52 protein-coding genes (2 of these 52 cut by a window edge) are annotated in these 57,671 nt (G+C 40.9%); 16 read left to right on the top strand and 36 right to left on the bottom strand.

Annotated elements, in window-relative coordinates; translation table 11 throughout:
- The 9 genes in view from MTF68_RS07920 to MTF68_RS07880 are tightly spaced (at most 2 nt apart) and all read right to left on the bottom strand, a layout consistent with a single transcriptional unit that may run on beyond the window.
- Nucleotides 1-756, bottom strand: the 5' portion of a protein-coding gene (locus MTF68_RS07920) for a type II secretion system F family protein (protein ID WP_248462171.1). The gene continues 462 nt to the left of window position 1, outside the view; 756 of the gene's 1,218 nt are visible here — the first part of the coding sequence; it begins with the start codon at nucleotides 754-756; its stop codon lies off the left edge, out of view.
- Entirely contained in the window at nucleotides 743-2,470 is a 1,728-nt protein-coding gene (locus MTF68_RS07915; RefSeq protein ID WP_064386220.1) for a GspE/PulE family protein, read from the bottom strand. The genes MTF68_RS07920 and MTF68_RS07915 overlap by 14 nt, the downstream gene beginning before the upstream one ends.
- Entirely contained in the window at nucleotides 2,467-3,657 is a 1,191-nt protein-coding gene (locus MTF68_RS07910; RefSeq protein ID WP_248462170.1) for a tetratricopeptide repeat protein, read from the bottom strand. The genes MTF68_RS07915 and MTF68_RS07910 overlap by 4 nt, the downstream gene beginning before the upstream one ends.
- The gene (locus MTF68_RS07905; RefSeq protein ID WP_096041078.1) at nucleotides 3,654-4,556 is read right to left on the bottom strand and encodes an AAA family ATPase; all 903 of its coding nucleotides are present in this window, start codon (nucleotides 4,554-4,556) and stop codon (nucleotides 3,654-3,656) included. The genes MTF68_RS07910 and MTF68_RS07905 overlap by 4 nt, the downstream gene beginning before the upstream one ends.
- A 2-nt stretch (nucleotides 4,557-4,558) precedes the next feature.
- Nucleotides 4,559-6,217: a pilus (MSHA type) biogenesis protein MshL gene (gene mshL, locus MTF68_RS07900; RefSeq protein WP_248462169.1), complete on the bottom strand. Its 1,659-nt coding sequence runs from the start codon at nucleotides 6,215-6,217 to the stop codon at nucleotides 4,559-4,561.
- Nucleotides 6,201-6,524: a mannose-sensitive agglutinin biogenesis protein MshK gene (locus MTF68_RS07895; protein WP_004585744.1), complete on the bottom strand. Its 324-nt coding sequence runs from the start codon at nucleotides 6,522-6,524 to the stop codon at nucleotides 6,201-6,203. The genes mshL and MTF68_RS07895 overlap by 17 nt, the downstream gene beginning before the upstream one ends.
- Nucleotides 6,502-7,182 (bottom strand): hypothetical protein, encoded by a 681-nt coding sequence (locus MTF68_RS07890; protein ID WP_024032505.1) that lies wholly within the window; start codon nucleotides 7,180-7,182, stop codon nucleotides 6,502-6,504. Before MTF68_RS07890 ends, MTF68_RS07895 begins: the two co-directional genes overlap by 23 nt.
- The gene (locus MTF68_RS07885; protein WP_248462168.1) at nucleotides 7,179-7,778 is read right to left on the bottom strand and encodes a PilN domain-containing protein; all 600 of its coding nucleotides are present in this window, start codon (nucleotides 7,776-7,778) and stop codon (nucleotides 7,179-7,181) included. The genes MTF68_RS07890 and MTF68_RS07885 overlap by 4 nt, the downstream gene beginning before the upstream one ends.
- Nucleotides 7,775-8,707 carry a hypothetical protein gene (locus MTF68_RS07880; RefSeq protein ID WP_029773093.1) on the bottom strand — a complete coding sequence of 311 codons (933 nt, stop codon included), beginning with the start codon at nucleotides 8,705-8,707 and terminating at the stop codon, nucleotides 7,775-7,777. Before MTF68_RS07880 ends, MTF68_RS07885 begins: the two co-directional genes overlap by 4 nt.
- A gap of 77 nt (nucleotides 8,708-8,784) precedes the next feature.
- Here MTF68_RS07880 and MTF68_RS07875 point away from each other — a divergent pair, with 77 nt between their 5' ends.
- A complete protein-coding gene (locus MTF68_RS07875; RefSeq protein WP_248462167.1) occupies nucleotides 8,785-9,693 on the top strand; it encodes a pyridoxal-phosphate dependent enzyme in 909 nt (302 codons plus the stop codon).
- A gap of 126 nt (nucleotides 9,694-9,819) precedes the next feature.
- On the opposite strand, the gene MTF68_RS07870 is transcribed toward MTF68_RS07875, so the two are convergent.
- From MTF68_RS07870 to MTF68_RS07845, 6 genes are all read right to left on the bottom strand, one after another.
- Nucleotides 9,820-11,493, bottom strand: coding sequence for an EAL domain-containing protein (locus tag MTF68_RS07870; protein ID WP_248462166.1), 1,674 nt, complete (start codon nucleotides 11,491-11,493; stop codon nucleotides 9,820-9,822).
- Nucleotides 11,494-11,638: 145 nt separating this feature from the next.
- Nucleotides 11,639-12,055 carry an arsenate reductase (glutaredoxin) gene (gene arsC, locus MTF68_RS07865; RefSeq protein ID WP_054982914.1) on the bottom strand — a complete coding sequence of 139 codons (417 nt, stop codon included), beginning with the start codon at nucleotides 12,053-12,055 and terminating at the stop codon, nucleotides 11,639-11,641.
- A gap of 9 nt (nucleotides 12,056-12,064) precedes the next feature.
- On the bottom strand, nucleotides 12,065-13,081 hold the full coding sequence (gene arsB / locus MTF68_RS07860; protein ID WP_064386234.1) for an ACR3 family arsenite efflux transporter: 1,017 nt from the start codon (nucleotides 13,079-13,081) through the stop codon (nucleotides 12,065-12,067).
- Between the two features lie 9 nt (nucleotides 13,082-13,090).
- Nucleotides 13,091-13,813: an arsenical resistance protein ArsH gene (gene arsH / locus MTF68_RS07855; RefSeq protein WP_024032512.1), complete on the bottom strand. Its 723-nt coding sequence runs from the start codon at nucleotides 13,811-13,813 to the stop codon at nucleotides 13,091-13,093.
- A gap of 172 nt (nucleotides 13,814-13,985) precedes the next feature.
- On the bottom strand, nucleotides 13,986-16,721 hold the full coding sequence (locus MTF68_RS07850; protein WP_248462165.1) for a response regulator: 2,736 nt from the start codon (nucleotides 16,719-16,721) through the stop codon (nucleotides 13,986-13,988).
- 161 nt (nucleotides 16,722-16,882) lie between these two features.
- Nucleotides 16,883-17,794: a LysR family transcriptional regulator gene (locus MTF68_RS07845; RefSeq protein WP_248462164.1), complete on the bottom strand. Its 912-nt coding sequence runs from the start codon at nucleotides 17,792-17,794 to the stop codon at nucleotides 16,883-16,885.
- Nucleotides 17,795-17,932: 138 nt separating this feature from the next.
- On the opposite strand from MTF68_RS07845, the gene MTF68_RS07840 reads away from it, so the two are divergent.
- The 4 genes from MTF68_RS07840 (at nucleotide 17,933) to MTF68_RS07825 (ending at nucleotide 21,333) form a co-directional block, all read left to right on the top strand.
- On the top strand, nucleotides 17,933-19,105 hold the full coding sequence (locus tag MTF68_RS07840; protein WP_248462163.1) for an MFS transporter: 1,173 nt from the start codon (nucleotides 17,933-17,935) through the stop codon (nucleotides 19,103-19,105).
- A gap of 69 nt (nucleotides 19,106-19,174) precedes the next feature.
- Nucleotides 19,175-20,314: an MFS transporter gene (locus tag MTF68_RS07835; protein WP_248462162.1), complete on the top strand. Its 1,140-nt coding sequence runs from the start codon at nucleotides 19,175-19,177 to the stop codon at nucleotides 20,312-20,314.
- A gap of 11 nt (nucleotides 20,315-20,325) precedes the next feature.
- Entirely contained in the window at nucleotides 20,326-20,859 is a 534-nt protein-coding gene (locus MTF68_RS07830; protein WP_121636891.1) for a redoxin domain-containing protein, read from the top strand.
- A 63-nt stretch (nucleotides 20,860-20,922) separates the two neighbouring features.
- Complete coding sequence (locus tag MTF68_RS07825) at nucleotides 20,923-21,333, top strand: hypothetical protein (RefSeq protein ID WP_121636890.1); 411 nt, start codon at nucleotides 20,923-20,925, stop codon at nucleotides 21,331-21,333.
- Nucleotides 21,334-21,454: 121 nt separating this feature from the next.
- On the opposite strand, the gene ssb is transcribed toward MTF68_RS07825, so the two are convergent.
- Together ssb and MTF68_RS07815 are read right to left on the bottom strand one after the other, a co-directional pair.
- The gene (gene ssb / locus MTF68_RS07820; RefSeq protein WP_024032519.1) at nucleotides 21,455-22,159 is read right to left on the bottom strand and encodes a single-stranded DNA-binding protein; all 705 of its coding nucleotides are present in this window, start codon (nucleotides 22,157-22,159) and stop codon (nucleotides 21,455-21,457) included.
- Nucleotides 22,160-22,179: 20 nt separating this feature from the next.
- Nucleotides 22,180-23,547 (bottom strand): MFS transporter, encoded by a 1,368-nt coding sequence (locus MTF68_RS07815; RefSeq protein WP_054982921.1) that lies wholly within the window; start codon nucleotides 23,545-23,547, stop codon nucleotides 22,180-22,182.
- Nucleotides 23,548-23,710: 163 nt separating this feature from the next.
- Between MTF68_RS07815 and uvrA the strand changes: the two genes are divergently transcribed.
- The gene (gene uvrA / locus MTF68_RS07810; protein ID WP_248462378.1) at nucleotides 23,711-26,533 is read left to right on the top strand and encodes an excinuclease ABC subunit UvrA; all 2,823 of its coding nucleotides are present in this window, start codon (nucleotides 23,711-23,713) and stop codon (nucleotides 26,531-26,533) included.
- A gap of 35 nt (nucleotides 26,534-26,568) precedes the next feature.
- The gene (locus tag MTF68_RS07805) at nucleotides 26,569-27,606 is read left to right on the top strand and encodes a hypothetical protein (RefSeq protein ID WP_248462161.1); all 1,038 of its coding nucleotides are present in this window, start codon (nucleotides 26,569-26,571) and stop codon (nucleotides 27,604-27,606) included.
- Nucleotides 27,607-28,020: 414 nt separating this feature from the next.
- On the opposite strand, the gene trpS is transcribed toward MTF68_RS07805, so the two are convergent.
- Genes trpS through rpe form a run of 3 tightly spaced genes read right to left on the bottom strand, consistent with a single transcriptional unit; the run spans nucleotide 28,021 to nucleotide 30,410 of the window.
- Nucleotides 28,021-29,025 carry a tryptophan--tRNA ligase gene (gene trpS / locus MTF68_RS07800; protein ID WP_029771853.1) on the bottom strand — a complete coding sequence of 335 codons (1,005 nt, stop codon included), beginning with the start codon at nucleotides 29,023-29,025 and terminating at the stop codon, nucleotides 28,021-28,023.
- Between the two features lie 36 nt (nucleotides 29,026-29,061).
- A complete protein-coding gene (locus tag MTF68_RS07795) occupies nucleotides 29,062-29,727 on the bottom strand; it encodes a phosphoglycolate phosphatase (protein WP_248462160.1) in 666 nt (221 codons plus the stop codon).
- The gene (gene rpe, locus MTF68_RS07790) at nucleotides 29,727-30,410 is read right to left on the bottom strand and encodes a ribulose-phosphate 3-epimerase (protein WP_029771856.1); all 684 of its coding nucleotides are present in this window, start codon (nucleotides 30,408-30,410) and stop codon (nucleotides 29,727-29,729) included. The genes MTF68_RS07795 and rpe overlap by 1 nt, the downstream gene beginning before the upstream one ends.
- 425 nt (nucleotides 30,411-30,835) lie before the next feature.
- Here rpe and MTF68_RS07785 point away from each other — a divergent pair, with 425 nt between their 5' ends.
- Both MTF68_RS07785 and MTF68_RS07780 read left to right on the top strand, forming a co-directional pair.
- Entirely contained in the window at nucleotides 30,836-31,132 is a 297-nt protein-coding gene (locus MTF68_RS07785) for a hypothetical protein (protein WP_154944635.1), read from the top strand.
- A 3-nt stretch (nucleotides 31,133-31,135) separates the two neighbouring features.
- The gene (locus tag MTF68_RS07780; protein ID WP_024032525.1) at nucleotides 31,136-31,321 is read left to right on the top strand and encodes a DUF2970 domain-containing protein; all 186 of its coding nucleotides are present in this window, start codon (nucleotides 31,136-31,138) and stop codon (nucleotides 31,319-31,321) included.
- Here the strand turns inward: MTF68_RS07780 and MTF68_RS07775 are convergent.
- From MTF68_RS07775 to MTF68_RS07735, 9 genes are all read right to left on the bottom strand, one after another.
- Nucleotides 31,269-32,135, bottom strand: coding sequence for a Dam family site-specific DNA-(adenine-N6)-methyltransferase (locus tag MTF68_RS07775; RefSeq protein ID WP_004589353.1), 867 nt, complete (start codon nucleotides 32,133-32,135; stop codon nucleotides 31,269-31,271). The two genes, MTF68_RS07780 and MTF68_RS07775, sit on opposite strands and share 53 nt — an antisense overlap.
- A gap of 53 nt (nucleotides 32,136-32,188) precedes the next feature.
- Complete coding sequence (locus MTF68_RS07770) at nucleotides 32,189-33,568, bottom strand: AAA family ATPase (protein ID WP_248462159.1); 1,380 nt, start codon at nucleotides 33,566-33,568, stop codon at nucleotides 32,189-32,191.
- Entirely contained in the window at nucleotides 33,568-34,638 is a 1,071-nt protein-coding gene (gene aroB, locus MTF68_RS07765) for a 3-dehydroquinate synthase (RefSeq protein WP_248462158.1), read from the bottom strand. Before aroB ends, MTF68_RS07770 begins: the two co-directional genes overlap by 1 nt.
- Nucleotides 34,639-34,666: 28 nt before the next feature.
- Complete coding sequence (gene aroK / locus MTF68_RS07760; protein WP_004589350.1) at nucleotides 34,667-35,185, bottom strand: shikimate kinase AroK; 519 nt, start codon at nucleotides 35,183-35,185, stop codon at nucleotides 34,667-34,669.
- Between the two features lie 184 nt (nucleotides 35,186-35,369).
- Nucleotides 35,370-37,460: a type IV pilus secretin PilQ family protein gene (locus MTF68_RS07755; RefSeq protein WP_248462157.1), complete on the bottom strand. Its 2,091-nt coding sequence runs from the start codon at nucleotides 37,458-37,460 to the stop codon at nucleotides 35,370-35,372.
- Nucleotides 37,447-37,983, bottom strand: a complete 537-nt coding sequence (locus MTF68_RS07750; RefSeq protein WP_138576967.1) for a pilus assembly protein PilP — start codon at nucleotides 37,981-37,983, stop codon at nucleotides 37,447-37,449. The genes MTF68_RS07755 and MTF68_RS07750 overlap by 14 nt, the downstream gene beginning before the upstream one ends.
- Nucleotides 37,980-38,585 (bottom strand): type 4a pilus biogenesis protein PilO, encoded by a 606-nt coding sequence (locus MTF68_RS07745; RefSeq protein WP_096041062.1) that lies wholly within the window; start codon nucleotides 38,583-38,585, stop codon nucleotides 37,980-37,982. Before MTF68_RS07745 ends, MTF68_RS07750 begins: the two co-directional genes overlap by 4 nt.
- Nucleotides 38,575-39,147: a PilN domain-containing protein gene (locus MTF68_RS07740; protein ID WP_096041061.1), complete on the bottom strand. Its 573-nt coding sequence runs from the start codon at nucleotides 39,145-39,147 to the stop codon at nucleotides 38,575-38,577. Before MTF68_RS07740 ends, MTF68_RS07745 begins: the two co-directional genes overlap by 11 nt.
- Nucleotides 39,135-40,214, bottom strand: a complete 1,080-nt coding sequence (locus MTF68_RS07735) for a pilus assembly protein PilM (protein ID WP_248462156.1) — start codon at nucleotides 40,212-40,214, stop codon at nucleotides 39,135-39,137. Before MTF68_RS07735 ends, MTF68_RS07740 begins: the two co-directional genes overlap by 13 nt.
- Nucleotides 40,215-40,345: 131 nt before the next feature.
- Between MTF68_RS07735 and MTF68_RS07730 the strand changes: the two genes are divergently transcribed.
- Nucleotides 40,346-42,862 (top strand): PBP1A family penicillin-binding protein, encoded by a 2,517-nt coding sequence (locus tag MTF68_RS07730; protein WP_248462155.1) that lies wholly within the window; start codon nucleotides 40,346-40,348, stop codon nucleotides 42,860-42,862.
- Between the two features lie 54 nt (nucleotides 42,863-42,916).
- Here MTF68_RS07730 and metL read toward each other — a convergent pair whose 3' ends face one another.
- Nucleotides 42,917-45,262: a bifunctional aspartate kinase/homoserine dehydrogenase II gene (metL, locus tag MTF68_RS07725; RefSeq protein ID WP_248462154.1), complete on the bottom strand. Its 2,346-nt coding sequence runs from the start codon at nucleotides 45,260-45,262 to the stop codon at nucleotides 42,917-42,919.
- A 6-nt stretch (nucleotides 45,263-45,268) separates the two neighbouring features.
- On the bottom strand, nucleotides 45,269-46,516 hold the full coding sequence (metB, locus tag MTF68_RS07720; protein WP_248462153.1) for a cystathionine gamma-synthase: 1,248 nt from the start codon (nucleotides 46,514-46,516) through the stop codon (nucleotides 45,269-45,271).
- A gap of 268 nt (nucleotides 46,517-46,784) precedes the next feature.
- On the opposite strand from metB, the gene metJ reads away from it, so the two are divergent.
- Complete coding sequence (gene metJ / locus MTF68_RS07715; RefSeq protein WP_004589341.1) at nucleotides 46,785-47,105, top strand: met regulon transcriptional regulator MetJ; 321 nt, start codon at nucleotides 46,785-46,787, stop codon at nucleotides 47,103-47,105.
- A 61-nt stretch (nucleotides 47,106-47,166) separates the two neighbouring features.
- Here metJ and MTF68_RS07710 read toward each other — a convergent pair whose 3' ends face one another.
- Both MTF68_RS07710 and rpmE read right to left on the bottom strand, forming a co-directional pair.
- Nucleotides 47,167-48,408, bottom strand: a complete 1,242-nt coding sequence (locus MTF68_RS07710) for a malic enzyme-like NAD(P)-binding protein (RefSeq protein ID WP_029771819.1) — start codon at nucleotides 48,406-48,408, stop codon at nucleotides 47,167-47,169.
- A 520-nt stretch (nucleotides 48,409-48,928) separates the two neighbouring features.
- On the bottom strand, nucleotides 48,929-49,144 hold the full coding sequence (gene rpmE / locus MTF68_RS07705) for a 50S ribosomal protein L31 (RefSeq protein ID WP_004589339.1): 216 nt from the start codon (nucleotides 49,142-49,144) through the stop codon (nucleotides 48,929-48,931).
- A 232-nt stretch (nucleotides 49,145-49,376) separates the two neighbouring features.
- Between rpmE and priA the strand changes: the two genes are divergently transcribed.
- The 5 genes from priA to MTF68_RS07680 all read left to right on the top strand — a co-directional run bounded on the left by priA (nucleotide 49,377) and on the right by MTF68_RS07680 (nucleotide 54,477).
- Nucleotides 49,377-51,563, top strand: a complete 2,187-nt coding sequence (gene priA / locus MTF68_RS07700) for a primosomal protein N' (RefSeq protein WP_024032537.1) — start codon at nucleotides 49,377-49,379, stop codon at nucleotides 51,561-51,563.
- An 11-nt stretch (nucleotides 51,564-51,574) separates the two neighbouring features.
- The gene (locus MTF68_RS07695; protein WP_004589337.1) at nucleotides 51,575-52,102 is read left to right on the top strand and encodes an SPOR domain-containing protein; all 528 of its coding nucleotides are present in this window, start codon (nucleotides 51,575-51,577) and stop codon (nucleotides 52,100-52,102) included.
- A gap of 79 nt (nucleotides 52,103-52,181) precedes the next feature.
- On the top strand, nucleotides 52,182-52,700 hold the full coding sequence (gene hslV, locus MTF68_RS07690; RefSeq protein ID WP_004589336.1) for an ATP-dependent protease subunit HslV: 519 nt from the start codon (nucleotides 52,182-52,184) through the stop codon (nucleotides 52,698-52,700).
- 11 nt (nucleotides 52,701-52,711) lie between these two features.
- A complete protein-coding gene (gene hslU / locus MTF68_RS07685) occupies nucleotides 52,712-54,040 on the top strand; it encodes an HslU--HslV peptidase ATPase subunit (RefSeq protein ID WP_004589335.1) in 1,329 nt (442 codons plus the stop codon).
- Nucleotides 54,041-54,102: 62 nt separating this feature from the next.
- Nucleotides 54,103-54,477 carry a gamma-butyrobetaine hydroxylase-like domain-containing protein gene (locus tag MTF68_RS07680; RefSeq protein WP_004589334.1) on the top strand — a complete coding sequence of 125 codons (375 nt, stop codon included), beginning with the start codon at nucleotides 54,103-54,105 and terminating at the stop codon, nucleotides 54,475-54,477.
- 31 nt (nucleotides 54,478-54,508) lie between these two features.
- Here the strand turns inward: MTF68_RS07680 and MTF68_RS07675 are convergent, their stop codons facing one another.
- The 3 genes from MTF68_RS07675 to MTF68_RS07665 form a co-directional block, all read right to left on the bottom strand.
- A complete protein-coding gene (locus MTF68_RS07675; RefSeq protein WP_138611077.1) occupies nucleotides 54,509-56,389 on the bottom strand; it encodes a methyl-accepting chemotaxis protein in 1,881 nt (626 codons plus the stop codon).
- Nucleotides 56,390-56,478: 89 nt separating this feature from the next.
- A complete protein-coding gene (locus MTF68_RS07670; RefSeq protein WP_096738977.1) occupies nucleotides 56,479-57,516 on the bottom strand; it encodes an MJ1255/VC2487 family glycosyltransferase in 1,038 nt (345 codons plus the stop codon).
- A protein-coding gene (locus MTF68_RS07665) for a phosphatase PAP2 family protein (protein WP_029771744.1) crosses the window boundary here: on the bottom strand, nucleotides 57,513-57,671 show its 3' end. The gene runs 381 nt beyond the window's last position; 159 of the gene's 540 nt are visible here — the last part of the coding sequence; its start codon lies off the right edge, out of view; the stop codon is at nucleotides 57,513-57,515. Before MTF68_RS07665 ends, MTF68_RS07670 begins: the two co-directional genes overlap by 4 nt.

The raw sequence follows: 57,671 nt of genomic DNA, 5'->3' as shown, positions 1-57,671 counted from the left end.
ATCCCACTTAAAGCGCCCAGCCGACGTATTTAAATACCGACGCCATGCAACGACTCCACCCACTAATATTAGCGCTAGCAGCCACCAATAATTGACAAAAAAGTTACTGGTGCCAATGAGGATCTGGGTCATTAAAGGCAGCTCTGCATCAAACTTTTCGAACATGCTTGCAAAGGTTGGGATCACAAAAATATTTAATATGATCATCGCAACTAAAAGCGCCAAAATAACAAAAGTGGGGTAACGCATAGCGGCTTTTATGCGCTTACGAGTCTCTTGCTCTTTTTCAAAGTAAATAGCCAGCTGATAAAACGCATCTTCTAATCGTCCCGACCCTTCTCCGACTTTAACCATAGAGATAGTTAAGCGGCTAAACACCTTGTTGTGTATAGCTAACGCACTAGATAGTTCACGGCCTTGTTCGAGCTGGCGTGTTACCTCAAGCAATACACTTTTAAACTCTTTATTTTGCGTGGTATCAGCAAGCCCTATCATTGCCCTAATAATGGGGATACCGGCTTTAAGTAAAGAATACATTTGCCGTGAAAACATGATCATGTCATCAAGGGTTATTTTTTCGCTAAATAAGTTATCGAATAACTTTATATTGTTTTTTGTTTCAACTAACGAAATTGAAATAGGTATGTACTGGCGCTTTAATAAGCTATCGGCCACACCGGCCTCATTATTTGCCTCAACACGCCCTTTAACCAGCGCACCTTTTGCGTCTTTGGCTTTGTAACTATAAAGCTGCATCGTCATCACCTACCACTTCAGGTACATATTCAGCCACTTTAAATACCTCATCTAACGAGGTAATGCCTTGCTTTGCATACGTTAAAGCCATATAAGAAAGCGGTGCAAAATTAGCGCTATTTTTAGCCGCTTCGGCAAAGCGCTGTGTGTCGTTAATACGCAGGGCATCCATCATAGCGTCGTTCATTTCTAACAGCTCAAAAATCCCCACCCTGCCTTTGTAGCCGCTATGGCTACATGCTGTGCAGCCTTGGCCTCGCCAAAACTGTGTGCTGCTAATATCTTCGCCTAAATAGGTAAGCCAGCTTTGTTCTTGTTTATCTGGGTGATACGGTGTTTTACATTCATTGCAAATACGCCTAACTAAGCGCTGAGCAATAATAGCGCGTAGTGAGCTTGCAACTAGATAAGCGGGTGCTCCCATATCAATTAAGCGCATTGCGCTTGATATGGCATCGTTGGTATGTAACGTAGAAAGTACTAAATGGCCTGTTAATGCAGCCCTTAGGCCTATATCAACGGTTTCTTGGTCACGCATTTCGCCAACCATAATAATATCGGGGTCTTGGCGTAACGTGGTTCTTAATACACTGGCAAAACTTAAGCCTATTTTGTTGTTTATTTGCACCTGGTTTACCCGTCCAATGCGGTATTCAACCGGATCTTCTACGGTAATAATTTTACTTTCTTGTTGATTAAGCTCACTTAAAGCGCCATACAAGGTGGTCGTTTTTCCTGAGCCGGTAGGCCCAGTCACTAACACCATGCCATGAGGGCGTTTTATAATGCTGCGCAGGCGTTTTAAAATATGCACCGGCATGCCCGTTTCATCTAACGATAAAAGCCCTGCAGATTGGTCGAGCAACCGCATCACAACTGACTCGCCATATTGCACTGGCATTGTCGATAAACGTACATCAATGCTGTGCGCGTGCACTTTTATATTAAAACGGCCGTCTTGCGGTAACCGCTTCTCCGATATATCTAACCCCGACATAAGTTTTAGCCTAAGTACTAAAGCAGAGGCTATTTTTACTTGGTTTAAAATGTGCTCTTGCAATACACCATCAACTCGTTGACGGATGCGTAATAGCCTTTCATCGGGTTCTATGTGGATATCTGAGGCACGTACTTGTACTGCATCTTCAAATATAGATTGCAGTAGTTTTACTACGGTGGCGTCAGAGGTTTCATCTGCTAAGGAATTAAGATCAAACTCTTCTACGTCTTCGTATTCTTCGTGTAGCTTTTCAGCAAAGTTAGTAATCTCTTCTGTTCGGCGGTACACATTATCAAACGCTGCCATAAGCTGGCTTTCTTGCACAACAGCAAGCTCAATTCGCTTAGGGGCTAGCATTGGCGCTAACTGATCCAACGCTCTCAAATCAGCGGGGTCACTCATTCCGACTAACACAGAATCCCCGTTATCTTCTATTACTAATGCTCGGTAGCGTCTGGCATAAACCTCTGAAAGTAATTTAGATACATCTGAAGATATTTTGCGCTGCGAAATATCTAAAAACGGTATTTGTAATTGTTGGGCTAAAAAGCGCAATAATTGCGGCTCACTTATAAACTCAAGCGCAATTAATGTAGCCCCTAACTTTCGCCCTGACGCAGCTTGCACATTAAGTGCTTCACTTAGCTGCGCTTCGGTGATCATTTGTTCATGAACGAGTAAGTCCCCTAAACGCATTTTTAAACTGGGTCTCATACAGCCTCCTTCAATGCGACTAAGCGCTGTAATGCATGTTGCGTCATTGCGGCATTTAAACCGCCTAAATCTAGGGCAACTTTATAAAGGTGCTTTGCATCAGCAAACTCCCCCAATGCATCTTTTGAAGTTGCTAACGCCAGCCACCATTTAGCCTGCTGAGGTTGAAGCTGTGTAAGCTGTGTAAAACTCGTAAGCGCTATTTGATGTTGCTGCGCATTTTGTGCTGCAGTGCCTTTTAATACCCAAAACTCCAAGTTTGCTTGCGGCTCAAGTTCGGCTATAAGCAGCTTAAGTACGCCTTCGTACTCTTGTTGCATAATTAAAATTTTACTGAGCATTACGCGCCACTGCACAACCTCAGGGTTTATTTTTATGCCAGCAACTAATAACTGCTGAGCCATAAGTACATCTTGTTGCTGAAAATACGTTGCCGCGAGTAAATTACGCGCTTCTATATGCTCAGGTTGTGTTTGTAAAATCGCGGTTAAATCGCTAATCGCATCATCATATAAAGCAAATTCCAACGCCTGTTTGGCACGCTTTAATTGCTGTGCTATGCGCTGGGCTTTGCTTTGTTTAACACTGGCAGTTTTTACTAATTTATTTTCAGCGGGCGGTTGCTCAGCCTGTGTAATGCTTTTTACTGGCGCACTGCTATTTGCTTCAACTGGGGTATTTATTTCTGTGCTAGTGGCTACTTGTACGCTTGCTTCTATGGGGCTTGCTTTTTTGCTCAGTAGCGCGGCTTTGTCTGTAGCTTGTTGCTGTATTACTTCGTCTTTTGGCTGATCAGGCAATGCGTTATTGCTTTGTACCTGCGCCAGCTCTTTTTGCGTATCTGCATTAATATGAGCTGCTTTAGCGCCAGTGTTTTCTTCGCTTGATTGTTTTAAGGGCTTAATTACGGGGATAATTTTAGCTTGGGCAATTTCAATCGGCTGGCTGTTATTATTAACCGCATATGCTTTTTCAGCCGTGTCGCTACTCGCTTGTGGTGCCTGTGCAAAAGGTAAATAAAGGTAGGCTGTAAAAATTAGTACAATCGCTAATAAAACACTCAGCACTTTAAATAATACATCGTGGTAGTCGCGTACAGGGGGAATATCGACCCCGCCACTTTGCTGATTACGCTGTGCAGTTTGGCGCTGGTCGATATTTTTTAGCATGTTATTAATAACACTCATAACCATTGCCTCCATACCCACATAACTGCAATAACAAAAACACTAATAGCTAATAAGCTGTAAGCCCAGTAATGGTTAGCGTGGTGCTTTTTGCAATCTTCGGTGTCTGCAATGGCAAGATGTATATGGCGCGGTGTTACTTTATTAAGGCCTTCACCGTATGCCTGCAGTAAAACTTTATGGCATAAAATATTGACCAAACGGGGAATTCCTCGACTCGCACGCGCTATTTTTAATCCTAAACGATTCGTAAATAGTGGTGGCTGATTAAAGCCTGCCACCTGTAAACGGTGATTAATATAATAAATAACTTCACTGGCGGTCATTGCACGCAATGAGTAGGAAAAGCTGATCCGCTGGCGTAGTTGCCTCACTTTACTATTGGCAAGTTTTTCATCTAATTCAGGTTGGCCAAATAGCACCACCTGAATAAGCTTTTCGGTTTCGGTTTCTAGGTTTGTAAATAATCGAAGCGCTTCAAGTGTATCCCAACTCAAGCACTGTGCTTCATCTATTAGTAGTACAACCCGTTCGTTATCTTCTTGCAGCTCTAGTAAGTAATGGTTTATTTGCTGACTTAACGATTGTTGATCTAGGCTTTTATCTACCTCCATGCCAAGTTCTACAGCAATAGCCCAACGTAATTCTTCAGGGCTTAAATAAGAATTAGGTAAATAAGCCACAAAGTAGTCTTCTTCAATTTGATTTAAAAGTTTTCTGCATAGTAAGGTTTTGCCTGTCCCTACTTCTCCTGTTACTTTTATAAATCCCTCCCCCATTTCTAGCGCTGTGGTAAGTACTTGCATCGCTTCGTGGTGCGGCTCAAGTGCACAAAAAAACTCGGTGTTTGGGGTTAAGGTGAAAGGCATTTCACTTAAATTAAAAAAGCTCAAATACATAGTTAGTTCTCATACCATGTATTTAACAACGCGCGGCTATGGGCCTGTTGCTTTTTCCACGTGTCGGGCATCACCACCGTTGGCTTGATTAAAATAACGAGCTCTTTTTTCTCTTGGCGCTTACTAATACTTTTAAATAAATTACCTAATATTGGCACATCGCCCAAAATAGGTGTTTTCGATTCTTCATCTTCTGTGGTGGTTTGCATTAACCCACCAATTACGACTATTTCACCACTTTGAGCGCGGATCACCGTGTCAGATTCGCGAATATTGCTTTGCGCAAGAGGCAACTCAAAACGCTGATCATCTAATGTAATCACCTTGAGCTGCTCTTCTGTTTCGGTTACCGATGGGTGAACGTGCAAAATAACTGAGCCATATTTATCGATTTGTGGTGTGACATCTAAGGCAATTCCCGAAAAAAACGGAGTTAGATCTATTTCTGGTGACGTAGTCGTTGAGGTGCCCGTTACTGTTGTGCTCGAAACGTTAGTAACAAAGTACTCATCTTGCCCCACTTTAATCACGGCTTTTTGATTGTTTGTTGCAGTTACACGCGGGTTAGAAAGCATTTGCAGGTCGCCCTGCGTTTCAAGCAAGCTAATTACGCCACTAAAGTCGCCTTTTTCAATCGTTAACGAGGAGACCCCTCCTAAAGTAGCTGAAATAGAATTACCTATGCTGCCTGCTGTTGTTGCAAACGACACCCCACCTTCTAACCCTCTAGAAATCCGCTCCCAGTTAACCCCTTGTTGGTATTCATCTTTTAAGGTTATTTCGACAATTTTAGCCTCAAGAATAACTTGTCGCTGAAGGTTTTCTTGGCTTTGACGTAAAAAGTCTTTTAACTGGTTTATTTCACTTGGTAATGCATTAACCGTAACCAAGCTTGCCTGTGGACTGGCAACCACATAACGACCATCGTTTGAACCAATAAGCGATTTAAGCGCAAGCTCAAGTTCCTTCCAAAAGTCGTTTTGGTTAATTGTTTGGATACGAGAGCCATTTAGCTCGGTATTTTGATTATCGCTGCCAAACTGATTATTTTGGCTCGAATTATTACTACTGTTTGAGCTTGAATTTGAACTTGAGTTGTTTTGTGAAAACTGGCTCACTCCACCCGCAACAACACTTACCGTTGATTGCCCATGGCGCTGCATCATTAAATAATTAACCGGTATAGTTTCTGTGCGCATGACCGCTGGTAACACCTGCACAATACGGCCTTCTTGGACAATATCTAACGGGTACATGCGTTTAATAACAGCTATAACTTCTTCAAACGTTACGTTTTTTAAATTTAAAGAAATAACTCCGCTCACCTTTGGGTGTACTGCCACGCTGTATGGAGTATCAGCAGTTAATCCATTAAAAAATGAGCTTATTTCTACCTCTTTTGCGGCTACATCAAAACGCTTTACAGCTAACTCATTTGTTAAACTTTGCTCGCTATTAAGTGATGAAAGTAAGCTTTGTGTAAGCGCGCTACTCACCTCTACCGGGGCAACACTTTTAGCATTATTGCTTACAGGAGCAAGCTCTTGTGCTATGTGTGGCTGAATCTCTTTTCCGGGCTTAAAACTATGGCACGCCGTTAAAAAAGGCGGTATTAAAATAAGCGCAAGCCATAGCTTTGTTATATTATTTTTTAATTTCATAGTCGTATAATTCTAATTTTATTTGCTTATCATCATTTGCTAACAACACTGAATTGGCGTTTATTGTTAGCACCCGAAATTCACCTATTACATCTCCTGGCTTATACACCTGCTTAGAAATAATCGCTTTGTATTGCTTTTCGGTTTTAATAATTGACTGTAACGACAGCGCTGTATTGCTAACTGCAGCGCCTTTTAGTATTGGTGCATTGCTTGGCTGAGTGGGGTCGCGCAGTATTTCAGCTGAACTAACAGAAAAAAAACACACGCAACATACACTCAAACTATAAAGCGATAAATTTTTCATTGGCACTCACCGTTGCTATTTGTAATGTTAACTCTGCATTTGGGTATGTTTGCACCTGATAGTTAAACTGCTGTATTAACAACTTTTGTTGGCTAGCTTTAAGGCCTTCTAAATACTGCTGTAAGCTAAAATAACGCCCCTGCAAAGTAACCACCATTTGATGTTCGAAAAACAAGGTTTGCGTATCGTGCTCACCGAGTTTTTCTACATCAATTGCTTTTGCTGGGTTTACTCTAAAGCCAACCACTTGCACATCGGGGGTATTTACTAATAAATCCTTTAATACAGCAGGTACTTTGTTTGCTGAAATAAAGCCTTGGCTAAACGTGCTTAACTTATTATTTATATCTTCTAGCTCGCGCTGGGTTTGCCCTACCTGATTTCTGAGTACTTTAGTATAGTCATGCTCTAATGCCTGGGTAAGCATAGAGAGCTGTGCTTCATTTTGATTGAGTTTTTGCCACAATGTATTTTGTTCCACGCGTAAACTATTTACTGCATCTTGCTGTGGAAACACCACAAACCATAAACCTAAATAAACAATAAGAAATAAGCCAACAAACAGCACAGAATACTTTTCCCGCTGCTGTAATGCCGCAAATTGTGCTTGGTATTTAACAAATAATGGCCAGCCTTTATTTTCATTTTGCTCATTCATTGTGCTACCTCACTTGAACTAAGTTCTGTAGCCACATTAAACTCGCTCACGCCATCACTGCTCGACAGCTCCAGCACTGAAAACTCCTTCCCTTTAAAAAAGCTCGAATGCTTGAGATTAGCAAGCCAAATAGGTAAAAATTTGGCTTGCTGAGTACGCCCTTTGAGCATTACTTTTTGGCCTTCAAATTTTATCTGATCAAGCCAAATTTGCGGTTCGTGGTACGCTGCCAAATCGCGCATTACATCGGCATAATCCGTCTTCGTGTGCATGGATGTGTTTTCTAAATAATCAAACACCTGCTGTTTATGCAAAATTTCTTGTTGCAGTACTTTTAGCTCACCTATCAAATGCGATTTATTTTGTTTATCAGCTAATCGCTGCTTTACCACGTTTAATTGCTGCTGCGTTTGCTTTAGATAAGCTTGGCTTTGTGTAAGTAATTGCTGGCTATTGTGCTCTTCGTATAAATAAAACAACCAAGTTAATGCAACCACTAGCAATGTACCTAGCCACAGCAACAGCATTCCTTTAAAGGGCACGGGGTCCCGCCTAACCCTAATGGCTTTTTGGTAAAAATTAATCCGTGTTTTCATAGCACTGAATCCGGATCAGTTAATTGGTACGCTGCGCCTAATGCGTAATAAAAGCTTGGCTCAAGCTCCTGTGCTAAATCTATATTAGGTTTAAAATCAACAACCTTTACTTGCAAAAATTCTGCAAGGCCTGCCCTTAACGTTAAAGACGATAAATCATCGCAATGCAGCTGAATGCTTCTAATAGGAGGCTGTTTTAGTTGGCTTTCAAAAAAATCCATTGATCGTTGGATCTCAAGCCCTAAGGCTTCAACCAAACCGTGTGTGCGCTCTTTATCTGAAATGCCTAAAAACCCGTTTAAACGCCTAGCTAATAAAAGCTGACCATCACGAATAATTAAAATACGCGGCTCATGCCCTGCATGTTGCACTATAAGCATGTGCGCGCTTTTATCTTCGCCAAACAAGGTCACTAAAATCATTTCTTCCGAGGTCATTGCTCTGAGCACAGGCTTTATTTTTGAAAAGCTATCAATAAAAGGCAGCAACTGTAGTTTATTAGTAATAAATACATTCATTTTACTGCTTTGCATAGGCTGAATAATGGGGTAATCGATAAAGTCGGCAACAATGTTCTCTGGTGGAATATCAACTAAGTCTTTTGTTGTCCATGGTAGGGATTGAATGATCTCTTCGTCACTCAGCATGGGTTTATCCATTTGCACTATTTGATAAAAATAATGAGGAACCACTAAATTTACAGGGCACACCTCAGCGCAAACTTCATTTGTGCAAGTTGCAATAGCGACTGTATAATCCGTTTGGTCCTCTACATTCACACTGTGTGAGTTATGTACGTACCACTGCCCTTGATTTTTTTTTAAACACACCGCGTTTACTGTATCTGCATAAGTAGCAATACCAATCGCTGTGCTTGAGTCTAAACTGCGATTTAACCAAGATAACAACGAAAACAGCTTTTTTTTCATATAGCTACTATTGTTAATAAGAGATTAATTAAGTGTCGTACAAGATTGTTAGTTTGCAAGTTTAAACACGAGAAATAATGCTTAACTTATTTAATATTGAAAAAGAAAGTCCAATACAACAAATAGATAGCGACTGTCTTAAAAAGAGAAACATACGGTTAAGTGTAAAAAGAGATGACTTACTTCACCCGCTAATAAGTGGTAATAAATGGCGTAAGCTAAAATATAATTTACAGCAAATGCAAGCCCTTAATAAAACACAACTACTCACCTTTGGGGGGGCTTTTTCTAATCATGTTCACGCCTGTGCTGGGGCGGGTAAACTATTTAATATAAAAACCCACGCCATAATTAGAGGGCCACACTTAGATACTCAAAACCCCACCCTGCAATTTGCTAAACAGTGTGCAATGGATTTACATGCGGTTACTCGTATTGAATATAAGCAGCGCCATGACCCAGATTATTTAGCTCAGTTGCAAGCACGCTTTACACAAGCCTATATAATCCCTGAAGGTGGAAGTAATACATACGCCCTGCCTGGGTGTGCTGAGCTTGCTAAAAGCTTACCAAAACATGATTACTTAGTATGTCCCACAGGAAGTGGAGGAACTCTTGCAGGCTTAATTGAAGGTAGCTATGAGGCCACACAGCTGTTAGGAATTGCGGTATTAAAACAAGCCGAGTACTTAAATAATGAAATTACAGCACTCAGTAAAAAAGCAGCTCAGCAATCCAATTGGCAGCTACTTACTGAGTTTCATGATGGCGGTTATGGCAAATTTAGTAATGACTTATGGCAGTTTTGCCAACGCATGCAGCAGCAACATAACTTACCTCTTGAGCCTATATACAGCGGTAAAATGATGTATGCACTATGGCAACTTATCGAGCAAGATTACTTTGCTGCTGGTAGTCATATAATGGCGATTCATACAGGCGGTTTACAGGGGCTCAATGGGCTAAAATATCGTGGCCTGATTTAAGGCTATTAACCTCTGGGCATTAAAACATGCTTACTTAAGGCCATGCAATGTGTAACCTAGTGAGCTCTACAACCGCTGCTAGAGTGGCCCTTTTGGCTGCGCTTAGCTTAAAAGGATTAACTGCCCTTAGTAAAATGTGGCATGTGTGTATTCTTGCAAGGGCTCAGAAAAGTAAAAACCTTGTGCGGCAACTACCCCTAGTTTAGCCAACATAAGTAGCTCTTTTTGGGTTTCTACACCCACCGCGTACACAGGTATATTGAGCAACTTGCTTTGCGCCACAATGTTTTTAACTTGTTTTTGCTGTTGTGTTTTTTCATCCACATTATGAACAAGCGGATACCCCAGTTTTATACCGCTAACTAATTTTTGAGAAGCAATTTGGTTAATGTGCTCCACATTCTGTACATTATCAATCACCAGCAAACTTTGTAGGGCCGTCAGTTTTTCAAAGGCACCTGCTAGTTGCGCTTGGTACTTAATAAAGTCTGCTTCGCTAATTTCAAACTGTAACTTTCGCTTTGTCGTAAAATCTTTCATATTGGTGACAAACCAGTTCCAAAACTGCTCGTTAAACCAATTACTTATATGCAAATTAACGCTCACCGTTAGAGCACTGGGCTCAGCTAAAATAAGCTTTTTAACTTGAAGTAGCACCGCTTTATCTAACTCAAATGCTTGGTGATTGTTAAAGTCTTGATTAATAAAGTAACGTGCAGCTAATAAACCGTGCGGTTGCTGCCTAATTCTTATTAGCACTTCATGTTGTACAATATCGCCGCTGGTGATCATAAATAACGGTTGAAAGAACAAGATAAATTTATTCTTTTTAATATTTTCAATAACCTGCTTACTTGAAATTAAGTTCCCTTGCTCGTGCTGTAACGCGAGCCTATGCCAGTGTTGAATTAAGCTTTTTTCTGAAAATACTAAGGCCGATTTAGCGAGTTTAAAAATAACGGGTTGCTCAGCCGCATATCGATAATCGCACAAACCAACCTTTATGTTTTTACGTGTTACTGTGCTTCGATAACGCTTACAAATTTGATAAACGCATTCGTGTAGGCTTTCACTGTATGTATCTAGCTTTGCTACGGGGATATTATTTAAAGTAATAGCAAGGTTGTTAGCATCAAATACATTAACTGATACTGCAGGAAGCTCTTTAAAATATTTTGCTATTAATACCTTAAAGCTTGCTTGGGTATCGGTATTTTCATCAAGCACACAATCAAATTTCACTATGGCAAATAAGCTATGACGCGCTGCACTAACACCGTACATAGACTTTACTTCGCAGTTTAATGTGGTTATTTGCGTAGAAAGTTTTTTTGCAGCTTTAGTTTTGCTGTAAGGCAATGGCGGGTTCGCTGCCGGTTTTTTTACTAATACTTTCCACCATCTAACCCACCAGCTAGTGGCACCTAATATAATGATATTTAATAATAAAAATAAGTAGGCTTGCTCCACCCAGGCAGGCCAGTGGTATAAACTTATGCTGAGCGTTTTATAGCTAAATACATCGTGCTGTATATCAACTAAGTATTTGAAGTGTTCGGCATTGGAGTGTGCAGCCAGCATAAAGCCCTTACTTTGCACCAATGCCTGCACTATTTCTTTATCGGCATTGGCATTAATTTGCAGCTCAAAAATTTGCTGCGTTAACTGCTGACCATTTTTATGAATTTTTTTATGGAGCGTATCATTTAAAAGCACATTAAAAATAATTACCACCAGCGTGAAACTGGTTAAGTAAATTATTTTTTTTTGCTCAGCAATTTTTATTAAGGCTTTATGCATAGTGCTCTCTGTGGCAACGCGACTATTTAAAGTGTTGTTCAAAATAGTCATTAGCACAAGCAGGCAAAGCAAGTTTAAATGTTTATAATTTTGCTAAACAAAAAAACCCCGTGTAAACGGGGTTTTGGCAAATAGTTTATTACTTTTAGGGTTGCTCGCCCTGCGCGTTTAATATCATTTCGCCGTCTTCTTTGTATAGCTCGCCTTTAGGCCATTGCGCTAATAGCGTTAAAACTTGCTCACTAGGGCGACATAGCTTAACCCCTTTTTCGGTGCACACTATAGGTCTATTAACCAGTATAGGGTGCTCAAGCATGGCCTCTAAAATAGCTTCGTCTGTTACATTTTCATTTAACAAGCCTAGTTCTTCAGCAGGCGATTTACTCACTCTCAACGCTGTTTTTGGTGTTAAGTTTGCTGCGGCAAATAACGCTAACAATTGAGGTTTTGTCCAGCCCTCTTTAAGGTATTCAATAACCGTGGGGTTATAGCCAGCGGCTTTAATAATCTGCAATACATTGCGCGATGTACCACAATCAGGGTTATGATGAATAACGACCATGACACTCTCCTAGTTAAACCAATGACGCGTTTTATTAGCAAAATAAACTAAGCTAAGCATAACAGGTACTTCAACAAGAACGCCCACAACGGTGGCAAGCGCAGCACCAGAGTGTAAACCAAATAATGAAATGGCTACGGCAACAGCAAGTTCAAAAAAGTTAGAAGTTGCAATCATGCAAGCTGGAGCTGCAATATTATGGGCTAGGCCCATTTTTTTTGCGGCTATATAGGCTATTGCAAAAATACCGTACGTTTGAATAAGCAGCGGAATAGCAATCAATACAATGGCTTCTGGGTTATCTATTAATGTTTGAGACTGAAAACCAAATAAAAGTGCCACCGTTGCCAGTAAACCAATTATAGAATACGGTTTCATTACCTTTAAAAAGTGATTTAACCGTGTGTGATCTTCACCTTCATCTAACTTTTTGCGGGTAATAGCGCCTGCTATTAATGGAATAAGTACATACAAAACCACCGAGAGTAATAACGTGTCCCACGGTACCGTTATGTCTGTTACCCCTAGTAATAAACCTGCGATGGGCGCAAAGGCAAAAATCATAATAATATCGTTGATAGATACCTGCACTAACGTGTAATTAGCATCGCCTTTTGTTAATTGACTCCACACAAACACCATTGCAGTACATGGTGCTACTCCTAATAAAATCATACCGGCTATGTATTCTGTTGCCGTTTGTGGGTCAACAAAGTCTGCAAAAATGCCTTTAAAAAATAACCACCCTAGTAAGGCCATGGTAAAGGGCTTTATGAGCCAGTTGATAACGACTGTCAGTACTAAGCCTTTAGGCTTTTTGCCTACATCTTTAATAGAAGAGAAGTCAATTTGCACCATCATTGGGTAAATCATAAACCAAATGAGTACAGCGATAACAATATTTACATGTGCATATTCTAAGCTTGCAACAACACTAAATACATCGGGTACGGTGTAACCGGCGACAATCCCTACCGCGATTGCCAGCGCAACCCACACCGATAAAAAGCGTTCAAATAACCCCACAGTAACCTCCTAAATGTCTTTTTGATTTACACGTTTACTGAGCTGCTCTGCTGTTTCTACTCGCTCAGAGTATCTATCAACAAAGTAATCTTTTTGGTCGCGCATTAATAAGGTAAATTTTACGAGCTCTTCCATTACATCCACAATTCGATTGTAAAAAGCGGAAGGCTTCATTCGGCCATTTTCTTCAAATTCTAAAAACGCTTTAGGCACCGATGACTGATTAGGTATTGTTACCATGCGCATCCAGCGCCCTAATACGCGTAACTGATTAACCACATTAAATGACTGCGAACCACCACAAACCTGCAGCACAGCCAGCGTTTTACCTTGTGTAGGCCTTACCCCACCCAGGTTTAATGGAACCCAATCAATCTGGTTTTTAAACACACTCGTCATAGCACCGTGTCGCTCCGGCGAGCACCATACTTGCCCTTCAGACCAGAGCATTAAATCACGCAACTCTTGCACCTTAGGGTGCGTCTCATCTTCACTATCTGTTATGGGTAAACCTTCAGGGTTAAATATTTTAACCTCAGCACCAAAGTGGGTTAGCAAGCGTGCACTTTCTTCTATAACTAACTTGCTATATGAGCGAGCTCTTAGCGATCCGTATAACAATAAAATTTTAGGTTTATGAGATGAAAACGTTAGCGTGAAATCCTTAACGGTAGGAGGAGTGCTTTGTGAAAGTTCTAAATTAGGTAGCTCGTGTTCAATTGATTTACTCATAATCCTTAACCTTGTAGTTCTATAGCGAACTAAATATATATGAAAAAACGAATATATGAAATTTCACATATTAAAAGGTGTGAGTCAAACCCTATTTATATAAAATTTTGCGTTTGGTTTTTTAACGTTGCAGGCGTTAAAGCCTGCTATTAAAGGTAGGTAATTGATAAGTTTATTTATTTAAGCAGCTAATTATTGTATCGCGTAATGTTTTAGCTTTTATTGGTTTAGCAACATGTGCATTCATACCAATAGATAGGTAGTGAGTAATATCATCTTTCATTACGTTTGCAGTTAACGCAATGATAGGCATAGAGGCAAGCGCAGTATTGCTATCACTGCGTATTACTTTAGTCGCTTCTACACCGTCCATAATGGGCATATGAATATCCATTAAAATAATGTCAAACGTTTCTAATTTTACGGTTTGTATGCATTCTAAGCCATTTTCTACTACGTGCACTTGCGCCCCACTGGCGGCTAATATATCGGATACAATTAACCTGTTTATGGCGTTATCTTCCACAACGAGTATTTTTACCCCTTGCAGTGGCTTTTCGGTGGCAGGTTTATGGGTATTGCTTGTAGAAGGGCTAACCACTTTGCTTTTCATCGCTTCAAATAACACGCTGGTAAGCACAGGCTTATGCAAAATAGTTTTAATGTTTATTTTTTTAGCTATGTCGTAAATTGCGTCGTTTTTGCTTGCTGTAAGTACAATAATATTGTTGCAAAGCTGTGGGTTTACTTTGTAAATGCGGGTAAAAAACGTTTCACTGCTCATGGTCGGCATTTCACAATCAACAATAATAATTTTATAAGTGTTTATATTTTCTTTAATTATCTCTATTGCATCACTTGCCTGCGTGCAAGGCGTACAACGCAGTCCCATTGCACTAAGCTGACTTTTAATTAAGCTTAAATCATCTTCGTTATCATCTATTAGTAATACATCAAATGGTTCAGCAAATGATAACTGTGGGCTGTCTTCTATTAATGCTTGGGTGTTTACCTCAACGTTTATGGTAGCAATAAACTCACTGCCTTCACCTTGCGTACTGCTTACAGAAATATCGCCACCCATTGCTTGGCATAAACGTTTACTAATGGCTAAGCCTAACCCTGTTCCCCCGTATTTTCGGGTTGTAGAGCTGTCGGCCTGAGTAAATGATTCAAACAAGTTAGGTAAGTTTTTTTCATCAATACCTATGCCGGTGTCTTTAACACTAAAGCGTAAAACAGTACTTTTGGTGTCATGGGGGGCTTCTTCTGCGTCTATTTGCACCGAAACAGCTCCATTAGAGGTAAACTTAATCGCGTTAGAGCACAAGTTAATTAATACTTGGTTTATACGCACCACATCGCCAACTAAGTTATGTTTCACGTTATCGCTAATATTAATCTCAAACGCAATACCTTTACTCCGCGCCCTATTTTCAAATGTAGTCGTTATATAATCGACAACCGCGTTTAACGAAAATGCAAAGGCCTCGAGTTTGATATTTCCTGACTCGATTTTTGAAAAATCTAAAATATCATTAATAACCACAAGCAATTGATCTGACGAGTACTTTATTTTTTCTAAATACTGTTTATCTTCTTCAGGTAAGTTTTTGCCCAATAAAATATTTGTCAGCCCTATAATGCCACTCATTGGGGTTCTGATCTCGTGACTCATATTGGCTAAAAATTCAGATTTTGACGAGGTAAGTTGCTCTGCTTCTTCTTTAGCTTGTAATAGCTCTTTAGTGCGTTGCTCTACACGCGATTCAAGTAGTAGCTTTTCTTCGTCAAGCGCGTTTACAAGCTGAATGCGGCGGCGGTTTAACCGTAATACAAACACTAAAAAAGCGCTCAATACAAAAATAGTAATGGCAGCGCTGTAAATTAACACTTTATTTTGTTCAAAGTAACTCGGCTTGTAATAAGCAATAATCGATTTTTCTGGCAGGCTTTGCGGGGCAACATTATATTTTTTTAGCTGTCGCCAATCGTATTTATGAACACTTAAATTTTCATCGCTTATAGTAGGTAACACGTTATTTTCACTGTAAGAAATAATAGCTTCACCCACGCGTTTACCTATTTTCTCACCTGATAAAACATAACCACCCACTACACCTGAGCCCAATAAAACTTCCCAGTAGCTAAAAATGGGGGCGTTACTGTGCTGAGAGAGTAAGCTGACGAGCTGATACGGGCTAATCGACTTATTTTCGTAATTTCTAAATATAGGGGTAAATAAAATAATGGCGTCTGAAGGCGCATTTTTTACTTTTGTCATCAGTTCAGCAGCCGGAAGATCAAACCATTGCTCAACTTCTAAATACGAAAAATCTTTGCTGATAAAATTAAACAGCCCTGTATAAAAGTTTCTACCTATTTCATTTTTAGTATCTAAGATGACTATGAGCTTTTTAGGTTTCATTAAATTAACCGCGCTGGCGGTTGCTTGCTTGTAGTCTAACTTAGCCTGCATTGAGGCACTATTAGTGTTTGCCGGCAGCCTAAACTGTTCGCCAGGTTCTAAATAAATTTTTGCTGTGCTAGTAAAAAAATCATTCAATTGCGATATTAACGTGGCAGCTGAGGGAGATTGCGTGACAATTATATCAATGTGCTTATTTTTATATTTTTGCTTAAGGTAGTCGCTCATTAATTGCGCTTGAGTGGCCTCATCAAAGCGCCCTACATCAATGTTTTCAACAAAAAGCTCATAGTCAAAAGTCCGTGTTGATAGCTCGCTATTTAAGCCCTCTTCAACACTTTTATGCCAAGGCATATGTTGGTTTGTAGAATTTATAAATAAGACATTGGTAATTTTAGAATCCGGTTGAGCGCTTACCGGCAAACTGGCAAATTGAAAAACAAGAAATAAAAATAAAATAATGGCTTTCATGTTTCTCATAGTTGCTTGAAGTAATTAGTACCACTAGAGTAGATGTTAATTAGTTACAAATCAATTAAATGAGATGTAAATTACAAAGGTGTTTTTGCGTTTTTGCGCATTTACGCCTCGCTAATTATTGCTGTGCATAAGTTAGCTAAAAGCGCTTTTATAAAGCCAACTCAATTACGCATGCTAAGCTGAATCTCTGCTTGGGCATTAAGTGCCATTTCAACAAACGCTTGCGTGGTAGCGCTGTTGTTAATTTGCTTGTATTGCAGCTGCAAATAAATTTGTGTGTCGACCTTTTCTAACTCTATAAAATGGCAACCCTCGCTATATAATTTACTTACACAATAAGGTGCTATAGCTAACCCTAAACCGGCGGCAACCTCTGTTACTAAGGTTTGCATATGCCTTGGTTGACTAATAATGTTAGGTGAAAAGCCAGCGCGCTTGCAACGAGTAATAATTTCATCAAACAACCCTAAGGCTTCGTCGCGATTAAAAAGAATAAACGGCTCATTTTTAAGGGTTTTCAAATCAATAGTTTGCGTCGATGCAAAGGGATGATTTTTGTTGACCACCGCTACGAGGCGGTCAACGTACATAGTTTCACTTATAAACTCATCGGCTATGGTGCTTGGTAACGGCCGAGAAAACGCAACATCTACCCGTTCGTTTTTAAGGGCCTCTATTTGCTCGGTTGCGGTCATTTCTAGCAAAGTAACGTGAACATTAGGAAACTGCGACTTATACGTTCGGATTAATTTGGCCAAAAATGTTAAACACGCAGAGCTTAAATACGCAATACTCAGCGAGCCTAACTGCCCGCTATCGACCAGTTTAACCTTATTTTTAGCCCGCTCTGTAAGCGCTAAAATTGCCGTGGCATCTTTAACTAACTGCTCTCCCGCTTGCGTGATCGACACCTCCCGAGAGTTACGGGTAAACAAGCTAACACCTAGCTGCTCTTCTAACGAAGAAATATGGCGACTTATAGCGGGTTGAACAGTATGTAGCTCTTGAGCCGCTTCTGAAAAGCTCAGGTGCTTAGCCACTGCAATAAAACTTTTTAATATTTTTATATCCATGTGCGACTCAAATTTGCTCTGTATGAGAGGTATAGCAACAACTATACGTTATTTGTATAGATTCCATCAAATTTAAACATTTCTAACATCAAGCTTCTCCCTCTATCATTCGCCTACCTTTTAATGTTGGAGAGCAAAATGACCCAGGTAACGCAAAGTGCCTCGTTAAGTCGCTTTATTTTATTGTTGATGACAACCGCCATTGCAGCAACCGCTGCAAACCTATATTACAGCCAGCCAATTTTACCCCTGATTGGTAACGAGTTTAATTTAACGGATTCACAACTTGGTAGCATTCCCGCATTTACTCAATTTGGTTACGCTTTTGCCCTATTGTTTATTTCGCCGCTGGGGGATTCTATTGCGCGTCGTCGCTTAATAAGCATTTTATCGGGCTTACTGGTTATTGCATGTAGCTTTGCCGTATTTACACCTAACTTACCGCTGTTATTAATGTCGGTATTTTTAATAGGGGTAAGTGCCAACATTACCCAGCAATTAATCCCTTTTGCGGCATCACTTGTATCTGCTGAAAATAAAGGGGCTACATTGGGCACCTTAATGATGGGTCTAACCATTGGTATTTTACTTTCACGCACGTTTAGCGGTTTTGTAGGAGAGCACTTTGGTTGGCGTGGCGTATTTGTTATGTCTGCAATATTAGCTGCGCTATTTGGTGTACTACTTAGGCTCTTTTTACCCCTAAATAAACCACACACTAGCTTACGTTACTGGCCGCTACTTAAAAGTACAGTGGCGTTATTTAAGCAGCACAAACCACTACAAGTATTTACTTTAACTGGCGCACTTTGGTTTGCTGCTTTTAATGTACTGTGGGCTACTTTAGCTATTTATGTCAGTGATGCACCTTTTAACTACAGTGCCCAAGAGGCCGGATTATTTGGCATCATCGCATTAGCTGGCGTAATAGGGGCTAAGTCTTCGGGTAAGTGGGTCAATGCGTTGGGCTCTAAAAAATTAGTCATGATAGTACTCACACTTGCCGCAATTGGTTTTGCTATTACAGGTGTTTTTTTAGGAAACCTAATAGCCCTAATTATCGGTATTATTTTAATCGACTTCGCTATTTTTAGCGCACAAGTAGCCAATCAAGTCCGCGTATTTAGCATAGACCCAAGCTCACAAAGCCGTATTAATGGTGTTTACATGCTCGGCTACTACTTAGGCGGCGCCTTTGGCTCAATTATTGGTGTGAAAGCCTTTGCTTTGTACCAGTGGCCTGGCGTAGTCGCCCTTAGTGTAGTGTTAATTACCATCAGCGCTGCTTTTAACTCTCTTGCAAAAAAATAACCGCCATTAACTCCTTGCAACTAAGCGTAAGTCCCCCTTAGTTGCCCCATTTAAAAACAGAGAATACTTATGAATAAACTCAATAACGCAGGAAGCTACACTTTGCTGTGTATAGCTTGCTTAACAATCATGGTGGGTGCATTGGTTGCACCTGGTTTAATCAGTATATCTACAGCCCTAAATGTTGCTGACAGTGCGGTATTTTTAGTGACCTTACCGGCTTTAGGGGCTGTTATATTTGCGCCTATTGCAGGTAAATTAATTGATAAATATGGCGCTTACCGTTCATTAATTATTGGCTTATTTTTATACGGCTTTTTAGGTGCAAGCGTGTATTGGTTACAAGGGCCGTTGTTGGTTTTTGCTAACCGTATTTTGCTTGGCGGTGTTACCTCAATTGTTATGGCCGGTTGTACCGTTTTAATATCACAGTGGTACTTTGGTAAAGCGCGCCTAGGCATGCTTGCTAAGCAAGGTATGGCAATAGAGCTAGGTGGCGTTATATTTCTATTTATAGGTGGCCTACTTGCTGTACAGCATTGGGCTTTACCATTATCGTTGTACCTTATTTCTTGGGTATTTTTAGCCATGTTGCTACTTTTTGTGCCGCATAATCACCCTCAAGCACAAGAGGCACAAGCAACACAAGAGCACGTAATATCAAATAAAGGCTTATCTCTTAAGCATGTGTATTCGCTGGCTGTGCTTGCAATGGTCACGTTTTTTAGCGCAATTGTTTTACTACCCAGCACAATGCATGCGCAAAATTATAATGAAGAACAAGTAGGGTTTTTACTCTCTTTCATCTCGTTAGTGGCTGTTGTTGGGGCACATTTTATGCCTCAGTTAACTAAAAAAATGGGCGAGCAAAAAGTACTTGCGCTGGCATTTATAGGCTATGGGGCATCATTTGCTTTCTTTTTACAAACGGGTACAGCGTTATTGGTAATAGGCGCTGTGTTTAGCGGTATTGGCTTTGGTTTTAGCATCCCACTATTAAACCATATGACCGTAGAGCGTAGCGCAGCCTCTGTTCGCGGTCGTAACCTCTCTTATTTCACAATGGCTGTTTTTTCTGGGCAATTTTTAACATCGTTTGTTGAATATATCCCCGGAGGCACTCGCAATATTTTTATTAGCTGTATCAGCTTATGTGCTCTCACTGCGCTGTACTTATTTGTTAAAAAAAATCATTCACAATCAGTATAAAAGAGGTTTTTATGTCAGAGTCATTTAAATTAATAGCCGGTAATTCATTTCCAACAGTTACCGCACACTTACTCGATGGTACAACCGCAGATCTAAGTAAGCCGCACGGTGGCGCCGAGTGGCAAATGCTTGTGGTATACAGAGGCAAGCATTGCCCGCTTTGTATGCGTTACTTAAATTTACTAGAAGCGCAATTACCCGCATTAAAGGCACTTGGGGTGAGCGTTTGTGCCGTTTCTGCAGATAGCCGCGCGCAGCTAACACAAAGCATGGACACGCTCGCGGTTAGCTTTCCTATAGCTTATGGTTTAACACAGCAGCAAATGAAACAACTTGGGCTGTATATTTCCTCACCTCGCTCTGAGCAAGAAACCGACCACAACTTTGCAGAGCCCGCTATGTTTGTCGTAAATGAGCAAGGGATATTGCAAGCTGTAAATATTTCTAATGCCCCGTATTTACGCCCTGAGTTAGACGTGGTTGTAAGAGGCTTAAAGTTTATTAAAGAGCAAAATAACTACCCTATTCGCGGCACTGTTGTGTAACCATTTAAATTGCAGCCGTGGCGTTTATTACCTGACGGCTGCTTTATTAAGGCATAAGCTTTCATGAAGAATTTATTTAGTAATCTTTTAAATTTAGCCAGCGCGCTTTTTATGTTTAAGTTTGCCCTGCCAAAATTATTAGCAGCGCAAGTAAGCGTTAAAACCTTTAGCTACTTTGCACAGGTACTGCCCGTTAACGCTAAAATTTATATGTATAGCGTTGGTTTACTGGAGTTGGTAGTGGGTTTAATGATGCTTGCTCTTTTGTTTATTAAAAATGAAAAGCAAAAAGCACTGTTTATCTATGTTGCGTATGTTTTATTGGCGGGTACGTTAATTGGGGCGCTGTTACATGAATATTTTGTTCGCCCCGAGCCAGTTGCTCAGTTAGTCACTTACTCAGGCTGCTTTTTAGTTATATGTGCCATTCAATTTTTAGCCTATAAAAAGGCGCTAATAGCGCGTTTTGAGTGACTTTAAGGCGTTAAATGGTAGATAGAAACAGTGCCTTTTGTGCTAAAACGTGTAGTTACAAAAAAGCCGCTAAATAGCGGCTTTTAATATTATTTTTCAACATTTCTGCTTGTATCATAAATTAAAACGGAATGTCGTCATCAAAATCTATTGTTGGTTCCATAGGATTTGATGCACCGCCCTGAGGGGCGTTTTGCGGCTTAGGTGCAAAACCACCTTGCTGCTGTGGCGCATTACTTTGCCCAGGAGCAAAGCCACTGTTGTTTGATTGTTGGTATTGGTTATTTTGCTGTGGAGCAGGTGCTGCAGCTGGGCGTTGTGCTGGTGCAGCTTGTTGCTGTGGTGCATAACCACCTTGCTGGCTGTTTTGAGCTTGGTTGTTTTGACCATAGCCACCGCCTTGTTGATTATTTTGGTAACCGCCACCTTGTTGGCCGCCTTGATTACCTTGATAACCACCACCTTGCTGATCGCCACCGCGAGCGCCTAGCATTTGCATTTGACCCGTAAAGCCATCAACAACGATTTCTGTTGTGTATTTTTCTTGGCCTTGTTGGTCGGTCCATTTACGTGTTTGAAGTTTACCTTCGACGTAAATTTGCGAGCCTTTACGGCAGTACTCACCAACAATTTCAGCTAGCTTGCCAAAAAATACTACACGGTGCCATTCAGTTTTATCAACCATTTGGCCAGTGTTTTTGTCTTTATAGCTGTCTGACGTTGCTAAGGTAATATTTGCTACACCATTGCCATTAGGCATGTAACGAACTTCAGGATCTTGTCCTAAATTACCAACCAAAATTACTTTGTTCACACCGCGTGCCATGGAATCTTCTCCTATAAACGTTAGATTAAACCAGCTACTTTACGTGCTTGGTCTAGGTCAAATTCTTTATCATTAATCTTTAAATAGCTGCGGCTTTCGTCGCGTACTACTGTTGCTTCTATTACGCCAGGTAAAGCAACTAGCTGAGAAGCAAGTGCTTGAGCTTGCTCTTCAGAACTTAAATTGGTCATTAAACTAATAACTTTACTTTTCGGTGGGACTTGCATTTTCCACGCAATAATAAGCCATATTAACCCAACAAGTGCCGCTGCCGCAAACACAGCTTGCGTACTTGTAGTTTGGGCAACATAACCCCCTAAAATACCACCTAAAAAAGCCCCCAAAAACTGGCTAGACGAATACCCACCCATAGCAGAACCTTTTTGGCTAGCGGGCGCAATACGCGATACAAGCGCAGGCATAGTGGCTTCTAAAAAATTAAATGCTACAAAATAAAGCAGCATACAAATGGCAATGCCAACCACGCTATTCACCCAAATAGACATAGCAAGCATACTAATAGAAAGCAGTGCTACTGAGCCAATAAACGCCTGTTTTTCTTTTTCTTTTTTAATGGCAATAATCATAATAGGGACCATTAAAATAAACGCTAACAGCAATACTGGAATATATAAATACCAATGATGGTTTGCCACTAAGCCATCTTTTATTAGTTGGCTCGGCAGTACCACAAAAATAGTGGTTAGCGTTAAATGTAGCAGTAATACACCTGCATTTAAGCGCGATAATTGCGGATGCTTAATAAGCTTTTTAATATCACTAAAGCTTGCCAAGGTATCGCCTTTTGGCGCTTTGTTTACTGCGTTTGGCACTAAAAATAAAATAATACCAATACCGAACACGGCAAGTATTGCTGTTAACCAGAATACGCCTGCTACACCCCACGACGCGGCAACAATAGGCCCAAGTAACATAGCAAAAGCAAAGCTCATGCCTATACTCATACCAATTACGGCCATTACTTTAGGGCGCTGTTCGTCGCGGCTTAGGTCGCTGGCAAAAGCAAGCAGCGCACTGGCTATAGCGCCCATACCTTGTAGTGCACGGCCCACTGTAACCATTTGAATAGATTCAGCAAGGGCTGCAATAACAGAGCCCAACGCAAACACAACTAAGCCACCAACAATGACTTTTTTACGGCCTATTTTATCTGACAAACGCCCCATAGGAATTTGCAGTACCGCTTGCGTTAAGCCATACGCGCCAATAGCAAATCCTATCCACATAGGCGAAAAACCATCAAGCGATTGGCCATAAATAGCCAATACAGGCATCAGCATAAACAAGCCGAGCATTCTAAATGCAAACACACTCGCCAGCGATACAGCGGCGCGCTTTTCTCGTGAATTAAGTGAAGATGCGGTCATTATCTGCGTATTCTTACGATATGAAAAATTTAGGCTGGGATTCTACCACAAGCTTGGCAATAATTAATCGCCTATAAGTAAGGATTTTTTCGTTGATCATTGATTAATAATGTTTCGTATTATGCGATACTGGACAAATAATTTTGGTAATAAACGAGATAGCATGGAAAACATTGAAGTCCGAGGCGCCCGTACGCACAATTTAAAAGACATCAGCCTAACCATCCCACGTGATAAATTAATTGTTATCACAGGCCTATCTGGTTCGGGAAAGTCATCACTGGCATTTGATACTTTATATGCAGAAGGACAGCGTCGTTATGTTGAGTCACTTTCTGCCTACGCAAGGCAATTTTTATCGTTAATGGAAAAGCCCGACGTTGATCATATTGAAGGCCTCTCTCCCGCCATTTCTATTGAGCAAAAATCTACATCGCACAATCCTCGCTCAACAGTGGGTACCATTACCGAAATATACGATTACTTGCGTTTAATGTTTGCCCGCGTGGGCGAACCACGCTGCCCAACCCACGACTTACCGCTTGCAGCTCAAACAATTAGCCAAATGGTTGATACCGTTTTAGCACTGCCAGAGGGCACTAAGTTGATGCTTTTAGCGCCAGTGGTTAAAGATCGTAAAGGTGAGCACATTAAATTACTTGAGCAACTTGCAAGCCAAGGCTACATTCGCGCTCGTATAGACGGCGAAGTATGCGACTTATCAGATCCGCCAACACTTGAGCTTCATAAAAAACACACTATTGAAGTGGTGGTTGACCGCTTTAAAGTAAAAGATGGCCAACAGCAGCGTTTAGCAGAGTCGTTCGAAACCGCACTTGAGATGTCTGGCGGTGTGGCAAATGTAGCCTACATGGACGACAGCACGATAGAAGAAATGCTGTTCTCGGCAAATTTTGCCTGCCCTACCTGTGGCTACGCAATGACCGAATTAGAACCGCGCTTATTTTCGTTTAATAACCCTGCCGGTGCGTGTCAAAGCTGTGATGGTTTAGGCGTACGCCAATATTTTGATCCTAACCGTGTGGTACATAACCCAGAGCTCAGCCTTGCCGGCGGTGCTATTAAAGGGTGGGATAAACGCAGCTTTTATTATTTTCAAATGCTACAGGCGGTCGCCGAGCACTATAACTTTGATTTAGATGTGCCATTTGAAAAGCTGGCTAAAGAATCGCAAAAAATTATTTTAGAGGGCTCAGGGCAAACAAAAATAGCCTTTAACTACCGTAACGACAGAGGCGATTTAATAACACGCAACCACGAGTTTGAAGGCGTGTTAAACAACATGAACCGTCGCTATCGCGAAACTGAGTCAAACTCGGTGCGTGAAGAGCTCGCTAAATATCAAACTAGCCAAGCGTGTCCTAGTTGTCATGGCTCGCGTTTACGCCAAGAAGCACGCCACGTATTTATAGGTCAAACAAACCTACCTGCTATTACGACTATGAGTATTGGCGAAGCGATGGACTTTTTTGAAGGGCTATCACTAACAGGCCAAAAAGCCCAAATAGCTGAAAAAATCCTGAAAGAAATTCGCGACCGCTTATCGTTTTTAATTAATGTAGGACTTAATTACTTATCGCTTGAGCGCAGTGCCGATACCCTCTCCGGTGGTGAAGCCCAGCGTATTCGTTTAGCCAGCCAAATAGGTGCGGGCCTTGTAGGCGTAATGTACGTACTGGATGAGCCATCAATTGGTTTACACCAGCGCGATAACGACCGTTTATTACAAACATTGGTGCATTTACGCGACTTAGGTAACACCGTGATTGTAGTTGAGCATGATGAAGATGCCATTCGCGCAGCCGATCACATTATTGATATTGGCCCAGGCGCGGGAGTGCACGGCGGACATATTATTGCACAAGGTACACGTGACGATATTTTAGCCACTAAAGACTCAGTAACGGGCCAGTTTTTATCAGGCGTGCGCAAAATAGAAGTACCAAAAGAGCGTAACCCAACCAGCGACAAATGGCTTGAGCTATTTGGTGCCACAGGTAATAACCTAAAAAATGTAGACTTAAAAATTCCATTTGGCTTATTAACCTGTATTACAGGGGTATCGGGCTCAGGTAAATCAACGCTCATTAACGATACACTCTTTAAGCTTGCGCATACTGAGCTTAACGGCGCGACCACAGCAGAAGCCGCGCCGTATAAATCAATTAGTGGCCTTGATCACTTTGACAAAGTGATTGATATTGACCAAAGCCCAATTGGTCGTACACCGCGCTCAAATCCTGCAACCTACACAGGTATTTTTACCGGTATTCGTGAGTTATTTGCAGGGACACAAGAAGCCCGCTCTCGCGGCTATAAAGTAGGTCGCTTTAGCTTTAACGTAAAAGGCGGGCGCTGTGAAGCTTGCCAAGGCGATGGCGTAATTAAAGTAGAAATGCACTTTTTACCTGATGTATATGTACCGTGTGATGTATGTAAGGGCGCGCGCTATAACCGCGAAACCTTAGAAGTACAATACAAAGGTAAAAACATTCACCAAGTGCTCGAAATGACCGTTGAAGACGCGCACGACTACTTTGATAAAATACCTGCAATAGCGCGTAAACTTAAAACGCTAATGGACGTTGGTTTATCGTATATTCGCCTAGGGCAAGCTGCTACCACGCTCTCTGGTGGTGAAGCACAACGTGTAAAACTGGCTCGTGAGCTTTCTAAACGCGATACAGGTAAAACATTGTATATACTTGATGAGCCAACAACCGGCCTTCACTTTGCCGATATTGAACAACTACTTGTGGTATTACATCGCCTGCGCGATCATGGTAATACCATTGTGGTAATTGAGCATAACTTAGATGTGGTTAAAACCGCAGACTGGGTGGTTGATTTAGGCCCTGAAGGGGGCGCTGGCGGCGGTGAAATACTCATTGCAGGCACGCCTGAAGAAGTAGCCGAATGTGAACGCTCGCATACTGGGCATTACCTAAAGCCCCTATTAAACTAACTGGGGTTTATTACCTCATACGATAAGGAAAGTCGGTGTTAAGGCGTTATAAAATTATAAAATGGCGAGCCAGTAGGCTATTTAAACAGCTGCAAAAAAAATTGCAGCCTCTTAAAGCTGATATTGATAAGCATATTAAACCCATATGGTTTAGCCTTAGCACCGCGCAAAAGCTTTACTTAGCAGCGCTTATATCTGTGATTTTCTTTAAATCCTGGTCACTTTGTGCGCTTTTAACAATGACTGCCTTGGTAATTGAATTTTGGCCAAAGTTTAATAAACTATGGCACTCTTTAGCAGGCAAAGCTTTAATTTTGGTTTTTTATGCAACCATTGCTAATTTTGTTTTGGCAAATGCAAGCAGCATTGTTAACGATGTAACTCACGTATCAGCTGCAAACATGAGCTACACACACAATTTTGCAACTTTGATATATTTACCCATTTGGGCATTAGGAATTACACTCTGTACATTACTAATATTTCAATTTATTTTACCCTTTTATATCATAATGCTGTTACTTATAAAGCCATTTGGATCGCAAAGCATTAAATATATAAGTCAAAGCTACTCTCCCTTACTTACCGCATCTATTAGATTAATATTAGCCTTCATAACTTTAAGTACCCTCTATCCTTTATTGGACGATAGGGATGAAGCAACATTTCTATCAGATATAGAAAACGGTTTCTATTTTGGAAGAGAGCTGGCTAGTGACTCTCCTGAGGTGAAGGGGCATGCTATGGTCAACCTAAATGAAAGGCTGGCTAAACAGGAAACAAAAACTCAACCCAGCTCGCCAAAAGCAGAAGAAATAAATGAATTCGCCGAATCTGCAAGTTCATTTGTTGCTACTGAAGGTTATTTTGGGCGTAGTAAACACCTTATAGCGATGTTTGCATTTAATTACGAAGCGGATGAATACTCAAGGTGTAAAAAAGCCAAAAATAGCAAAGTGGTAGAGTTGAACGATTACGAAATAGTAGAGATTACGCCAAATGAAACTATGCCTTATGGCTATTCTTTTATTGTAAAAGCCTGCGAATCTCCTGCGTTTAAGTCCACTAGCTAATAAATTATGGCTTTTTTAAGTGATGAATGAAGTATTAGAAATTATAAAAAAATGCCGCTAAATTTAGCGGCATTTTTATTTGCTTATACTAGGGCGTGTTGATCTTTGATGGTTGAATTTGCAGCAGCATGTTTGGTTTTTAGGCAAGGCAGAGCCTATGAAGTGTGGTTACTCCCCATAAATAGGCGATAACGCAGCATAAATGCCAAACATGCGCTGCCCTTCGGGTTCTGCCTAGGGGCGATAAACTCTTTGTTGCCTAAATGGATGTAGGTAAGGGGCGTGAGCAGGACGCGGAAGCTTTACTCGGTTTTTACTTAGCCCACTAGGTTACAAACCTCGCGCCGCGATTTAATCGCCCCTAGATTGAACAAATTTCAATCCGCAAAGATCAACACGCCCTAAGAAAGCAATTTATGTACGAGGAATAAACCCTAGTGCATCGTAAACCGATTTAAGTGTTTTTTCTGCACGTACACTGGCTTTTTCTGCGCCTGATTTCATGATGCTATCAAGTAGGTTTTGATCTTCTCTGATCTCTTTAAAACGTGCTTGGATTGGCTCAATCATGCTAACAACTGCATCGGCTGTGTCTTTTTTCAGGTGACCATACATTTTATCTTCATACTCTGGCACTAAGTCTTCAATTGAGCGCTTAGTGGCTACGCTTAATAAAGTAAGTAAATTAGAAACGCCTGGCTTTTCAGTACGGTCAAAGTAAATACGCGCTTGCTCGTCTGAATCGGTTACTGCTTTTTTAAGCTTTTTCTCAATCTTTTTAGGCTCATCTAATAGCATGATGTAGCCATTAGGGTTTTCATCAGACTTAGACATTTTTTTGAGCGGATCTTGAAGGCTCATTACGCGTGCGCCAAATTCAGGAATATATGGCTCAGGTAACTTAAATACGTCACCGTATAAATTATTAAAGCGTGTCGCTATATCACGCGTTAACTCTAAGTGCTGCTTTTGGTCATCCCCTACCGGTACTTGGTCAGCTTGATATAATAAAATATCCGCTGCTTGCAATACTGGGTACGAAAATAAACCTACGTTTACATTGTTAGCATGCTTAGATGACTTGTCTTTAAACTGAGTCATGCGGTTAAGCTCGCCCATTTGTGCGTAACAATTTAGCACCCATGCTAACTGCGCGTGCTCTGGCACTTGCGACTGTACAAATAAGGCCGATTTTTCAGGGTCTATGCCACATGCCGCATATAACGCTATACCATCTAATACACGAGAGCGAAGAAGTTCAGGCTCTTGGCGAACAGTAATCGCGTGTAAATCAACAAGCATAAAGAAACTTTCGTGGTCTTCCTGTAGCTTTAGCCACTGGTTAATAGCGCCAACATAGTTGCCTATTGTCATACCACCGGTTGGCTGAATGCCACTTAAAACTACTGGTTTACTCATGATTTTCCTTTAGTGTTGTTTAGTTAATTAAAAATTTTAACGCTGTGTTAGTGTTGGTATTATATCTAAGAAGTTATCGCATAGGTACTGTGGATTATAATCCTCAAGATTTTCGCCTTGGTTATAACCATAATCCACCGCTATTACATCAATTTTAGCGGCATGTGCTGCCAATATATCGCTTTTTGAATCGCCAATCATAATAGCCTTACTCGGCTCAACATTCAGCTTGTTACATGCATACAATAAAGGCGCTGGTGAAGGCTTTTTAGCCATATCGTCTCCACACACTATCACTTCAAAGTGACTGGAAAGGGAAAGCTTATCAAGTAGTAGCTCGGTAAATAGACGCGCCTTATTAGTAACAAGTGCTTTTGGCATGCCCCGCAAAGCACTGAGCCCTGTTTCTACATGCTGATACAACACACTATACTTGCCCACTAGCTGCTCATAATGTTGGTAAAATAAGGCAATGGCTTTTGCACTAAGCGCTTCATCTAAATGTTCGCTAATTTGCATATCGCCGCTGAGTGCACGTTTGACTAGGGTTTCAATACCGTTGCCTATCCAGCTTTCAACCAAGCTTTGGCTAACAATAGGAAACGCTAAATCACTCAGTGTTAAGTTTACTGCTAGGTATAAATCGTAAACGCTATCAACAAGTGTGCCGTCAAGGTCGAACAAAGCTACATCATATTTCATTACTTTACGTTTCCTAACTGCTCACGCATTTGATCAATAACAACCTTGTAATCAGGCTCATTAAAAATAGCAGACCCTGCTACAAACATATCGGCACCTGCTTGCGCTGCTGCGGCTATGTTATCAACCTTAATACCACCATCTACTTCTAGGCGAATATCACGACCCGACGCAACTATACGCTGCTTTGCTTGAGCTAGTTTTTCAAGGGTGTGGGGAATAAAGCTTTGGCCGCCAAAGCCTGGGTTTACTGACATTAATAAAATTGTATCTAGCTTATCAATAACGTGATCGAGGTAGCTAAGACTAGTGGCAGGGTTAAATACTAAGCCTGCTTTACAACCATGGTCTTTAATGAGCTGTATGGTACGGTCTATATGCTCGCTGGCCTCAGGGTGAAAAGTAATTATTGATGCGCCGGCCTCTGCAAACAAAGGGATTATACTATCGACTGGTTTTACCATTAGGTGCACATCTATAGGGGCTGTTACACCGTAATCTCTAAGCGCTTTACACACCATAGGCCCAATAGTGAGGTTAGGCACGTAGTGATTGTCCATGACATCAAAATGTACTACATCAGCGCCTGCAGCGAGTACTTTATCCACATCTTCGCCTAATTTTGCAAAATCGGCTGACAAAATAGAAGGCGCAATTAAGTATTTTTGTTCAGGGTTTAACATAGTAATCCGTCAATCAGTAAAATATGCCTTAATGTACCGTAAATGCTAAGGTTTCCCAAGTAATACACTGTAAATTAGGCATAACTAAAATTTCGATTTAAATATATAAGTATTTATTTATAAAAAGCTTTAGGACGTGTTGAGCTTTAATGGTTGAGTTTTAGGCAGCATGTTTAATTTTTGGTAAGGCCGTGAGTAGGATGCACAAGCCATGCTTACATGATACAAGTTATTAGTTTACGCAAGAGCAGTTATTGTGCCCACTCGATTACAAACTTCGGGGCGCGATTTAAAAACTCTTAGCTTGAGAACACACTTTAACTCACAAGTTTCAACAGGCCTTAGCTATTACAGGTAAATATTAGTTTGTTATTTATACAGCTTTTGTTATTATTAAAGGAGTAACTTAATTTTAGGCTAATATTATGCGTGCATTTAAAACAGGGATCTTAATTGCGTCGGCATTGTTATTTATTGGGGCATTTAGTTTTGCGCCAAGTTCTGAGCAAGATTTAAGCTTAGTTAGCAATTGTCAGCATCAGGCAAGTAGTAAAAGCGCTTCAAACACCTTAACGTGTGCGAAAGTAGAAGAAGACTCATCGTGGTTTTCGTGGCTAACAGGCGATAGCCGCAGTGCGCAGTTCCATTATTTAGATTTATTAGAGCTATTAACTAGCTCAGAAGACGCTAAGAATACGCCTTCAATAAAACCTCTATTTTAAATAATGCTGCACTTTATTAGCGCGTTGCAAAGTGTGCTAGCAGCATTTTTTGGTGTGCAATCAGAGCACAAACGCCAAGCCGACTTCCAACAACACTCCCCTCTTTTTATTATTGCTTTAGCTGTGCTGTTTTTTGTTATTTTTGTAGTGACAATTTACGCAGTGGTTGCTTGGGTGCTAAATACATAGCCATTAGCTCGTCGACCTTGTTGCGTGATCCACCTTTAGGGCTGATAGTACGTTTTACCTGAATTTTACCAAGTGTAGCTTGGCTATAAATTTTTCGCGTCCACACGGTATCGTGGTTAGATATAAGCACTGGGGTATTGTTTTCGAACGCGGCTTGCTCGGCTAAGTTTGCCAAGTTTGCTTGATCGTCTAAATTAAACCCGCCTTTAGCATAAGAGGTAAACGACGCTGTTTTACTTAGCGGCACATAAGGCGGATCGCAATAAATAACCGCATTGTTTGGCACAAGCTTAAATACATCATCGTAGCTTAGGCAGGTAAATGTGGCTTTTTGTGCTTTTTCGGCAAAAAAGTACATTTCTTTTTCTGGAAAATAAGGCTTTTTATATTTACCAAATGGCACGTTAAAAATGCCTTTGAGATTATACCTACACAGCCCATTGTAACCATGGCGATTCATGTATAAAAAGAGCATTGCGCGCTCATATACATCATTGCTTTTATTAAACTGTACACGGTATTCGTAGTAAGCGTCTGGGTGGTTATTTAAATCAACAAATAGTTTTTTAGAGTCACTTATAAACTCATCAGGCGAGCGCTTGAGCTCTTTGTATAAGTTAATTAAATCAGCATTGATGTCGTTGAGTAAATAGTGCTTAAAATTACTATTTAAAAATACCGAGCCTGCACCTACAAAAGGTTCTACCAAGGTTTCAGCGTGTTTGCTGGCTTGAGATAAACGTGCATTAATATCTTCAACTAGGCTGTATTTACCGCCAGCCCATTTAAGGAAGGCTCTACTCTTTTGTTGCATTGGTTCTTAACTTCAATCTGCTGTAGCGCGATTTTACACTAAAGTGAGTCAGTTTACTGATCAAGTCGTGCAATTTCTTGTTTTATTTTGCTGATTTTTTTATAAAAAGGCTTGTTCTTTCTAAGCGCACTCGACAAGGCAGACAACGCACTTTTAGCATCAGCGAGTGATGCATAACTGCCAATAGTAACCACCCACCACACTTTATTATTTCGCTTAGTTTGATATACCTTAGCGCGCTGGCTTAAATTATGTTGAATAATAAACTCACGGGTGATTTTTTCCTGTGTGACGGCTAGCAGCTGCACAGTTGTATTATTATCTGGCTGAGCTAAATACCAAGCGTTATCTGATACGTTATTTAAGATTTTAGGCTGCGGGCTTTCTTTATCGTCACTTTCAATTGGCTCAATAGTCTCAGGAGTGTTTAAGCTTTGTGGTAACGCCTCGCTTTGTTCACTTTGCTCACTTTGAGCGCTTTGTTGAGCTTGGTGCGTTAGGCTTTGCATTATCGCCGGCACATCGTTTTTATGAGGCGCTACATTACCTTGTGATTTATCGCTGACCGGCTCTAAAGGCAAATCCGCTTTTGATATATCAGAATTATCATTACTGACTTCTTTATCCACGCTTGGGGTAGCGGTAATTTTAGAAGCAGGAATAGCGGTATCTATGGCTTGGCTTTGTTGATTTTGATAGTACGTTTGCCACCACTGGGTCATATCATTTTTATACAGCAACCCAATGATAAGTAGCATAATTATAATTAACAACGAGATTAAGTGTACTCGCCACGACACTTTATCTTTTTTTACAATATCAGCCACATGCTCCGTTGGTTGCCATGCTAATAATAAGCTGGGGTTGCCATTCGCTTCATTTAAAAATGCGCTAAATACGGGGTCTTCATCGTACGGTAAATTAGGAAAATACCAGCTCATTAGCTGTTTAGATTCATGTGCAGATAAAGGCTCTAAGTAAATTTCAACGGCATTATTAATAGCTAGCTTTGATTGCGAAGCTAGCATGATATAAAGCGTTACAGGGCTGTTTTTGGCAAGTAACTCTAATTCCTGTAATAGCTCTTCAGATAGGTGCCTTGCATTATCAAGCACCCACAAACAAGCCTCACACGGCTGCTGCTGCAACAATTGGTAAAAGTTTTCACTTAACGATAAATCGTGGTCAATCAGCGGAGAGTTAAAGCTTTGCTCTAATATATCACTCATCAGTGATACATCATTTACACTGGCACTTACTTGTACAAATGCTTTATTAAAACTGTTGTATTTGTCGGTGATGAAGGTTTCGAGCATATAACTTTTGCCTAGGCCAGAGGTGCCTAGTAATACAATTAAGTTTTGCCCGTATTCAAATTGCAGAGCGATTCTATCCACCAACGCCGCACGGCTTGGTAAAATTTGCGCCTGCATTATTGCTCGATTAACGCTCTAACTTGGTCGTCTGATACGTCATCTACCAATGCGCATTGACCAAATTGAGTAGGTAAAATAAAGCGGATAGTGCCTTTTTTATTTTTTTTGTCTTTGCGCATATGCATTAAAAACTGCTCAGCAGTCATTTCACTTGGGATCTCAGTCGGTAAATTATAAAGCTTGAGTAGCGTTACAATTCTATCTACCTCAGTTTGCGATAAATCACCGCGTGTATGCGCTAATTTAGCAGCAAGTACCATTCCGGTAGCAACAGCCTCGCCATGTAGCCATACACCGTATCCCATTTGCGCTTCAATTGCATGCGCAAAGGTATGCCCTAAGTTGAGTAATGCACGAAGGCCATTTTCTTTTTCATCTTGCGCCACGATAAGCGCTTTAATTTCACAACATCTATAAATAATATGCTGCAAACTTGCTTCATCTAGTTGCTGTAGCTTTTCTACATTTTGCTCAATAAAAGCAAATAGCTCGGTATCGTAAATTAAACCATACTTAATAACTTCGGCCATACCCGCTGCAAATTCGCGCGCCGGTAAAGTGTGAAGTGAATTAGTATCAATAAAAACCGCTTGCGGCTGATAAAACGCCCCAATCATGTTTTTACCCAGTGGGTGATTTACCGCTGTTTTGCCCCCTACAGAGGAGTCAACTTGTGATAGTACCGTGGTCGGAATTTGAATAAACGGTACACCGCGCTGATAACATGCAGCAACAAAGCCTGTTAAATCGCCAATAACGCCGCCACCTAGTGCAATTAAGCATGTGTCTCGGCCGCAATTATTTTGCAATAAAAAAGCAGATATTTTCTCTAACCATTCAAGTGACTTGTATTGCTCACCATCGGGAATGACAAAAGAAAGAGGGTCTAGATCAGCTAACGAATCAAGCAGTCCTTGTAAATATAAAGGCGCAACTGTGTCGTTAGTGATAATGATAGGCCGACAATCACCAATGTGGTGAACAAGGCGGCCATTATCTTGAAGTGCAGATTGACCAATAAAAATAGGATAACTTCGCTCGTCCAAATTAACAGTTAATTCAAGCATGCTTTGTTATTTCCTTTATTATTGGTTTTTAAAAATCTAATTTCTCGATGATTTGGTTAGCAACAACTTTAGCGCTTTGCTCATCGGTGCGTACAACAAAATCGGCAACTTCTTTGTATAGTGGCTCGCGTTCTTCTGCTAAGCGCTCTAGTACATTACGAGGTGCTTCTTCAGTTTGCAGTAATGGGCGACGCTTGTCGCGTTGCGTGCGTGCAACTTGCTTTTCTATAGGTGTCTCTAGGTATACAACGATACCACGAGCCGAAAGCTTGTTTCGAACTTCTTTACTCATTACTGAACCACCACCGGTTGCAAGTACAATACCTTGCATTTCGGTTAAGTCGCCAATAACAGATTCTTCACGAAGTCTAAAGCCTTCTTCACCCTCAAGATCAAACACCCAGGCAATATCTGCACCGGTACGGCGTTCGATTTCTTGATCAGAATCGACAAATTCAAGGTGTAATTGGTCAGCGATGTGACGACCAATCGTGCTTTTGCCAGCCCCCATGGGGCCAACTAGAAATATATTACGTTTCTCAGCCATATCTTTTAGTACAAACGAACTCTAAAATTTGAAATAAAACCCCGCCTAACGACCTGGCCCCAAAATTAAGGAGGGGATTATCTCAGTAATTGGCCGGGTATTTCAAGTCTATTACAATAAAAAGCCATATAACGAGCAATTATTATCAATAAACACTCGTTGACGAACATAAAACCACTAAATTTTAGTCTATTTGTATTTTCGGTGTCACGAAAATAAGTAATTCCCGTTTCTCATTAAACTCGCTGGTGCTCTTAAATAAGCGTCCAACATATGGAATATCACCAAGTACAGGTACTTTATTTGTGGTATTAATTATTTGCTGCTGAAAAATACCACCCAGCACAACGGTTTGGCCGTTATCAACCAGCACTTGTGTTTCAATTTGTTGAGTGTCTATCGAAACCGCTTCACCTGTTCCGGTTTGAACCGTTTCGCCACGAGTATCTTGTGTAATAACTAAGTCTAAAATAACTTTGTTATCAGGCGTTATATGCGGTGTAACCTCAAGGCTCAATACCGCTTTTTTAAAGCTTACAGTAGTAGCACCACTTGAGGCTGATTCGGTATAGGGGATTTCAGTACCTTGCTCAATACGCGCTTTTTGCTGATTAGCTGCAGTAATGCGCGGGCTCGCAATAATCTCACCTTTATTTTCTTCTTCTAAAGCACTTAGCTCTAAATCAATTAAAGTGCCATTAGCCAACTTAGCTATGTGTAAACCAATACTTGCCGCAGGGTTAGTAATAGGTAGGTTTACATTAAGACGGTCTGATAAATCAGGAATAGTGCCATTTGAGATAGACTCAGCTCCTTCAAGCGAGCCAGATATACCATCACTATCTTGTTGATCACTAAATCCCCAACGCACGCCTAAATCTTCTGTGACGTTATCGCGCACTGTTACCATACGTGATTCAATAACAACCTGTTGCACTGGGATATCGAGTGTTTCAATCATACGACGAATGCTCTCAATGCTCTTCGCTGTATCTTTAATAAGTAATGTATTGGTACGCTGGTCAACCGATACACTGCCTCGGGCAGAAATGATGCTGTTAGTGTCGGTTTTCAGTAAATCCGCAAAATCTTCAGCCTTAGCGTAGTTTAAACGAATATACTCACTGTAAAGCGGCTCTAAATCCTCGACCTTTTGTTTTGCTAGTAAATCTTTAGCTTCACGTGCAGCGAGCTCTTCAGCTGGCGCAACCATCAATATAGAGCCATCCATGCGCTTATCAAGGCCTTTAATACGCAGTACAACATCTAAAGCTTGATCCCATGGAACGCCATCTAAACGAAGCGTAATATTGCCGGTTACGGAGTCACTCGTTACTAAGTTAAACTCGTTATAACCCGCTATGATTTGCAGTACAGCTCTAACCGAAATATCTTGGAAGTTTAAGGTCATTGGACGACCTTGATATTCTTTGCCGCCATCTAAATAGGCATTTTGCGTTTCATCTTTTTCAATTGTTAACGTTAAAATGTTATCTATTTGCTGGTAGGTAAAGGTAAAAGCAGCATTAGGCTCAATAACTAGACGGCTTAAGCTATCTTCTTTAAAGGTCTCAATGGTACTTACTACAGTACCAAAATCTAGCACATCTAATTCATACAGTAAGTCGTCTAAAATATCTGTGTGATGAAACTCTGCAATTATTTTTCCACCACTTTCATGTACTTCTATTGCAGCTTGCGTGTCTTGTAAAAATACTAAAACTTTTGCTTCACCTTTTTCACCACGGCGAAAATCAATAGATTGAATCCGATTAATATAAGCGCTTGAGGCATTATAACCATTGCTGCTTTCATCAGAAGCTTGTTCAGTAAGCGGGTTATCAGATACGCGCAACGACACTAAGTTATTATTAACTTGTGTTTCGTATATTTTTAAACGCTCTAAATTTACCGTAACTTTTAAGCCTTGCTCTGTCAGTACGCTGCTCACACTGTTAATACCTGCGTGATCGACCGGCACATTTTCAAGACCCTGTTCTAGTTCTGCACCATCAAATAACATTTCTATGCGTGCTGGTGTGTTGTGTACTTGAATTTTAGGTTGTTGTGTTAGCTCTTCGTCAAATACAAGTTGTAACTCTGTCTCGCCTTTTAGCAAGGGGTTATAACGTACATCATAAAGTAATGGCGCTGCACTCGCTGTTTTTACAACAAAAAGAGCCAATATGACAAATAACACCATTTGAAAACGATGATGCCAAAGTACATCCTTATACATGTGGGTTTTACCTTTTTTATTATTAATTTGCGCCATTATTTGCCGCCTCTAACATTTCCAATTTAGTCAGCCGCTCTTTCCAACAACCCGACCCATCAGGGATTAATTCAACTAGTTCTACATAATCACTACTTACAGACTTAACTTTACCGTCATACGTGCCTAAGTAATTATTTACCGTTACCCTATGCAACGTTTCATCCGCTGCGGTGATCAGTGCCCACATTTGACCGCTAGAGCCTAATGTACCTTTCATTGATAGGTTATCGAGCGGATACTTTTCTAGTGGCTCTCTCACTCTATCAGGGTCAGGGTGTAAACAATTTTTAATTTGCGTTAGTTTATTTTGAATAATTTCAGGCTGTGGAGCCACAAAAGGACTACGCAACTGCGATGCATTATATTCAAAATGTTCAAACTGCGTTAATTCAGGTATTCCCTCAACTTTAGGCGTGGTGCTGGCCTTAACTTGGTCAATAAATTCTTTTTGCTCAGACGTATCGTCGTTACAACCTGCCAACAATAAAACAGACAATGATAATAAAGGGACTAGTCTCACTTTTTAACCCCTTCTTCATAACGATACGTTTTTGCTACCACACTGAATGTTAGTTGCTTTTCACCAGATGATACAATCGAAAAGTCATGTAAACTTACAATTCGTGGTAATTGGGCTACTTTTCCTACAAATTCACCAAACTCATGGTAAGTACCTATTACTTCAATTTTTATAGGCAGCTCGGTATAAAACTCTTTTTCGATTTCAGGTAACCAGCCAATTTTCAAAAATGTTAAACCGCTAGTAGTACCTACATAAGATAAATCGTCTAAAAGGCCAGGGGTTTCATTTGAGGTAGGTAATCGCTTTAGTAGTTGTGAAAACTTATCTTCCATCTCAACCATTTGCTGGCGATATATATCAAGCTTACTGGCTACAGCATATTTAGTTCTGTAGGTAGTACGCAGCTCGACTTCTTTTGCTACCGCGCTGTGATAGCTGTCTATTTCATCAGATACCAATAAGCTGTAACTAAAAAACAACACTAAACCGGCGACAAATAAGCAACAAATTGCTTTTACCGCAACGGGCCACTCGCCAATGTTGTCGAGCTCAATTTCATTCCAATCTATTTCATTTAAGGCTTTTAAATCAAGGTTCATCACTTACCTCACCAATTTTATCAAATGGCTTTACATAAAACTCCATATTAAAATCACTGAGTAACCGTGATGTTTGATCGCCTGCCACAATGCCCTGCATGATTGGCCTTTCTAATAGATAAGAGCCTTGTACCTGACGTAGCATAGTAGATAAACGATTGTTTGATTCACTGCGCCCTAACACATGTATTTGTGTACCACGCCGCTCAAGCTTAGTTAAATACACGCCTTGAGGAACAATTTTAGCTACTTCATCCATAATTTGAGTACCTAAATTACGGCTGCTTTGTAGCTCTTCAATCAACCGCATTCGTTGTTGTAAATTCTCTTTTCGCTTATCGAGATCTCTAATCTCACTAATTTTTTTATCAAGAGTACTGATTTCTGAGCTTAAATAATTATTTTTTAAGTTCTGCCCATCTTTTAAACCCGCGTAAAAAGAGCTAAGTAAGTACATACTTGCAAAACTACCTAGTACTACTGCTATTAATATAGTTATAAATTTCTTTTTTGATTCTTCTCGTTGTAGCTCTCGCCACGGCAATAGATTTATATGTGGCATGATGAAAAGCTCCTCAATGCCAAACCAGTAGCAATTGCAAACTGCGTTCTATTTCTTTGCATTACATTTCTGTCTACTTTTGGCGAAATTTCCATATTAGCGAACGGTTCAGCCACCACAGCATGAATACCGAGCTCTTCAATTAACAACCTATCTAAACCGTCTATCATTGATGTACCGCCGGTTAGCACTATATAATCTACTTGATCTTTACCTGTGGTTGTTAAAAACATTTGTACCGCACGGCGCACTTGTTGCAATAGTGATGTCTGAAACGGTGCCAGCACTTCAAAAGTATAATTAGCAGGTAAATCACCCGTCGTTTTGCCTATTTCGGCCTCATCAAAACTTTTATTATAATAAGATACAATACTATTAGTATATTGGTCGCCACCAAATACTTGGTCGCGGGTATAAATTGTTTCACCCGCTTGAACGACACTCACCAGCATTAAAACAGCGCCAATATCTACCACGGCAACACACTTATTAAAGGCATCACTTGGCAGTTGCTGATAATACACCTCCATCGCTCTACTTAACGCATAGCTTTCAACATCAACCACTTTAGCGGTTAAGTTTGCACCTTCAAGTGCGCCCACACGGGCCTCAACACTTTCTGTACGCGCAGCAGATAACAACACATTCATTTTACTCGGGTCGGCTTCGTTGGTAGAGAGCTTTTCAAAATCTAAACTCACTTCATCAAGGGGGTAAGGTATTAAGCTGTCAGCTTCTATTTCAATTTGCGACTCTAATTCAGCGTCACTTAATGAAACATCCATAAAAATAACTTTAGTGATAACGGTTTGTCCTGATACAGCCACTGCCGCTGATTTTAACGATTTTGGTAGTTTTCTTTTTAATTTTGTAATTATGTTACCAATTGCTTCGATATCCTGAATAGAGCGCTCGCTCATTGCACCTTTTGGCATGGGTTCAATTGCAAGTGCTTCTAGTCGAAATCCCGTTTCAATTTCACTTAAAAGCACTGCTTTGATAGAGTGCGATCCGATATCAATTCCGACCATCGCAGGTAATGGCTTTTGAAATAGTTGACTTAGCATGTTTGCAACTTGACCTTTGTTTTAATAATAAACAAGTTATAATTTTTATAGTAAAAAATATTATTCATTTTTTAATCAATATATACTAGCAGTCTAAACTCGCAATTGGGAGTCCATTTAGGGAAATATAAGTGATTTTATTAAAAAGAACATTACAATTTTTTATCATTTGCACGTTAATTGGTCTGATCACTTTAATCAGCCTTTATTATTACGTTAAACCTGATATCCCCAGTGTGCAAGTTTTAAAAGACGTGCAATTACAAACCCCTATGCAAGTCTTTACCAAAGATGGACTCTTAATTAATCAATTTGGTGAAAAACGCCGCATCCCCGTTACTATAGACGAAATACCTCAACCTTTAATTAATGCCTTCTTAGCCACAGAAGATAACCGTTTTTATGACCATATTGGTATAGACCCTATTGGTATTGTCCGCTCTGCTATTGTGTTAATTTCAACAGGTGAGAAAAAACAAGGCGCGAGTACCATTACTATGCAGCTTGCTCGTAACTTCTTTTTAACACGAGAAAAAGCGTATATTCGTAAAGTTAAAGAGATTTTTATAGCCCTACATATTGAAAGTGTATTAACAAAAGACGAAATTCTTGAGCTGTATCTTAATAAAATAGAACTAGGTAATCGTGCATTTGGTATTGGTGCTGCTGCTCAAGTTTACTATGGCAAAGAGCTAAAAGACCTAACTCTTGCACAAATAGCAATGATTGCCGGTTTACCTAAAGCCCCTTCGGCGCTTAACCCGATTCGTAACCCAATTAGAGCTAAAGCACGTCGTAATGTAGTGCTTGGTCGCTTACTTACTGAAAACTATATTACGCAACAGCAATACAACGATGCGGCTAACCAGCCTATCACTGCTTATTTTCACGGTGCTGAGATAGACCTTTACGCCCCTTATATCTCTGAGATGGTTCGTGCTGAGATGGTTGAGCGCTACGGTGTAGAAAAAGCATATAACTCTGGCTTTAAAATATTTACCTCTGTGGAGTCTAAAGTTCAAAAGGCTGCGCAAACAGCTTTAGTTAATAATTTACATAACTACGATATGCGTCATGGCTTTCGTGGGTCTGTAGACGTGTTATGGGATCCAGAAACACAGCCCGCCTTAAGTGAGCAGCAAATTATAGAAAAGCTAAAACCTGTTAAAGAAATAGCTGATTTGCATGCTGGCGTGGTGTTAAATGTGGCAGAGAAAACCGCTGACGTTATTTTAAAAAATGGCCAGCGCACCACACTTGATTGGGATAATTTAAAATGGGCGCGCAAATACATTACTCGCTACCGCCAAAGTTTTGCCCCTAAAGCCGCTACTGACATTCTTACCCCTGGCATGCAAATATGGCTGCGTAAAAATGACGACGACAGTTACCTACTAAGCCAAATACCAGAAGCTGCCAGTGCACTTGTTTCACTCGACCCACAAGATGGTCGTATTAAAGCTATAGTAGGCGGTTACAGTTTTGAGCAAAGCCAATACAACCGAGCGGTACAAGCTAAACGCCAAGTTGGCTCTAATATTAAACCCTTTATTTATTCTGCTGCGCTCGAAAATGGCTATACATTGGCCTCTATTTTAAACGACGCGCCAATAAACCAGTGGGATAAAAGTTTAGGTGTAGCGTGGCGACCAAAAAACAGCCCAGCCGTTTATAATGGCCCTATACGTATTCGCCGTGCACTTGCACAATCTAAAAACGTTATTTCTGTGCGCTTACTTCGCGGTGTAGGGTTACAACGCACCGCCGATCACTTGCTTAAGTTTGGTTTTAAAGATGCTGATATCAACCGCAGTGAATCGTTAGCATTAGGGAGTGCATCAATCACGCCATTAGAGCTTGCTCGCGGCATGAGCGCATTTGCTAATGGCGGTCACTTAATTGAACCTTACTTTATATCTGAAATTCAAGATGCCTATGGCAATGTACTATTTAAAGCAAACCCGGCTCTTGCTTGCGATGAAGACGAGCTATTACCCGTCTCTCAAGCAATGGATAGCTTTGCCAACAACAACCTAGATACCGACATAACAGATGATACAGCCACGCAACCACGTTGTGCACCACGTGTTATTTCAAAGCAAAATGCTTTTTTAATTGCTGAAGCAATGCACAGCGCAGTATGGGGTGGCGGTAGCTGGACCCATAAAACAGGCTGGAGCGGGACAGGTTGGCGTGCGCAAGCATTAGATAGACGCGATCTATCGGGTAAAACAGGCACAACCAATGACTCTGTTGATACTTGGTTTAGCGGCTTTAACCGCAATGTAGTAACGTCTGTATGGGTTGGTTTTGACAACCCAGGTAACTCGTTAGGACGCTCAACCTATAATAACAACCTAGATAGCAGTCAAATCTCTGGTGCTGAATCGGGCGCCAAAACGGCACAGCCTGCCTGGGTTGATTTTATGAAAGTGGCGCTTGAGGACACACCAGAGGCGCCAATAGAGCCTCCTGAAGGACTAGTTTCAATTCGTATCGATTTAAAAACAGGTCTGTTAAGCCATAAAAACGACTACACCAGTCGCTTTGAATATTTTGAAAAAGGCACTGCGCCTACAAAGTATGTGCTGTCTCAGCCAACTGATATTTTTGAAGAAGATACAAAAACAGAAGAAGAGTTATTCTAAAAACAAAAACGGCAGCTTACACAAGCTGCCGTTTTACTATTAATATTTGCTGCGCTATTTTAAGTTTTTAACTAACCAATATAAATCAGAGTGCACTCCCGCGGCGGTCACTTCTTTGCCTGCCCCAGGGCCTTGTATTACTAAGGCATTTTCGTTGTACCACTGGCTATTAATAACAAAGATATTATCGCCAGGTGTTAAGTTAGCTAAGGCGTCCCCTTTAGGCGCGTAAGTTATACCTACCTTCGCCGATACTTTACCCTGCTCTAATGCTAATAAACCGGTATACCTAAGTACAGCATCTTGAGCATTTGCCGCATCGGCATGTTGTTTAATAAAGGCATTTAGCTTATCTTTATTCGCTAAAAAGTCATCCCATGAACCTTGGGCTAACTCATCAGGCATTAATGCTTGTAAGCTTATATCATTTAAATCTAATTCAATGCCAAGCTCGCGTGCAAGTATCAGCAATTTACGTTGCATATCGCGGCCCGATAAATCCTCGCGAGGATCAGGCTCTGTAAAGCCCATTTTTTGCGCTTCTAGAACAAGATCAGAAAATGCCACACTGCCATCGTACTTACTGCATAGCCACGAGAGTGTGCCCGAGAAAACACCTTCAATACGCGTAATTTTATCGCCACTATTTTGTAAATCGGCCAACGCAAAGTTAATCGGCAACCCTGCCCCAACACTGGTGTTGTAGCGCCAATGCAAGTTACGCTCGCTAATACTTTGGCGCAGCGCGTTATACCAATTAGATGCAGCAGTGCCTGCGTACTTGTTAGCACTTATTAAATGGCAGTCTCGCTCAACAAAGTCAGTGTATAATTGGCTAAATTGCTCGCTTGCCGTTATATCAACAACAACTTTGTGCTCGTAATCAAGTTCGTTTAATGCACTTAATAAATCCGCCTGCTCATAAGCAACGGCATTATGCTGCCATTGTTTTTTCCACTGTCCGAGTGTAATACCCGAGGCATTAAATAGCATATGTTGCGAGCGAATTAACCCAACTAGCTTAATACTATAATCGCCCGACAATCGTTTAAATTGAGCATCTAGCTGGCTTAAAAATTCATCGCCTACATTACCTAAGCCAGCCACAACCAGGGCAACTTCTTGGCCTTTATTAATTAATTTTTCGTGCAATAAACTAAGTACATCGCTTTCTATTAACTGATCCGTTAACAGCAATGTATAGCCTGTATCTTGATGAATAAAACGAGGGTGAATACTTTGCTGATTTAAAACCTCAGCCGCTAATGTACTTAGTGTGTAAACATCTTGCGTAGGCGCAACCACCGCGCAGCCATTTAAATTAGACTCGCTTATATTTGCTCGCCCAGCAAAATAACTCACTACTTGATGCGTTGCACCCGCGGGCACAACTAAGTATGTATCCCCGTTATGTATAAAATGATGAAGGCTGTGCTGAATAAGCTGGCTAACATGCGCCACTTCACCCGCGTTAAGGCCTTCAACGAGCAGTAAATCAACGTTTTGTAATGTAGTAATAAAACGTTTTTGCTTAGCTTTGCCTTGTTTTACAATATCGGTAGGGGCAGTTTGCACATCAAAACTACTACGTACAGCCAGTTTAATATTACTGTTTTTTAAAGGCGAAAGCGTTTTAGCATGTAAAACAGGGTTACCCAATCGAGCTAATAAGTTAGCTTGTTCACGGCACACCTTGTTGTACTTAATCGCCTTTTCAACTTTTCGTGGGTCAGCACTAAATACCCCTGGCGTATCAGTCCAAATACATACATTTTGTGCGTCGCAATAATTGGCTAATAAGGTGGCGCTGTAATCACTGCCATTGCGCCCAAGCGTAACTGTTTTACCATCAGCACTTGCTGCGATAAACCCTGTTACTACGTTAATTTTATTTGCATCAATAACTTGGCTGCATTGCTGTTTGTTTTGCGCATGCAAAAGCTCCCCGCTTGTTACACTAAACAGCGCTCTAGCATCATGAGCACACGCTTGAATGTTTAATTGCGTTAAATAGGCTGCCAATAATCGCGCAGACCACAGCTCACCATGCGCCAGTAAGGCCGCCTCTTGCAACTGCTGCTTGCTGGCTTGCTCCGCTACATCACTTAGCTCTTGCGCTAACACAGCTAAAGCCGTGTGTTTAGCATCGGCTTGTAATAACTCTTCAATTAATGCTGTTTGGTGATTACTCAATTGCAGCAAAATATCAGCCACAGCTTGCTTATCTTGTTGTTGATAACTTTGCCACAGAGAAACCAATGTATCGGTGGTTTTACCCGCAGCAGATACAACCACGCAATCGCCAGGCTGTGTGTGGCCAATAATTATTTTTGCCACACTTTGATAGCGCTCGCCCGAGCTTAAGCTCGAGCCGCCAAATTTATGTACACTTTTTACCATACTCAATCACCACAAAGCTGGATGAGCAGCCTGCTGCTTTACATCACCATTGGCATTGCCCGCAGCTTTACCAACACGCCCTACATTTTTATTTTGCCCAGGTTTAACTAGGTTAAATACACGTTCAAAATCAGCCAGTAGGTCTTCTACATCTTCAATACCGACCGAAATACGAATTAGCGTATCGCCCACACCCGCCTCTAAACGTGCTTGAGCTTCCATACCTGCGTGAGTCATGGTCGCAGGATGACAAATTAAACTCTCAACCCCACCTAACGATTCTGCTAAGCTAAATTCTTTAAGGCTTGTTAAAAACGCCGCAGCATCATCCACATCGCCTTTAATATCAAAACTAACCATACCGCCAAACCCAAGCTGTTGGGCTTTAGCAAGTGCATGTTGAGGATGCGATTCAAGGCCTGGGTAGTAAACTTGGCTAACATACTCAGAGCTTTCTAGGTATTTAGCAATTGCCAGGGCATTTTCTTGGTGCTGTTTTAAACGCACATTTAAAGTACGTAAACCACGTAACGTTAAATAGCTATCAAATGGTGCGCCGGTAATACCAATGTTATTGGCCCACCAAGCAAGCTCATCACCAAGCTCTTGTGTAGCAGCAACAACTGCACCGCCTACAACATCAGAATGGCCGTTTATATATTTAGTGGTTGAGTGCACAACAATATCTACGCCAAACTTAATTGGGTTTTGTAATGCCGGTGATAAAAAGGTGTTATCGGCGGCCACTAATGCACCGCACTGTTTTGCTATATCCGTCACGGCTTTAATATCCGTTAGGCGCAGCACAGGGTTACTTGGTGTTTCTATCCAAATTAATTTAGGTTTAATGGTTAAAATTTGTTCTAGGCTTTCTGGTTTAGTTAAATCAAGCACTTTAAGTTTAAGCAAGCCGCGCTTTTCTAACGACGTAAATAAACGGTAGCTACCGCCATAACAATCGTGAGGAATAACCAATGTATCATTGTTATTTAATAACTGTGTGGCTAAGTGCACTGCTGCCATGCCCGTAGCAGTAATAATTCCGCGTGCGCCACCTTCAAGCTCTGCTAGAGTGTCAGCTAAAATATCGCGATTAGGATTACCACTGCGTCCATAGTCGTATGCGCGCTTAGTATCAAAATCGGCAAACGAATAAGTCGTCGATAAATAAATTGGCGGTACAACGGCGCCATGATGTTTATCGGCATCAACCCCATTTCGAACAGCAATGGTTGCTTTGTTTTTTTCGCTCATATTCGTCACCTGATTAATTTGGAAGTTTAGACGTCTAAAAGAGTAAGTTATCCATTATAATAAGTCAAAGCTTTTAAAGCTCTAGATGGCTAAAAATAACAGACGCGTAAAACTTCAAGAAAGCTGTATTTACTATTACAGCCAGCTTATTAAGATAGATTGCTATCTATTATTTGACTATCTTTTTTAAAACGATAGAATTTCACGCATATTTACACGCTTTTTACGCCGTGTGAGAAATTAATAATCTGAGGCAACGATACATCTTATGGCTAAATGGAATGGTGAGTATATTCACCCATACGCAGAACACGGGAAAAAATCAGAGCAAGTTAAAAAGATCACCGTTTCGATCCCGCTAAATGTATTAAAAGTATTAACTGATGAGCGTACACGTCGTCAAATAAACAACCTGCGTCATGCAACAAATAGCGAGTTACTATGCGAAGCGTTTTTGCATGCCTTTACAGGCCAGCCATTACCTAATGATGATGACCTACGTAAAGATAACGCAGAAAAAGTACCTGAAGAAGTTAAAAAAATAATGCAAGAAATGGGTTTAGAAGTGCCTATTTTAGACGAAGAATAAAACGTCTTTTTAAACAAAAAAACCTCAGCATGCTGAGGTTTTTTTGTTTAAGCGCTATATATTACGCCATATAATTTTCCGGTAAGTCAATTTGTGCCACGCCCGATTCAACAGCAGCAATAGCAACCGCCTTGGCTATACGTGGTAATAAACGCGGGTCCATCGGTTTAGGAATAATGTAGTCTGCACCAAATTCGAGCTTTTCTACACCCGCTGCTTTTAATACTTGCTCAGGCACTGGCTCTTTAGCAATACTACGAATAGCTTCAACAGCGGCTATTTTCATTTCATCGTTAATTGCGCTTGCACGCACATCAAGTGCACCACGGAAAATAAACGGGAAACATAAAACATTATTAACTTGGTTAGGGAAATCAGAACGCCCCGTTGCCATAATTAAGTCTTTACGTGCACTGTGCGCAAGCTCAGGTGCAATTTCAGGATCTGGGTTTGAACATGCAAACACCACTGGCTTATCAGCCATTAGTTTTAGATCTTCAGGTGCAAGTAAGTTAGGACCCGATACACCTACAAACACATCAGCATCAGCAATTACATCTTGTAGAGTACGCTTATCTGTATTGTTAGCAAAAAGCTGTTTGTATTCGTTTAAGTCATCGCGGCGAGTATGAATAACCCCTTTGCGGTCTAGCATATAAATATGTTCGCGTAGTGCACCACACTTAATTAACAGCTCCATACAAGCAACCGCTGCAGCGCCTGCACCTAAACATACAATAATGGCATCTTCTATTGATTTGCCCTGCACTTCTAAGGCGTTAAGCATACCTGCCGCAGTTACAATAGCGGTACCGTGTTGGTCATCATGAAAAACCGGAATACTGCAACGCTCAATAAGTGCTTTTTCAATTTCAAAACACTCTGGCGCTTTAATATCTTCTAAGTTAATACCACCAAACGTATCGGCAATATTAGCCACTGTATTTATAAAGTCTTCGGTGGTGCGATGCTTAACTTCAATATCAATAGAATCTAAGCCAGCAAAACGTTTAAATAAAAGCGCCTTACCTTCCATAACAGGTTTAGAGGCTAATGGCCCTAAATTACCCAAACCTAAAATTGCCGTACCATTACTGATCACCGCAACCATATTACCTTTACCGGTATATTTATATGCATTGGCTGGGTCTGCTGCAATTTCGCGCACAGGCTCTGCAACACCAGGGCTGTATGCTAATGCTAAGTCTTGCACCGTTTCGGCTGGTTTTGTTAGCTCAATGCTGATTTTGCCTGGAACGGGGTGAGAGTGGTAGTGTAATGCTTGTTCACGAAAATCTGACATAACGCGATGGTATCCTGCAATTTAAGTTAAGTGAGAGGGAGTATGGGGCTAAGATACTCTTATTATTTTTAAATTCCAAGCAATATCAGGTCTATCCTGTTATATGCTATATCCGTTAATTTTAAGTGATTTATCAGCAACTTCGCTAAAAGTTATCAATATTAAACAAATAAAAATTCATTCAAAAAGTGCTTTTTGAGGTTCATTTTACCCTGCCAATATTTTTGTAAAATAGCAGAATAGTAAAATAGTAAAATGCACCAATATGGCGCGTTTATCACCGTTAAAAACAAATATCGCCACGATAAGCACTTTTAGCAGCTTGGTTAAAAATTAACGTATAAAAAATATAGAGAAGAATTGAGAGTTTGTCTGCAAAGGTTTATGCATATTCAGAATAAGAACAGGAAATAGTTATGCACACGTAGTACGGCAACAATCGGTGATTTTTTAGTAAAAATGATGATTTTTAGGCACAAAAAAAGCACCCGAAGGTGCTTTTTTTACTAAACAGCAATAATTACTTCTTGCTGCTAAGTGCACCGAAGCGCTTGTTGAAGCGATCAACACGGCCGCCAGTGTCTAAAATCTTTTGCTTACCAGTGTAAAACGGGTGACACGCAGAACATACGTCTAGGTGAATGTCTTTACAAAGAGTAGAACGAGTTTCGAATTTGTTTCCGCATGAACATGTTGCAGAAATTGCTTCGTACTTAGGGTGAATACCTTCTTTCATAGGAACCTCTAGTTAAGGCCGCATCGCTCTCCAAACCCGAAGTCTGGCACCATACGTCGTTAAAACAAATTTATAGGCCGCGGATTTTATCCAACTAGCTTGCCCCACACAAGCTTTAATTACACTTTTTGCCAAAAAAGTAACCAACCAGCGCTACCGCATCCATTTCTATGTAGGTTTTTAGCCTTATTTTTAGTACATTAAGCTATTACCCTTTATCACATGAGTTGTTATGCGTTTTGTTGAAGTTGCTATTAAAGTTCCGTTACCACGCACCTTTGATTATAAAATAGATGAACAACTCATCTCGCCCTCGGCGCCTATTATGCCAGGGATGCGTGTTTTAGTGCCTTTTGGCAATCAAAAGAAAGTAGCGGTTGTTCTTGCTCTTAAAACGCATACCGACGTGCCAGATAACAAAATTAAAGCGGTTACTGAGGTTATTGACCAAACCCCTATTTTATCATCACAGCATTTAGAACTGCTTAGCTTTACTGCACGCTATTATTGCTATCCGCTCGGCGAAACCATACACATTGCACTGCCAGGTGCGCTTCGCCAAGGTGAGAACCCAGATAAAACTAGCATTAACATGGTTAGCCTTACCGAAAAAGGCGCAAAGGTTCCGTCGTTAAAAGCGAAAACTCAGTTAAATTTATTAAAGCAACTCGCACAATCGGGTAAGTCGTCGGTAACCGAGCTAAAAGCGCTCGGCTTTAGTAAAAAAACAATAGATGCCCTAATAGATAAAGAGCTTATAACCCAAAGCATTGAGCATGATAATCAATGGCAAAGCGTTGCACCCACGGTCGGCACCAAGCCAGTACTTAATAAAGAGCAAGCCGTAGCATGCACTACAATAAATCAAAGTGTTGGCTTTAAGAGCTTTTTATTAGAAGGTGTAACAGGCAGTGGTAAAACCGAAGTATATTTACAATGCCTAGAAGAAGTCCTTAAACGTGGCGAGCAAGCCTTGGTTTTGGTGCCTGAAATAGGCTTAACACCACAAACTGTTAACCGATTTCGTCGTCGCTTTCCCGATACGCCAATTATGCTATGGCACTCTGCCCTAACCGATAACGAACGCTTGCAAACATGGCGTTTTTGCGAAAAAGGCAGCTGCGCAATTGTAATAGGTACCCGTTCGAGTATTTTTCTACCTTTTTTAAAGTTAGGAATGATAGTGGTTGATGAAGAGCATGACTCTTCATTTAAACAGCAGGATACCTTACGCTACCACGCACGCGATTTAGCAGCTTATCGGGCATTTCAGCACAAAATACCGCTTATTTTAGGCAGTGCCACCCCTGCGCTCGAAACACTGCACAAAGCTATAAACAACAAATACCAACTTTTAAGCCTTACAGAGCGCGCACAAACTGCAACCGATAATCAGTTTATGTTGCTCGATATGAAAGGCCAGCCCGACCAAGCGGGTATTGCACACGCAAGTCTTGCCACTATGCGCCAACATTTAAACCGTGGTAAGCAAGTTATGGTGTTTTTAAATCGTCGTGGCTTTTCTCCTACGCTAATTTGTCACGAATGCGGTTGGCTGAGTGAGTGTAATCGCTGCAGCACTAGCGCAACCTTTCATAAAGCCATTGGCCAAATGATTTGCCACCACTGTGGTGAGCAACACCCAGTACCTCACCAATGCCCTGATTGCGGTAGCACACAAATTTTTCCTAACGGTAAAGGCACCGAACAAATTGAAGAATTTTTATCGAGTGAATTCCCCGATACACCCGTAACCCGCATCGACCGCGATTCAACCCGCCGTAAAGGGAGCTTAGAAAAAGCCTTAGAGGAGATAAACCAAGGCGGGGCGCGTATTTTAGTGGGCACACAAATGTTGGCTAAAGGTCATCATTTTGCCGATGTTAGCTTAGTGCTTATATTAGATGTAGATAGCGGCTTGTACTCGTGCGATTTTAGAGCCACAGAGCATTTAGCCCAGCTGGTAACTCAAGTTGCTGGGCGCGCGGGTCGCTCTGGTGAGCCAGGCCAAGTATTACTGCAAACCCACTTTCCTGAACACCCTTTATTGCAAGACTTAGTAAATAATGGCTACCAAGATTTTGCCCGTTTTGCTTTAAGTGAGCGTGATGATGCCGACCTTCCACCCATTACCAATATGGCTATAGTTAGAGCACAAGGGCACAGTATTAAGCTCGTTGTCGATTTTTTGACGGATTTGGTTCCTGTTAACGGTGTATCTGGTATACAATTGCTCGGTCCAATTCCTGCTCCACTAGAAAGAGTGGCGGGTATGTACCGGTTTCAATTGCATATTCAAGCGCAAGACCGCAAAGTATTGCATCAGTATCTTGCGCAAATGGTCGATTATTTAAGCACCAGCAAACTTGCACAAAAAGTGCGCTGGAGCCTTGATGTTGACCCTATAGACATGATTTAGGTTAAAGCCAAATGGCACAGCACGATTATATTAATAAAAAACCAGCGGGTAGAAAAAACACCAAGCAAGCCCCTGCTAAAAAACCATTTCCTATACTTTTAGTTGTTATTACTGTTTTGCTTGTAGGCGGCTTTGCTTACGGCTTATGGTTTATTAAAAATAACGCCGACCCTGAGCTTGTTGAGCAGCAGGCGCACCCTAAAACAGCTGAAAAAGTAGAAATAGCTAAACCTCGCGCTCCTAAGTTCATTGAAGAAATTAAAGAGCACGAGATCCAAGTTGAAGTAAGAGAAATTGAGCAAAAAGGCCCCTATGTTATGCAGTGTGGGTCGTTTAGAACACACGCACAAGCCGAAACCCTCAAAGCTAAAATTGCCTTTGCGGGCTTAATTTCTGAAATTAAAAAGACCACAGGTACTAATGGTGTTTGGTATAAAGTGCGTTTAGGCCCTTATAAAACAAAGCGCCAAGCCGAAAGCGACAAAAACAAACTCAAGCGAGTGCATGTTGTTAGCTGCGGAATTTGGGGCTGGACTTGAAATTAGTCCATTCACCCATATAACCTCATCATAATCGTTTTTTACAAGCTGCCCCCGCAGCTTGATGATGAGGAATAACATGACCACTATCGTAAGTGTACGCCGCGACAATAAAGTAGTAATTGGTGGCGACGGCCAAGTTTCACTTGGTAATACCGTAATGAAGGGCAATGCCCGTAAAGTTCGACGCCTTTATAATGGCAAAGTAATTGCTGGTTTTGCCGGCGGTACTGCTGATGCCTTTACCCTTTTCGAACGCTTTGAAAGCAAACTAGAAATGCACCAAGGTAACCTCACTAAAGCCGCTGTAGAAATGGCCAAAGACTGGCGTAGCGACAGAGCTTTACGCAAGCTTGAGGCACTCCTTGCGGTTGCAGATGAAACTGCTTCACTAATTATCACCGGCAATGGTGATGTAGTGCAGCCAGAAAACGATTTAATTGCCATTGGTAGCGGTGGTAACTTTGCTCAATCAGCAGCCACTGCCCTATTAGAAAACACCGATTTAAGCGCTCGCGATATCGTAGAAAAAAGCCTGACCATTGCTGGCAACATCTGTGTATTTACCAACAACTTCCAAACAATCGAAGAATTATAATAGGACCCATTATGTCTGCTATGACCCCAAGAGAAATTGTACACGAGTTAGATCAGCATATTATTGGTCAAGCTAATGCTAAAAAAGCCGTGGCTATTGCCCTGCGTAATCGCTGGCGCCGTATGCAACTAAACGATGACTTACGCAGCGAAGTAACCCCTAAAAACATTTTAATGATTGGCCCAACCGGTGTCGGTAAAACTGAAATTGCCCGCCGTTTAGCTAAACTCGCTAATGCGCCTTTTATTAAAGTAGAGGCGACTAAATTTACTGAAGTGGGTTATGTTGGTAAAGAAGTAGAGACTATCATTCGCGATTTAGTTGATGTATCAATTAAAATGACCCGCGAGCAACAAACTAAAAAGTTTAAACACCGTGCAGAAGAAGCAGCAGAAGAGCGTATTTTAGATGCACTTTTACCACCGGCTAAAGATCAATACGGTGAAACACAGCGCGATGACAACTCATCTACTCGTCAAACATTCCGTAAAAAATTACGCGAAGGTCAGCTTGATGATAAAGAAATAGAAATAGATCTAGCGCAAGCACAGCCAAATGTAGAGATTATGGCGCCTCCTGGTATGGAAGATATGACCAACCAGCTGCAAAGCATGTTCCAAAACATGGGTGGCGACAAACGTACTAAGCGTAAGTTAAAAATTAAAGAAGCCTTTAAGTTATTAACCGAAGAAGAAGCCGCTAAATTAGTTAACCCTGAAGAGCTAAAAGAGCAGGCTATTTTTGCAGTAGAGCAAAACGGCATTGTGTTTATTGATGAAATAGACAAAATTTGTAAGCGTGGCGATTCGTCAGGCCCAGATGTTAGCCGTGAAGGTGTACAACGCGACCTACTTCCATTAATTGAAGGCTCAACCGTTAATACTAAGCACGGTATGGTGAAAACAGACCACATGCTATTTATTGCATCAGGTGCGTTCCAAATGGCTAAACCATCAGACATGATCCCTGAGCTACAAGGTCGTTTACCTATTCGTGTAGAGCTTGAAGCACTAAGTGCTAATGACTTTAAACGAATTCTTACCGAGCCACATGCTTCACTTACTGAGCAGCAACGTGAATTGCTTAAAACTGAGCAAGTAAATGTTGAGTTTAACGATGATGCAATAGAGCGCATTGCTAAAGCCGCTTGGCAGGTTAACGAGAAAACCGAAAACATTGGTGCTCGTCGCTTACATACGGTAATGGAAAAGCTAATGGAAGAAATTTCATACGATGCATCTGAACAAGCTGGCTCTACCCTTACTATTGACGCCGCTTATGTAGAAAAACATTTAGGCGCATTAGTTGAAGATGAAGATTTAAGCCGCTTTATTTTATAAGGTAGGCAAAAATACTATACTAAAAGCCTCCATATTGGGGGCTTTTTAATGGGATATATAAAATGAAACACGTAACAAAAGTGCATTATCATAGCGTGAGTAAAAACCTAGATGTTTACTTTGATGATGACAGTATGGCTGTATTTAGCTGCGAGTTTTTACGCGTTCACTCTCCCTCGGCCGAAGTGCAAGGGCATGGTGCAGAGCCAATGAAGTTGGTACTTAATAAACAACATGTTGGTATAAAAAAGATTGTACCGGTGGGGCATTACGCACTGAGATTAGACTTTGATGATGGCCATAACAGCGGGCTATTTAGCTGGAGCTACTTTGAAACACTACAAGCGCAGCACGAAACCTTGTGGGATAAATACCAAGCGCGTCTTGCCGAGCACGAACAAAACAAAGATAGCGTACCAATAAAGTTTGTTCCCTAAACCTTATTGGCTTTTTAAACGCTACACTGTATTACACTTTAAACTTATCAATAGCCGCAAATAATACGCGCGCTTGTTCAGAGACTTCTTCACTGGTTTGCGCATTATTAACTGCATGCTCAGAGGCATCTTGGGCAATGTCTCTAATGCGTACTACATTTTTGTTCACCTCTGATGCCACCTGACTTTGCTCATCAATAGCAACGGCAATTTGAGTGCTCATTTCCATTATGGTTTGCACATCTTCGGTAATAGCGCCGAGTAAATCACCCGCTTTAATAGCTTGTGAAGCACTTTCATCACCTTGCGAGCGACATTGATGCATAATACTTACTACCTCTTGCGTGCGCTGCTGAAGCGTATTAATAATGCCTTCAATTTCACTGGTAGACTCTTGTGTACGTTGCGCAAGCGAGCGTACTTCATCCGCTACAACAGCAAAGCCTCGCCCTTGCTCACCAGCACGAGCGGCTTCTATCGCGGCATTCAATGCAAGTAAATTGGTTTGCTCTGCAATGCCTCTGATTACATCGAGCACTGAGCCTATGGTTTCACCGTCTTTTTCAAGTTGCGATACCACACTTGATGCGTTACCTAACGACGAAGATAAATCGCGTATCTGCTTAACCGTAGAGTCTACTTCATTTCGCCCTTGCTGCGCGCTTAAATTGGTTGACTCTGCTTTTTTAGCGGCAGCTTCGGTATTATGAGAAATATCTTGAATCGTTGCCTGCATTTGCGTAGCCGCAGTGGCAACCATATCCGCTTCGTGTAACTGCTCTTGCATGCCTGAACTTGTTGCAGAGGTACTTTCAGATAAGTGCTCTGTTGCCACATTTAACGTATTAAGCGCGGTATTCACTTCGTTTATGAGGTTTTTAAAATCGCCTATTAAACTATTAAAGTCCGAGGTCATAATGGTAACTTCGTCATTACCTGTTTGCTCTATCATTACGCTTAAATCGTTATTACGGCGTATGTCGTTTATGGTGTGATACACCCGCTCAATAGGCACAATAATTGAGTGGCTAGTAAAGTACACCAACGCCAACACTATAATGCCCGAAATAACAAATACAACGATGGCAATAAACTGCGCTTGGTCAACGCTTTTCTCAACTTCCAGCTTGGTTGACTCAACAATTTGACCAACAACCTGATCGCTTTTTTCTACGTTAATACGCATAACGCCTAGTGCACCAGAGTCTAAATCTAGCCCTAACTGCGTTTGTGCCTTTACAAGATTTTGAAAAGCACTTTGATACGTATCTATTAAAGGGCTTATTTGCGACTTATAACTACTTTGTAAATCAGCTTGGGTAATTTTTTGTTTAAACGTACTAATAAGTTCGTTAAAGCGAGTTAAGTATTTTGCATCAAAGCGCAGCATAAAATCTTTCTCAGCGCGTCGCAGCTGTAGCATTGCCGATAAAAGCTCAAAGTTATCTTGCTCTTTTAATAGCACCTCAACTTCGTGCACTGCATTTCTGAGCTTGCCATATAACCCATCTTTAGGGTTTAAACCTATCTGTTGCTGTAACCTAACAACCTCTGAAAAATTGTTATTGTAGTTAGTAATAAGCGTATGAAAATGCTCAATTTGCGCTGTGGTAATGCCCTGCTGTTGCATTACCTCCTGCAGCTTTTTGATTTTAGTGCTTAGCTGTTTAAAATCCTTATCAAATGATGTAAGTGCTTCCTGCTGCTTGTAAAAAAGAAAGTTTTTTTCATGCTTTCTAAGCTCTAGTGCATGTACGTTGAGCTCTTCTGCAAGCTGAATTGTTTTATTCAGATTGAGTGTTACGCGTGACTCATAAATTATCACACACAACAAAATGACCATTGCCAGACCGACTACCACTGCATTAAGTTGCAAACGCCTTTTAATGGTTAAGTTTTGTAAAAAATTCATTGAAAACACCTATATTTAATATGCACTAATAGTGTAGTACGTTCTGGCGCTTTACATTAAGTTTTTTATTAACTTTTTATACATATAACTCATGCTTTTAGATTAACATTCCCCCATAAATCTTTATGCAATGAGTGAGTGTCATGCCACTGTTTATTAAGTAGCCATTTAACCAAAGGGGCAGGATCACTGGGAAAATTAATTTGTTTGTTTTGCGGGGCACTATTCCAATCATCCAGCGCTTGCGGGTTTAAATAATTCATAACATGGGCCATTTTCATCGCCCGCAATGTTTGTGCATTTGCATCTTGTTCAAACTGACCATCAAGAGGTTTAAGTAATAACTTTTTCCCAAGCTTTAAGGCCTCACTTGCCAGCTCAAAGCCTGCATTACCAATTACGCCACTGGTATTTGCTAAGTCGTTTAAAAACCCCGCTCGTGAAGGAGTGCGCAAATGAATATGCCCAAGGGATTTATCCTGCGCGTGCGGATGGTAACAGTAAAACTCTTTTTCTGGAAAGTCCTTTAAATAATCAATAATGTTGTCGAGGTTCTCAAAGGGTAAATACACCAGCACTTTATTCATAACGGCGACAGGATTGCCATGGTTATGGTTTGCAATAAAGGGCGGTATAATATTATCTGCAAAGGGCTGCCAATGTACGCCTAAATAGGTGCTTGCTGGCGCGTAGTGCTTAATGAGAGATTTTCTAAATAAACCACGGCCAAACATAGGCACGCTATTAGATAAAAAAGCCGCCTGGTGACTAATACCGACTACAGGCACGCCTGCGCGCTTTGCTGCCCAAGCTGAAATAGGCTCAAAGTCATTTAAGACAAAATCGTACTTTTTTACATTAAATGATTTTATATCGTTAACTAACTTACACACTCGGGCATTTTTTAATGTTTGATAGCTTTTTACTTGGCCGTTTTTAGTGCTAAACGATAAACCCCGAAACGTTTTGTAATCAGCAAAGTCCTGCATATCAAAGTAGTCTTTTTCAGGGCGTCCTGAAAAAACGTAATCTACATCTATACCTAACTCTTTAAAACAACTTGCCATAACACGGGCGCGCGTAATGTGGCCATTACCTGTGCCTTGTATGCCGTATAATATCTTCATACAGGCACCACCAAAGCTAGCGCAAATAAACCACATGAACTGCCAATAACGGCGCCTATTATTATATCTGCCGGAAAATGTACGCCTAATACTACGCGAGAAACCGCCACCCCCGATGCCCAACTAAACCAAAGCCATGCATACTCTGCAAAAAA

The organism is Pseudoalteromonas sp. 2CM37A (assembly GCF_023161885.1).
In the GTDB taxonomy this organism is placed as follows: Bacteria; Pseudomonadota; Gammaproteobacteria; order Enterobacterales; family Alteromonadaceae; genus Pseudoalteromonas; species Pseudoalteromonas atlantica.
Note: the sequence above shows the minus strand (reverse complement) of the source record. Positions and strands in the feature narration are given on the sequence as shown.

Bases quoted from the DNA above. Each gene is read 5' to 3' on its own strand.
- MTF68_RS07915 (WP_064386220.1), bottom strand. From the start codon at position 2,470: ATGAGACCCAGTTTAAAAATGCGTTTAGGGGACTTACTCGTTCATGAA.
- MTF68_RS07910 (WP_248462170.1), bottom strand. From the start codon at position 3,657: ATGAGTGTTATTAATAACATGCTAAAAAATATCGACCAGCGCCAAACT.
- MTF68_RS07905 (WP_096041078.1), bottom strand. From the start codon at position 4,556: ATGTATTTGAGCTTTTTTAATTTAAGTGAAATGCCTTTCACCTTAACC.
- mshL (WP_248462169.1), bottom strand. From the start codon at position 6,217: ATGAAATTAAAAAATAATATAACAAAGCTATGGCTTGCGCTTATTTTA.
- MTF68_RS07895 (WP_004585744.1), bottom strand. From the start codon at position 6,524: ATGAAAAATTTATCGCTTTATAGTTTGAGTGTATGTTGCGTGTGTTTT.
- MTF68_RS07890 (WP_024032505.1), bottom strand. From the start codon at position 7,182: ATGAATGAGCAAAATGAAAATAAAGGCTGGCCATTATTTGTTAAATAC.
- MTF68_RS07885 (WP_248462168.1), bottom strand. From the start codon at position 7,778: ATGAAAACACGGATTAATTTTTACCAAAAAGCCATTAGGGTTAGGCGG.
- MTF68_RS07880 (WP_029773093.1), bottom strand. From the start codon at position 8,707: ATGAAAAAAAAGCTGTTTTCGTTGTTATCTTGGTTAAATCGCAGTTTA.
- MTF68_RS07875 (WP_248462167.1), top strand. From the start codon at position 8,785: ATGCTTAACTTATTTAATATTGAAAAAGAAAGTCCAATACAACAAATA.
- MTF68_RS07870 (WP_248462166.1), bottom strand. From the start codon at position 11,493: ATGCATAAAGCCTTAATAAAAATTGCTGAGCAAAAAAAAATAATTTAC.
- arsC (WP_054982914.1), bottom strand. From the start codon at position 12,055: ATGGTCGTTATTCATCATAACCCTGATTGTGGTACATCGCGCAATGTA.
- arsH (WP_024032512.1), bottom strand. From the start codon at position 13,813: ATGAGTAAATCAATTGAACACGAGCTACCTAATTTAGAACTTTCACAA.
- MTF68_RS07850 (WP_248462165.1), bottom strand. From the start codon at position 16,721: ATGAGAAACATGAAAGCCATTATTTTATTTTTATTTCTTGTTTTTCAA.
- MTF68_RS07845 (WP_248462164.1), bottom strand. From the start codon at position 17,794: ATGGATATAAAAATATTAAAAAGTTTTATTGCAGTGGCTAAGCACCTG.
- MTF68_RS07840 (WP_248462163.1), top strand. From the start codon at position 17,933: ATGACCCAGGTAACGCAAAGTGCCTCGTTAAGTCGCTTTATTTTATTG.
- MTF68_RS07835 (WP_248462162.1), top strand. From the start codon at position 19,175: ATGAATAAACTCAATAACGCAGGAAGCTACACTTTGCTGTGTATAGCT.
- MTF68_RS07830 (WP_121636891.1), top strand. From the start codon at position 20,326: ATGTCAGAGTCATTTAAATTAATAGCCGGTAATTCATTTCCAACAGTT.
- MTF68_RS07825 (WP_121636890.1), top strand. From the start codon at position 20,923: ATGAAGAATTTATTTAGTAATCTTTTAAATTTAGCCAGCGCGCTTTTT.
- ssb (WP_024032519.1), bottom strand. From the start codon at position 22,159: ATGGCACGCGGTGTGAACAAAGTAATTTTGGTTGGTAATTTAGGACAA.
- MTF68_RS07815 (WP_054982921.1), bottom strand. From the start codon at position 23,547: ATGACCGCATCTTCACTTAATTCACGAGAAAAGCGCGCCGCTGTATCG.
- uvrA (WP_248462378.1), top strand. From the start codon at position 23,711: ATGGAAAACATTGAAGTCCGAGGCGCCCGTACGCACAATTTAAAAGAC.
- trpS (WP_029771853.1), bottom strand. From the start codon at position 29,025: ATGAGTAAACCAGTAGTTTTAAGTGGCATTCAGCCAACCGGTGGTATG.
- MTF68_RS07795 (WP_248462160.1), bottom strand. From the start codon at position 29,727: ATGAAATATGATGTAGCTTTGTTCGACCTTGACGGCACACTTGTTGAT.
- rpe (WP_029771856.1), bottom strand. From the start codon at position 30,410: ATGTTAAACCCTGAACAAAAATACTTAATTGCGCCTTCTATTTTGTCA.
- MTF68_RS07785 (WP_154944635.1), top strand. From the start codon at position 30,836: ATGCGTGCATTTAAAACAGGGATCTTAATTGCGTCGGCATTGTTATTT.
- MTF68_RS07780 (WP_024032525.1), top strand. From the start codon at position 31,136: ATGCTGCACTTTATTAGCGCGTTGCAAAGTGTGCTAGCAGCATTTTTT.
- MTF68_RS07775 (WP_004589353.1), bottom strand. From the start codon at position 32,135: ATGCAACAAAAGAGTAGAGCCTTCCTTAAATGGGCTGGCGGTAAATAC.
- MTF68_RS07770 (WP_248462159.1), bottom strand. From the start codon at position 33,568: ATGCAGGCGCAAATTTTACCAAGCCGTGCGGCGTTGGTGGATAGAATC.
- aroB (WP_248462158.1), bottom strand. From the start codon at position 34,638: ATGCTTGAATTAACTGTTAATTTGGACGAGCGAAGTTATCCTATTTTT.
- aroK (WP_004589350.1), bottom strand. From the start codon at position 35,185: ATGGCTGAGAAACGTAATATATTTCTAGTTGGCCCCATGGGGGCTGGC.
- MTF68_RS07755 (WP_248462157.1), bottom strand. From the start codon at position 37,460: ATGGCGCAAATTAATAATAAAAAAGGTAAAACCCACATGTATAAGGAT.
- MTF68_RS07745 (WP_096041062.1), bottom strand. From the start codon at position 38,585: ATGAACCTTGATTTAAAAGCCTTAAATGAAATAGATTGGAATGAAATT.
- MTF68_RS07740 (WP_096041061.1), bottom strand. From the start codon at position 39,147: ATGCCACATATAAATCTATTGCCGTGGCGAGAGCTACAACGAGAAGAA.
- MTF68_RS07735 (WP_248462156.1), bottom strand. From the start codon at position 40,214: ATGCTAAGTCAACTATTTCAAAAGCCATTACCTGCGATGGTCGGAATT.
- metL (WP_248462154.1), bottom strand. From the start codon at position 45,262: ATGGTAAAAAGTGTACATAAATTTGGCGGCTCGAGCTTAAGCTCGGGC.
- metB (WP_248462153.1), bottom strand. From the start codon at position 46,516: ATGAGCGAAAAAAACAAAGCAACCATTGCTGTTCGAAATGGGGTTGAT.
- metJ (WP_004589341.1), top strand. From the start codon at position 46,785: ATGGCTAAATGGAATGGTGAGTATATTCACCCATACGCAGAACACGGG.
- MTF68_RS07710 (WP_029771819.1), bottom strand. From the start codon at position 48,408: ATGTCAGATTTTCGTGAACAAGCATTACACTACCACTCTCACCCCGTT.
- rpmE (WP_004589339.1), bottom strand. From the start codon at position 49,144: ATGAAAGAAGGTATTCACCCTAAGTACGAAGCAATTTCTGCAACATGT.
- priA (WP_024032537.1), top strand. From the start codon at position 49,377: ATGCGTTTTGTTGAAGTTGCTATTAAAGTTCCGTTACCACGCACCTTT.
- MTF68_RS07695 (WP_004589337.1), top strand. From the start codon at position 51,575: ATGGCACAGCACGATTATATTAATAAAAAACCAGCGGGTAGAAAAAAC.
- hslV (WP_004589336.1), top strand. From the start codon at position 52,182: ATGACCACTATCGTAAGTGTACGCCGCGACAATAAAGTAGTAATTGGT.
- hslU (WP_004589335.1), top strand. From the start codon at position 52,712: ATGTCTGCTATGACCCCAAGAGAAATTGTACACGAGTTAGATCAGCAT.
- MTF68_RS07680 (WP_004589334.1), top strand. From the start codon at position 54,103: ATGAAACACGTAACAAAAGTGCATTATCATAGCGTGAGTAAAAACCTA.
- MTF68_RS07675 (WP_138611077.1), bottom strand. From the start codon at position 56,389: ATGAATTTTTTACAAAACTTAACCATTAAAAGGCGTTTGCAACTTAAT.
- MTF68_RS07670 (WP_096738977.1), bottom strand. From the start codon at position 57,516: ATGAAGATATTATACGGCATACAAGGCACAGGTAATGGCCACATTACG.